Source organism: Mesorhizobium sp. AA22, from assembly GCF_001672375.2.
Classification (GTDB): Bacteria; Pseudomonadota; Alphaproteobacteria; order Rhizobiales; family Rhizobiaceae; genus Mesorhizobium; species Mesorhizobium wenxiniae.
Window position 1 is genome coordinate 5,129,000 of sequence record NZ_CP048406.1, and the last position, 57,671, is coordinate 5,186,670.

Below are 57,671 nucleotides of genomic sequence, written 5' to 3' on the forward strand. Positions count from 1 at the left end.
GCGCTCTATGTCCCGCGCGGCAAAGGGGCGTTCCCTTCGGTGACAATGATGACCGCAGTGCCCGCCGTGGTGGCGGGCGTCCCGGAGCTTGCTATCATGACGCCGCCAGCGCCCGACGGTTCGGTGGACGCAGCGACGCTGGTTGCAGCGCGCATCGCCGGCGTCGAAACGGTCTACAAATGCGGTGGCGCGCAGGCGGTCGCCGCGGTCGCCTATGGCACAGAGACGATCAGGCCGGCACTCAAGATCGTCGGTCCAGGCAGCCCCTGGGTGGTTGCGGCCAAGCGGCTGCTTGCCGGGGTGATCGATCCCGGCCTTCCCGCCGGTCCGTCCGAAGCGATCATCCTCGCCGACGACAGCGTGCATGGCGGGCTAGCCGCGCTCGACCTCCTCATCGAGGCAGAGCACGGACCGGACTCATCGGCCTACCTGGTGACACACAGCCGCCGCGTGGCCGAGGAGGCATTGGCCGCCCTGCCCGAGCACTGGGCGCGCATGACCGAGCAGCGGGTAGCGTTTTCCACCGCGGTGCTGACCGGCGCCTGTGGCGGCATCGTCCTGACGGCGGCGATCGAGGAGAGCTACCGCTTCATCAACGACTATGCACCGGAGCATCTGGAGATACTCTCCAACGATCCCTTCGCACACCTTGGCCACATCACCGAAGCCGCCGAGATCCTGATGGGGCCGCACACGCCAGTCTCGATCGGCAATTTCGGGTTAGGCCCCAACGCCGTCCTGCCGACCAGCCGCTGGGCGCGTACCTGCGGCCCGCTCTCGGTCACGGATTTCGTCAAGCGTTCTTCCATCGGCTACGTGACGGCGGCGGCCTATCCGGAATTCGCGCGCCATGCCCGCACGCTTGCCCGCTACGAAGGCTTCTCCTCGCATGAACACGCCGTCTCCGACGTGCGCGACCGATATCTGGTGCGGTAGCGACGATGAAGGCTGCCAGACTCCACGCGGCGGGCGATTTGCGGGTTGAGGATGTCCCGTCTCCCGGCGAACCCGCGCCTGGCTGGGTGCGGCTCAAAGTGGCGGCTGCCGGCATCTGCGGCTCGGACCTCCACAACTTCCGCACCGGTCAGTGGATCAGCCGCGCGCCGAGCGTCGCCGGGCATGAGTTCGCCGGCGAGGTGACAGCCGTGGGCGCCGGCGTGTCCCAGTTGGCCTGCGGAGATCGGGTCGTCGCCGATTCGCGTTTCTGGTGCGGCGAATGTCCTGCTTGCCGGGCCGGCCTGCATAATGTCTGCGCCAGACTGGGCTTTGTAGGCGAGGTTTGCGACGGCGGCTTCGCGGAAGAGACGGAGCTGCCGGCGCGGCTGCTCCTGCGCCACGACCCGGCGCTCGATCCCGCAATCGCCGCCATGGCGGAGCCGCTGGCGGTCGCCCTGCACGCCGTCCGGCGACTGTCGGCGCCGGCCGGGGTGCCGGTACTTATCGCCGGTTGCGGCCCGATCGGCGGGCTGGCTGCGCTGCTCCTGTCGCGGCACGGTGAGAGGCCGGTCCTGGTCGCCGACCGCAATGCGGCGCGTGCGGATCTTGTGGCCGAGGTGAGCGGCGCGACCGTCGTCGACCTGGACGCCCCGCCCTGTGATCCCAATCTGCGCCATGCAATCGACGCGACGGGAAACGTGGCGGTGATGGCGCAACTGCTCGAGCTCCTGGCCGGGGGTGGCACGCTGGCGCTGGTCGGCATATCGCACGGCCGCCTCGATCTCGACCCCAATCTCCTGGTCGAACGCGAGATCGCGCTTGTCGGTTGCCACGCCTTCGCCGACGAGCTTGCGCCGGCCGTCGCGATGCTTGGTGATCTCGCCCCCGCGCTGTCGCGCTTCGTGTCCGAAGAGATCGTGATCGGCGAGATTCCCGCCGCCTACCAGCGCCTGATCGCAGGCACGAGCGGCGGGTTGAAGACCATCATCCGAATGGAGAGAGGATGATGATCAGGCTTCCCGAAACCGCCGGGCCCCTCTACGAGAAGGTCAAGGACTACGTGCTCGGCAACATCGGCAGCGGCAAATGGCCGAAGGACCGCAGGCTGCCTTCCGAAAACGAGCTGGTCAGCACGCTTGGCGTCTCGCGGATGACTGTGCACCGGGCGCTGAGGGAACTGACCTCGGAAGGCCACCTCCTGCGCATCCAGGGCGTAGGCACCTTCGTGGCGCCGCCGAAACCGCAATCGGCCCTCATCGAAATCAGGAACATTGCCGGCGAGATCGCCGCGCGCGGCGCACGCCACAGGGCCGAGGTCGTCGTCCTCGAGAAGATCCGCAACCCGGCGCTGGACCTCATTGTCGCCTTCGAGTTCACGCGCCGCAGACCGGTCGCCCATTCGATCATCGTGCATTTCGAAGACGAGGTGCCTGTCCAGCTCGAGGAGCGGTTTGTCAATCCGGCACTCGCACCGGACTACCATCGGCAAAATTTCGTTGCGACCACCACCTACGACTATCTGCAGCGGGCGACGCCGCTGACGGAAGTGGAGCACGTGATCTCGGCCGTCGCCGCAGAAGAGATGGCGGCCCGCCATCTGATGATTCGCCCCGGCGACCCCTGCCTGCTCCTGCATCGGCGGACCTGGTCGGGCGCGGCGGTCGCGACCGTCAACAATCTCACCTATGTCGGCAGCCGCTATTCGCTTGGCAGCCGCTACGCGCCCTCACCCGCCGCATAGCAGCAACGGCCCGCCAAGCGGGTGGGCAGCGTCATCGGCCCAACGGCTGCCTTGATAGGGAAATCAGTTCTGCCTCGTCGATCACGCCGGCCATATAGTTGGCAATAATGCGAGACGCGAGCGCCTCACGCTGACCAGTCGATTGACTTTCAAGCTTGAGGTGTTCGAACGCTCGAGCCAGCAGAGCCAACTCGGATGGATCAAAAATACCAGCTTCCTCAGCTTTTCGACGGATCGCCATGGCTTCCTCAAAGACGATGACTTGTCTTTGCAACGTTTCCCGCGACATTGTGTTCCTGGAGGTGCTCAAGACCAGCTTGGCCGCGCGCGCCCTTGCTAGCCATCAGCTGACAGCGGCTAACCCCAGCGGCCGCTAGCCGGCCTGCGCTAAGAGCGCACCACCAGAGGCACCAGCCCTTCATGGCGATGGTCGAGATAGCACACCACGCGGTCGCCAATGCGCTCGAAGATGAGATCGACTTTCGCCTCGCCAATGGCCAGATGGCGGATAACAATGTTGTCGATACCGATCGGCAGCCGCGGGCGTTCCACAGTGATCTCGCGTTTCCAGCCGTCGACCCGGATGCCCAGGCAGGCCTGCAGCATCATGAACGCGGAGCCTGCCGACCATGCCTGCGGCAGACATGCGACCGGGTAGGCCACCGGTGAATCGCTCGCCGCGCGCGTAAAGCCGCAAAACAGCTCCGGCAGGCGCATGTTGAAACGGACCGCCGCCTCGAACATGCCGCTCATCAGCTTCACGACGCTGTCGCGCTCGTGATAGCGGGCGAGCCCGGAGGCGCAGAGTGCGGTGTCGTGCGGCCAGATCGAGCCATTATGATATGACATAGGGTTGAATGGGATCTCGTCGTCGGCCAGTGTGCGAACGCCCCAACCGCTATGGAGATGACCAGAGAGCAGCTGGGTGGCGACTGACTTAGCCCGTTCCGCCGCCGGCAGCCCGACATAAAGCAGGTGACCGGCATTGGACGTGCGAACCGCGCATTGCTTGCCTTGTCCGTCGATTGCCAAAGCATAGAAATCGCGGTCCGGCATCCAGAAATGCGTCTCCACTGCCTGACGGATCCTCTCTGCCAGGGCGCTCCAGTGCGCCGCCTTTGCGTCGTCGCCGCGCCTGGCGGCCAGCGCCGCCATCCCTTGATATGCGGCGAAGGCATAACCTTGCACCTCGACCAAGGCGATCGGTCCTTTGGGGATCGTGCCGTCGGCATGAAAGACGGCATCGGAACTGTCCTTCCAGCCTTGGTTGAACAGACCCGTGTCGGCCGCCCTGTTATAGGTTACAAAGCCATCCCCGTTGCGGGCTCCGACCTCTTCCATCCATGCAGTGGCAGCGCCCAGGGAGTTCCACATGCGATCGACGAACGCCTCGTCTCCGGTGCGATCGGCGTAGGAGGAAGCCAGGTAGACATAGAGTGGCGTGGTGTCGACGCCGCCATAGTAGCGGCCGAACGGCAGTTCGCGCAGCACGGCCATTTCCCCCTTGCGGGTTTCATGCATGATTTTGCCAGGCTCGGCATCGTCGAATACAGAGGTCTCGGTCGATTGATAGTGGGCAAGGAAGGCCAGGACCCCACGAGCAAGGTCCGGATTGAGCCAAAGCATCTGCAAGGCGGAAATGACGCCGTCGCGGCCGAAAGCGGTCGAAAACCAAGGGATGCCGGCATATGGGTATGGCCCGGTCTCCAGATCGGTCGTCAGCAGCGCGATGTCGGCGCGCGTGCGTGTCAACCAGTCATTGAACACGCGCCCGGAGCTGAAGACGGTGGCGCCCTGCCGGCGCTTTGAGCGCATGGCGAAGCGGGCTCGCGCAGCGGCCGCGCGAAAGCGGTCGCTGGAAGGAGTTTCTTCGCTGTGGCCGACCTCCAGGTACAATGCTCTGCTGTCACGCTTTGCCACGACAATGAGGAAATCGGCGTGATCGGGGTGCACCTGATCGGGCTTGATCGAGAATGCGATGGCCGATTGACGAGCCACATTGTCGAGGCCTTCATATCGGAACGTTACGCTCGCCTCGCCGACCAGTGCGTCATGCGCGCGACCGCGGCGGCTACGCATAGTGCCGCGCACCTCGAACATGTCACGGAAATCGGCGTCGAAGTCGAGCCGGACCGGCAGAACCACCTCGCGCGCGGAGTAGTTGGTGAACTTGATGCGTTCGAACATGCGGTCCTGCCAGATGAACCGCGTCCGATCGACGTGGACGACGCCCGGCAATGCTTCGCTGCCATTCGGCCCGATAGTTGCTAGATTGGTGAGATTGGCGGTGAATAGGATGTTGTCCTGCGACAGCGAGGCGCCGAGCAGCGACGGCATCCGGCCGCCAATGAACAGACGGAAGCGCGACAATACACGCGTGTCGTCGCGGAAAAGCCCGTCGCCGGTGCCGCGTATGTCGCCGTAGCTGTCTGCGACGACGAAGCAATCCTCGTGTTTCAGCGCAAATTGCCGATGCGGCTCGCGCGGTGCCGTTTCGTCGATTGCCGGCAGCGCCACGGCTGGATCAATCTTGCGGTCTTCGAGTTGAGTGGTCATGGTAACCCCTCCCGTTCAGAAGCGAACAAGGCGGCTCAGGCGCTGATCCGGACAGCCGAGCCGTCGCCTTGCTCGGTCAGGTAGACATAGTCATCATTGCGGCATTTTTAGCGCGCTTGTTTTGAGAACCAAATGCTTTCGTTATGTCGTCCGAGAGCGAGCCATAGATCGCCACGTAGTCGCGGCACATGCGCTCAACCGTGAATCGCTCTTCAAAAGTCCGTCGCACCCGTGCACGATCGATGCCGTTTATCCGCCGTACCGCGTCCACAGCTCCGTCGAGCGTGTCGACGATCAACCCGGACACACCATCGTCGATGACCTCCGGAACGGCGCCGCGTCTAAACGCTATCACAGGCGTGCCACAGGCCATCGCCTCAATGGTTACGAGTCCGAAGGGTTCCGGCCAGTCAATAGGGAACAAAAGCGCTGCCGCATTGCCCAAAAAGTCTGCTTTTTGCCGTTCGTCGATCTCGCCGATGAATTCCACGTTGGAATTTCGAAGCACCTTGGGTTCGACCCTCTCTTTCCAATATGATTGGTCTACCTTGTCGATCTTGGCGGCAATCTTCAGCGGCATTCCGGTACGCGCTGCGATTTCAATCGCTGTTTCCGGCCCCTTTTCCGGTGAGATGCGGCCGAGGAAGGCGAGATAGCCCGAGGCTTTCGGCCGAAAAGGGAGAAGATCGCGAGGCAGACCGTGATACACCGTTCCGATCCAATGGACAGGCGGCATGGGCCAGCGTTGATCGTAAGAAATCGAAACCAGCGGAATGTCATCAAACATCGCATAAAGCTGCGCCAGATCCGGGAGGTCGAGCCGTCCATGAAGTGTCGTAACGGTTCGCTCGGCAAAGTCCCGGACTACGGGGAAGTGGAGAATATCGATGTGAAAATGCAGCACGTCGAATTCATCGGCCCGCCTGCGCACCTGTTCAAGCATCATCACGTGCTGGGGAATATCGTGCCGGACCCTGGGATTCAGGCGCAATGCAATATCGCAACACGGTACCAATTCGGCAGAGGTGCGTGAATCACCGCTGGCGAACAAGGTCACATCATGCCCCTGCCGAACAAGCTCCTCAGTCAGATATGAAACTATTCGCTCGGTCCCGCCATAGGTCCGCGGCGGCACGGCTTCGGTAAGGGGGGCGATCTGGGCAATTTTCATCTGCAACACTTCTCGAAAGTGAAGGTCACCCTTCAAAAAGCTCCGACGGCAATCCCCTTCCTCGCATTCATTGCGGTGCGGTCCTCCTCGCCAACTCTCGAAGCGCCGATATGTTCCCGGCGGGAACAATCGCCGAGTCAGGGGAGTTCAAGCAGATGGACCAACAGGAGAACCAGGATGGTTACGAAGCTTCAGGACACAAAGGCCGTCAAGGGATCGAGCGACGAGCATGGCGGCAACCGCGGCGGCAATCAGGAGAAGAAGGACAAGCCGCAAAAGAGCAGCCAGGCTGCCGGCAAGGATCCAAACCGCGGCGAGGCCTGAACGATGCCTGCCCCGCAGGCGGACCGTAATGGCTGCGATCCCGACCATCGATAGGAGTGGCACCATGACAAAGACCAACTTGTTTACGAAAGCCGAGCATCCTGTATCGGGAAAGAGGGCAAGCGGCAGCGACAAGGCCAAGGAACCGGCCAAGGGCGGCGCCCAAGCCAGGAACGCCCAGGAATGGGGCGGCGGATCGAAAGCGTCGAAGGGCAAGATCACCCGGGCAGACCGGGAAAACTCCAACTCGAGCCAGCGCAGCTAAGCTTTTGCATTCATCTAACTCAGTCGCCGCGGATTTCGAACTGCTTGGACGGGATGGGTTCGGATTGGGGTGGTTCGGATTACAGGCCCATCTCGCCTGTCGTCTGCCCCTTCGACGTTGCAATTCGAAAATGATCGAAGGCCCCGTGCCAGAGCGCCGGCAATTGCGGCCTTGACGCGATGTGCATTAGGTCGTTTGTTGCGGGCGGGAGTGCCACGGGAGGAAACCATGGAAGTCACCCTGGGGGCGGATAGCCTCGCAGCGCGGTTCCACGTTTTCACGCCAATGACCGGCGAAGGCTCCCGCGCATGAATTCCGGAGCGATCCTCGAAGCAGCGGGATTGACTAAGGAATTTGGGGGTTTCGTCGCTGTCAGCAATGTCAACCTGACAGTCGAGCGAGGATCGATCCACGCGCTGATCGGGCCCAACGGCGCAGGCAAGACGACCCTCTTCAACTTGCTGACCAAATTTCTCCAGCCGACGCGCGGCGCGATCCGTTACCAAGGCCGCGACATCACCAGGATGCAGCCGGCCGACATTGCGCGGCTGGGCCTTGTGCGCTCCTTCCAGATATCGGCGGTGTTTCCGCACATGACGGCACTCGAGAATGTCCGCATCGCGCTGCAGCGCCGGCGCGGCGACAGTTTCGATTTCTGGCGTTCCGAGAAAGTGCTCTCCAAGCTCAATAGCGAGGGTGCGGCTCTTCTCGCCGATGTCGGCCTGACCGAGTTTTCGGATATCCGCGCCAGCGATCTGTCCTACGGCCGCAAACGCGCGCTTGAGATCGCGACGACGCTGGCGCTGAACCCTGAGATGCTGCTCCTCGACGAGCCTATGGCCGGCATGGCGCAACAAGACATCGAGCGCATCTCGGCGCTGATCCGGCGCATCTCCAAGAACCGCACCATTTTGATGGTTGAGCATAATCTTTCGGTCGTAGCCTCGCTGTCGAACCGCATCACCGTGCTCGCGCGCGGCAAAGTCCTCGCCGAAGGCGACTATGCCGCGGTTTCCAAGGATCCGCGCGTTATCGAAGCCTATATCGGGGCCGGACATGGTTGAAGCTGAACTGACGAGCAGGCCGGCTCCTGCCCCCTCGGCGAGACCGCTGCTGCGCGTCGATGGCCTGCAGGGCTGGTACGGCGAGAGCCATGTGCTTCACGGCGTGAGTTTCGAGATTGGCGAAGGCGAAGTGGTGACGCTGCTCGGCCGCAACGGCGCCGGCAAGACGACGACGCTGAAGGCAGTCATGGGCATCCTTTCCAGGCGCTCGGGCTCGGTCACCTATGACGGCCGCGAGACGATCAAGCTGCCGTCGCGGTTGATCGCACAGATGGGCATCGCCTACTGCCCAGAGGAACGCGCGATCTTTTCCAGCCTTTCGGTCGAGGAGAATTTGATGCTGCCGCCGCAGGTGCGCCCCGGTGGGCTCAGCGTCGAGCAGATTTTCGAGCTTTTCCCGAACCTGAAGGAGCGGCTTTCGAGCCAAGGCACCAAGCTTTCGGGCGGCGAACAGCAGATGCTCGCCATCGGCCGGATCTTGCGGACGGGCGCGAAGCTTTTGCTGCTCGATGAGCCGACCGAAGGGCTTGCGCCCGTCATCGTGCAGCAGATCGGCCGCACCATTGCCCGGCTCAAGGACGAGGGATTCACGATCGTGCTCGTTGAACAGAATTTTCATTTCGCCGCGTCGGTCGCGGACCGTCACTACGTGGTCGAACAGGGGCGCGTGATCGACACGATCCCCAATGACGAACTCGACGCCAACATCGACAAACTGCACGCCTATCTCGGTGTCTGAGGCAATCATCAACGGCGCGTTGCGCCGCAATCGGAGGAGAGTAGCGATGAAAAAAATGGGGTTTATTCTGGCTTCGCTGACGAGCCTGCTGATGGCCGGCACGGCCCATGCCACGGATGTCAAGATCGGCGTTCTGAATGACCGTTCCGGCATCTATGCAGACATCGCCGGTGAAGGTTCGGTCATCGCGGCCCAGATGGCGGCGGAAGACTTCAAGGCGGCGGACAAGGGCATCAACGTGTCGATCGTCTCCGCCGACCACCAGAACAAGCCGGACGTCGGCTCAAACATCGCCCGCCAGTGGTACGACACTGAAAATGTCGATGTAATCGCCGACGTGCCAACCTCGTCGGTGGCGCTCGCTGTCAACGAGATCACCAAGGAGAAGAACAAGATCTTCCTCGCCTCGGGTCCGGCCTCGTCCGACCTCACCGGCAAAGCATGTTCGCCCAACACCGTCCACTGGACCTACGACACCTGGGCACTTGCCAACGGCACGGGCTCGGCCATGGTCGCAGAAGGCGGCGATAGCTGGTTCTTCGTCACGGCAGACTACGCCTTCGGCCACGCGCTCGAGCGCGATACGTCGGCGGTCGTCGAAGCATCGGGCGGCAAGGTTCTCGGCGCTGTCCGTCATCCTTTCCCCGGCCAGGACTTCTCGTCCTTCCTGCTGCAGGCTCAAGGGTCGGGTGCCAAGGTCGTCGGCCTCGCAAATGCCGGCGGCGACACGATCAACGCGGTCAAGCAGGCGTCGGAATTCGGCATCACGCAGGGTGGCCAGGCGCTCGCCGCCCTGCTGATGTTCATCAATGACGTGCATGCGCTTGGCCTCGACGTGGCGCAAGGCCTCGTGCTCACCAGCGCGTTCTACTGGGACAAGGACGATCAAACGCGGGCATTCTCTGCCCGCTTCCAGGAGCGGAATGCCGGACAAAAGCCTTCGATGATCGAGGCGGGAGTCTACGCTTCGGTCCTGCATTACCTTAAAGCCGTCGAGGCCGTTGGTGACAAGGATGCGGCCAAGGTGATGGCCAAGATGAAGGAAATGCCGACCGACGATCCGCTGTTCGGCAAGGGTACGATCCGCGCCGACGGGCGCAAGCTGCATGACATGTATCTGTTCCGCGTCAAGAAGCCGGACCAGTCGAAGGGGCCATGGGACTATTTCGAGACGGTGGCCACCATTCCGGCCGACAAGGCGTTCCGCTCGCTCGCCGAAGGCGGCTGTTCGCTCGTTAAATAAGCGAGCCCTCGCCAACGACGCGCCGAACCGCTCGGCGCGTCGCCTCGTCGACAAGTCAGCTGGAGCGACCATGTTCGAACTGCTTGGAATTCCGCCGCAGGTCCTGTTCGGCCAGTTGCTGCTCGGGCTGATCAATGGGTCCTTCTACGCGGTTCTGAGCCTCGGGCTGGCGGTCATCTTCGGTCTCTTGAACATCATCAATTTCACGCATGGCGCGCAGTACATGCTGGGCGCCTTCGGCGCTTGGATGCTGCTCAACTATCTCGGCGTCGGTTACTGGTGGGCTGTGTTCATCGTTCCGCCGATCGTCGGCGTCACCGGGATCGTGCTCGAGCGCGTGCTGATCCGACGGCTCTATCACCTAGACCATCTCTACGGGCTGCTTCTCACTTTCGGCCTGGCGCTGATAATCGTCGGCTTCTTCCGCCAGTTTTTCGGCGTATCTGGCCTGCCTTACCCGCCGCCGCCGCTTTTGACCGGCGGGCATAATCTCGGTTTCATGTACCTGCCCAATTCGCGCGCCTGGGTGATTGTGGCTTCCCTGATCGTGTGCCTCGCGACCTGGTTCATCATCGAAAAGACCCGGCTTGGCGCCTATCTGAGGGCAGCGACCGAGAACCCGACGATGGTCGGCGCGTTCGGCATCAACGTGCCGCTGCTGGTCACGCTCACATATGGCTTCGGCGTCGCACTCGCGGGTTTCGCCGGCGTGCTCGCCGCGCCGATATACGCAGTCAATCCGAACATGGGGGCAGACCTGATCATTGTCGTCTTCGCCGTCGTCGTCATCGGCGGCATGGGCTCAATCCTGGGCTCGATCCTCACCGGCTTTGGGCTTGGGTTGATCGAGGGCCTGACCCGCGTGTTCTATCCGGAAGGCTCGGCCGTGGTGATCTTTGTCATCATGGCGCTCGTGCTGCTCGTCAAACCCGCCGGTCTGTTTGGGCGGAGTGTGTGATGGCAACCGACACCAACCCGATCGCTATGGCGACCATCACGTCCGTTGGCGCCGCGGGCATGCCCCGTCATCACCTTGCGATCTTCGCGGCGCTTTTCGTCTTCCTCATCGCCGCGCCATTCCTGCTCTATCCGATCTTTGTCATGAAGGTGCTGTGCTTCGCGCTGTTTGCCTGCGCCTTCAACCTGTTGCTCGGCTTTGGTGGCCTCCTGTCCTTCGGCCACGCAGCCTATTTCGGCATGGCAAGCTACGTCTCGGCCCATGCGGCAAAGGTGTGGGGTCTGACGCCTGAACTTGCCATTATCGCGGGCACGCTGGTGGCAGCCGTGCTCGGTCTCGCCATCGGTTCCCTCGCCATTCGCCGCCACGGCATCTATTTCGCCATGGTGACACTGGCTTTTGCGCAGATGATCTATTTCTTCTCGCTGCAGGCGGCGTTTACCGGCGGCGAGGACGGCATCCAGGCCGTACCGCGCGGCCATCTGTTCGGGCTGATCGACCTGCGCTCGAGCGAAGTCCTCTATTTCTTCGTGCTCGCCGTCTTCTTCGCCGGCATATTGCTGATCTACCGGATTATCCATTCGCCGTTTGGACAGGTGTTGAAGGCGATCCGCGAGAACGAGCCCCGCGCGATCTCGCTGGGCTATCGGGTCAACCGCTACAAGCTCGCCGTATTCGTGCTGTCGGCCACGCTCGCCGGCGTCGCCGGTGCAACCAAAGCAATCGTGTTCCAATTGGCGTCGCTTACCGACGTCTACTGGACCATGTCCGGCGAGGTCGTGCTGATGACGCTCTTGGGCGGCATGGGCACAGTGTTCGGACCGATCGTCGGCGCGGCAGTCATCGTCACGATGCAGAACTACCTCGCGACATTCGGCGACTGGGTCACCATCGGCCAGGGCATCATCTTCGTTGTCGCGGTGCTGTCGTTCCGGGAGGGCATCGTTGGCGTCCTGGCAAAATGGATCCGGAAGCCGCTCTGAACGAGCATGAGGCCGAAATTTCGGATCATCGACGGTCGACATCGAGAAGTCGACTCACAAAGACGTTTGAGCGTCAGGTTCGGCCAAGTTAGCCGCAGCGGATGCGGGCGACAGCGTCCCCAACCGTGCAGATTCCTCATCGGATGTGACAACCAGCAATTCGGGCTGTTACGAAAATTCAACTCTGGCGCCTTCCCAGGCGCGCGTGTTGACGTCGCAATCCGCAGGCTCGCACCCTATCTACGCCGCATGAACGACATCACGAACAGACGCGCGCTTCTACTCGTCAATCCGAAGGCACGACGTGGGCAGGAATCTATCGCACCGGTCGTCGAGCGGCTGGAAGCCGGTGGGCTCCGCGTCAGCGTCGAGACGTTTGAGGCGCTGCCCGAGATAGCACGCGACATCGTTCGCGTTCGCCATAGGGCCGATCTTGTGATCGTGTGCGGCGGCGATGGCTCGGTGTCCTCGGCGGCGGTCGCGGTTATGGAAAGCCGGCTGCCGTTGGGTATCATTCCGATGGGGACGGCGAACGATATGGCGCGCACCCTCGAAATACCGTTGGATTTGGGGAAGGCGGCCGACGTGATCGTAGAGGGCGGACGACGTCTGATCGACATCGGAACGGTCAATGGTCACGCTTTCTTTAACGTTGCGAGCATCGGCCTCAGCACCGACCTTGCGCAGGGTCTCGATCCGGCGCTGAAGAAGCGTTTCGGCAGGTTTGGCTATGCCTTGGCGGCCATGAAAGTGTTGACCAAGGCCCGCCTCTTCGAAGCAAGGATTACCGAAAAGGGCGTAGCGACCGAAGTCAAGACCTACCAGATTGCAGTCGGCAACGGCCGCCACTATGGCGGCGGCAACATTGTCGAGGAGACGGCGGAGATCGATGACGGTCATCTCGACCTGTACAGCCTGGAAATGACGAACCTCTGGAAAATGGCGCTTATGCTGCGCTCGTTCCGCTCAGGCACGCATGGCGCCTGGAGCGAGGTTCGCACAGCGAGATGCGTCGAGTTTGACATCGAGACGAAAAGGCCAATGCCGGTGAACACTGATGGGGAGATCGTCACCTCGTCCCCGGCGCATTTCAAGGTCCACCCGAAGGCGATTTCGGTGTTCGCGCCTGCTGGCGCGCGCATACAGCCCAGCACAAAGGTGCTTGATGATGCGGTCACCGCAAATAGCGGATAGACTGGCGATCAAGCGCGCGTCGAATAAACCCAACCGCCTGCGGTCATCTCTCGATCAGGAGCCCGCGCCTCTGGAACAAGGACGCGGGCGATCGGGCAACAGCAATTGTCATCAGCGAGAACACGCCGCAAAGCCGCTAACTTCGTCTCAAAGCCTTTATTCCAGACGCAAAAGCCCGCCGCACCTTTCGGCGCTGCGGATGAGCGCGACCGAGTAAAACTTGTCCGAGAGTGTCTGACGCAGACGATCCATCAGAAATTATTCATCATCTCCGGGATCGTCGACGAGGCAGCCGGCGCATGACAACCCTGCTAGCTGCCGTGCTCGTCAAAGTTGGGTTCACCCTCCTTGTCGAACTGGGGAGTATTGTCCACAGCCCTATCCGGGTCGTCGCCCATGCAGCCGATGCCCTGACAACCATTGTAGCCGCTGGTCACGGCCTGCAGGCCCCACCCCGGTAACAATAGGCTGCAATATGGAACAGTCGGCTGGCCCCTACATAGCCTTCAGACACGTCTTTGATCATTGCTTGAGGAACGCGCCCGTGTAAGTCTGGCCGGCAAGCCTAACGGTTCCGGCCAGGGTTCTGTCGGGCCGCATGACAAAACTGACGTCTGCGCCATTCGGTAGGCGCTCAAGCTTCAACGTACTCCCCACAATTCTTCCAGCGCCGGCGGCCTCTCCCGGATGGTTGTCGCCCAGGGTTCCCCACGCATAGGTAACCGTCACCTTCCCATTGGAAGAAATCGTCTGAACAGCAAGTATGGCGTCATACATCCCATCCAATCGTCCGGCCCATAGACCCGAAAAAACAGCATACTTTGTCGGAACGGCCTTGTCAGGCGGAGTGACCGCCACGGATTGATGCATAATTGCTGAGCCGGAGGGAACAGCCGCAGGATCCGAGGCAGTTTGGGCGGGAATGGTACCAAGTTCTAATGCAGGTTCGGGAGTGGGTTGCGGCGCTTCAGGAGCCGATTGGCACGCGGTTATGGCAAGCGCCGCGAAGCCAAGCATTGCGTTGCACATTCGGCGTGCCATCTTCTGGTGCCCCGGCCATCTCTAGATCTAGCGCAGGCTAACCTTATCGCGCGTTTTCACGACCTCTGTCTACCCAAGGTATCTCGTACAACAGCGGCTCGTCGAAGGACGTGCAGCGGTCGTGAGTGAACGCCTCCCTTCGTCGCCCAAGTAGCCGCCTGGGCGATGGCAAATGTTTTAATTCAAACATTTACGCAGAATTTTCGATCTATTTTCTAGGTTTTGGCTTTCGACCACAGATGCCTTAAGCTGCTATCGACGCAGCCGCTGCCGTCTCGTCCGCGACGCCATCCACCATCACATGACCGATGCCCCGCGAGCAGCGCTCGATCCGCGCCTCGACGCGGTACACGTCACGCAAAAGCGCCGGGGTGACAACATCTTCCGGCGTGCCGCAGGCGATCATCCGGCCGTCTGCAATGACGATGCATTTGTCAGCGAAGCGCAGGGCCTGATTGAGGTCGTGAATTGCGATCAGCACCGCAATCCCGTGCTTGCGCGCAAGCCCGCGCATAAAGCTCAGCACCTCGACCTGCCGGTGCAAGTCAAGCGCGGACGTCGGCTCGTCCATGAGCAGGATTTCAGGTTCGCGGGCGAGGGTCTGGGCGATGCTCACCACCTGCCTTTGCCCCCCGCTCAATTCTCCGACATTGCGAAAGGCAAGATCCGAGATGCTGAGCGCGGCCAGGATGCCGTCTATGAGTGCGAGGTCGCCATCGCTAACCGACCAGGCAGAGCCCTGCTTGCGGGCGAGCAGGATCGATTCATAGACGGTCAGCACCGCGTTGGCTGCCGTATCCTGCGGCATGTAGCAGATGCCGTCCGGTCCCTTCGCCGCTCCCTCGAGGCAGACGCGCCCCGGGCCTTTCAAGAGCCCTGCGATGCGCTTGAACAGCGTTGACTTGCCCGCTGCGTTTGGCCCGATAACGGCGACTACCTCGCCACCTCGGAAAATGGGAGTTGAAACGTCCGAAAGGACGAGCCGCGTCCCGTGGAAGGCTCCGAGACCATCGAGCCTGATCGTTACCATGAGCGCCTCACATTCGAGAGGATCAGCGAGATGAAGAAGGGAATGCCGATAAGCGAGGTGACGATGCCGATCGGGAAGATCGTGCCTGGAATGAGCGACTTGCTGGCAACCGAACTTGCCGAAAGGATGAGGGCGCCAGCAAGCGCTGAAGCGGGCAGGAAGAAGCGTTGATCTTCCCCGATCAGCATGCGGGCGATGTGCGGACCGACGAGCCCGATGAAGCCGATGGTGCCGACGAAGGCGACGGGAATGGCAGCAAGCAGGCTCACCATCATCATGGTTTCGAGCCTCAGGCGTGCGACCTTGACGCCAAAGCTCGCGGCCTTGTCTTCGCCTAGCCGCAACGCCGTCAGCGCCCAGGCGCGGCGCGCGAATATCGGCAGCGTTGCGATAAGGATGAGGCTGGTGATGATGAGCTTGGGCCAGGTGGCCTTGGTGAGGCTTCCCATCGTCCAGAACACGACCGCGGCGAGCGCCTGCTCCGAGGAAAGATACGCGACGAGCGACAGCAGCGCATTGAAGGTGAATACGAGCGCGATGCCGAGAAGCACGATGGTTTCGACCGTCACGCCGCGCTTGAGACTCAGCAGGTGGATGACGAGCGCGGTCAGCATCGCCACCACGAAGGCGTTGAGCGGCACGACATATTCGATCGCGGCGGGGATGAGCGCGACGCCGAAGGCGAGCGCGAGCGCGGCGCCGAAGCTGGCCGCCGCCGAAATGCCGAGCGTGAAGGGGCTGGCGAGCGGATTATTGAGGATGGTCTGCATCTGTGCACCGGCGACCGACAGTGCTGCGCCAACGACCACGGCCATCAGCGCGATGGGAAGCCGAATTTCCCACAGTACGACGCGCACCTGAAGGGGCACGCTGGCGGGAGAAACGAGCGCGAGCACCACCTGGTCGAGGCTGTAGCTGGCAGGGCCGAGCGCAAGATCGACGCAAAGACTCAGGAGCAGCGCCAGGGCGAGCCCTGCGAGCATGAGCTGCTTGCGCAGAACAAGTGCGCGGTAGAGGCTGCGCCCTTCCTTGGCCGATAGTGTAGCGGGTTCACTGCTCATCGGAGAGCGAGACCCAATGGCCAGGCCTGTATTCGACCGGCAGGAACTTCTCGTGCAGCTCCTTGAAGGTGGCCTCAGCATCCAGATCGCCGAACAGGTCGGGATGCAGCCACTTGGCCATCTGCTGGATTGCGACGAACTGATAGGGGCTGTTGTAGAACTGGTGCCAGATGGCGTGGATTTGCCCGTTCTCCACCGCCTTGATGCCGGTGAGGGCAGGCCGCTCCGTCAGGCCCTTGAGTTTCTTCAGTGCTGCCGCTTCGTCCGCGCCGGGACCGACGCCGACCCATTTGCCACCCGGCACATAGGCCTCCCAGTTACCGCCCGTAACAATCACCTGGTCGGGATCGCTCGCGATGATCTGTTCGGGATTGAGCGCCCCAAAAGTACCCGGGATCAGATCCGCCGCGATATTCCGGCCGCCGGCCATCTCGACGAACTTGCCGTAATTGTCGTTGCCGAAGCTCATGCAGCAGTCATCGGAATAGCCCCCGGCGCGTTCGACGAAGACCGTTGGGCGCTTTGGATCCTTCTCTGCGATCACCTCGGTGACGCGCGCGATCTGCGCGGCGCGGTAGGCGATGAACTCCTCGGCCCGCTTTTCCTGGCCAAAGAGCTTGCCGATGAGGCGCATGCTCGGCTCGGTGTTGGTGAAGGGATGCTCGCGGAAATCGACATAGACCACCGGAATGCCAACGGCGGCGAGCTTTTCGATATATTGCGCGTCCTCCGTTGCCTGCTTGGACTCGATGTTCATGATCATCACGTCCGGCTGAAGCGCGATGGCCTGCTCGATGTCGAAGGTGCCGTCCTTGAAACCGCCGAAGGTCGGGATCGTGGCCATCGAGGGGAATTTTTCCAGATAGACGGCGTAATTGTCGGGATCGGCCTGGGAGAAATCCTCGCGCCAGCCAACGATTCGCTTGAAGGGGTTGTCGGTATCGAGCGCGGCGATCAGGTAGATTTGCCGGCCTTCGCCGAGGATGACCTTCTCGACCGGCGTCTTCACTTCGACCTTACGGCCACTAATGTCGGTGACGGTCTCGGCGCGCGCGCCGAGGGTAAGCGGCATGAAGGCCGCGAGGGCGACCGCGGCCGCAAATATCGACTTCAAAATCATTGTGCTCTCGCAATTCAGTTTTACCCACCCCGCTTAGAAAACGTGAATTGTCTAATCAAGTATTATCTTTTAGAGCAATTCCAATGTACCGCTTTTGGGGAGAGCGTTTCGGGCAATGACGGCTCACGCAAACTATTCGCTGCGCGACGAAATTCGGGACTATTGGTCCGATCGCGCCGAGACGTTCGACCTGCAGGTCGGCCACGAGATTTTTTCCGAGCGCGAGCGCGCTGCCTGGCATGCGCTCATAAGCAGGCACCTTGGGCCTGGCGCCGGGCGGGCGGCTCTGGATCTTGCCTGTGGGACAGGCGTCATTTCGCATCTGATGCACGATCTAGCCTTTGTGGTGACAGGCCTCGACTGGTCGGAAGCCATGCTTGCCAAGGCGCGCGCCAAGGCACAAAAACGCGGTGCCGATATCCGCTTCATCCTGGGGGATGCTGAACGGACGCTCGAGGACAGGGGGAGCTACGATGTGATCGTCACCCGTCACCTGGTCTGGACGTTGGTGGATCCGAAGACGGCCTTTGCCGAATGGTTCTCGCTGCTGAAGCCCGGCGGCAAGCTGCTGATCATCGACGGCGATTTCGTCAGCCGCAACTGGGCGATGGGTTTGCGGGAACTTTGGGAGAAGCTCACGGCCGGCAAGTCCCGGGTCTCGGACAATGACGGCGCCTCCATGGCCAGACGCCATCAGAGCATTCTTGCTCGTATCTATTTCTCGGGCGGCGCACGGGCGGAAGAGATAGCGCGCTTGCTGGCCGAAGCCGGGTTGGAGCAGCCTGTCGTCGACTGGAAACTGGGCGCGATCCATCGCGCTCAGTCTCGACAGATGAGTTGGCCCAAGGCGCTCGAACGCGTCACTCAACATCGCTTCGCGATCTGCGCGACAAAGCCGCAGTAGACTCCTCGGCGCTGCCGGCGTTGGGATGGCGCGGGCGGCGGCACGACTGCGAATAGCTGCCGATCTGCGGTCAGCTCAGATGCGCCACCGAGTATTATTTCTTCTGACTGGCGTCCTGCAAGATCATTTCCGATGCCTTCTCCGCGATCATCACCGCTGGAGAGTTGGTGTTGCCGGAAACGATCGTCGGCATAATCGAAGCGTCGACGACGCGCAGGCCAGAAATGCCGTGCACCCGCAGCCGGCCGTCGACCACCGCCATCGAGCCTGTGCCCATCTTGCAGGTGCCGACCGGGTGGAAAATCGTAGTGCCGATATCGCCGGCCTTGCGGACGAGATCTTCGTCGCTTTCATATTGTGCACCGGGCAGCATTTCCTCAGGCGCGAAACGGGCAACGGCGCGCGCCTTCATCAAGCGGCGGACATGGCGAAGCGAGGCTACGGCGACGGTCCTGTCTCCCTCGGTAGACAAATAGTTCGGCCGGATCTTCGGGGCACTCGGCGGATCGGGTGCCTCTATGTGGACGGTGCCGCGGCTTTCCGGTCTGAGGTTGCAGACCGAAACCGTGACCGCGGGGAAGCGATGCAGCGGCTCGCCCAGCCGGTCGGTGCTCAACGGCTGGACATGGTATTCGAGATCGGGCGTTTCCAGGCGTGGGTGGCTTCTGGCGAAGATGCCAAGCTGGCTGGGCGCCATCGACAGCGGTCCGGTGCGACGAATAGCGTATTCGACGCCCATGGCCGCGCGGCTGAACAGATTGTGGTAGCGCTGGTTCAGCGTCGAGGCATTGGCGACCTTGAAGACTGTGCGGATCTGCAGATGATCCTGCAGGTTCTCGCCGACGCCTTCCAGCGCGTGGCGAACCGGGATTCCTGCTGCGCCAAGCACGGCAGGTCGGCCGACGCCGGAAAGCTCGAGCAGCTTCGGGGAATTGATCGCGCCAGCGGCAAGTATCGTTTCGCCTGCCCGCGCACGATGCAGTTGACCGCCCATTCGGAAAATAACACCAGTGACGCAAGCTCCATCGAAATTTAGCTTCTCGGTCTCGGCGCCGGTCACGACGCGCAAATTCGGCCGCCGCAGCACGCTGCGCAGGAACGCTTTCGAGGTATTCCAGCGCACGCCCTTCCGCTGGTTGACCTCGAAATACCCCGACCCCTCGTTGGTCCCGCCATTGAAATCCTCCGTCCGGGGGATGCCGAGTTCCTCGGCAGCATCGCGGAACGCATCCAGGATTGGCCAGGACAGGCGCTGGCGCTCGACGCGCCATTCGCCACCGGCGCCATGAAGGTCGTTGGCGCCGCCAAAATGGTCCTCGGACTTGCGGAAATACGGAAGCACGTCATCCCAGCCCCAGCCAAGATTTCCGGCTTGCCGCCAGCCGTCATAGTCGGCCGCCTGGCCTCGCATGTAGATCATGCCGTTGATCGACGAGCAGCCGCCCAGAAGCTTGCCGCGCGGATAGGTGAGCGCACGACCGTTCAGGCCGGCTTCCGGCTCGGTCTTCATCAGCCAATCCGTGCGCGGGTTGCCCATGCAGTAGAGATAGCCGATGGGAATGTCGACCCAGTGATAGCGGTCGCTGCCGCCGGCCTCCAGAAGCAGCACGCGCATGGCTGGATTGGCCGACAGTCTGTTGGCCAGCACGCAGCCGGCTGAACCTGCGCCAACGATGATGAAGTCGTATTGTCCAAAATCGGCAGCGGTCTGTGTCAATCGGACATCCGTTCGCTTGCCATCCTGTCCCATAGCGGACCCATGGCCTGGTTGATTTCGCCATACAGGCGATAGCGCTGCTCATAGACCGGTGCGATCTCGCTATTGGGCTGGTAGCAGCGGTCGGGCGCGGTCATCGCGGCCGCGCCTGAAGAGAAGTCGGCAAACAGGCCGACGCCTGTCCCGGCTGCAATTGCAGCTCCCAGCGCACCAGTCTCGCGGCTGCGCGCTACCGTCACCGGGACGTCCAGCACATCGGCGAATATCTGCGGCCAAATGGCGCTGCGCGAGCCGCCGCCCGAAAGAACCGCCTGGCTGACGGTCGCTCCCGCTCGGCGCAGCGTCTCGACATGGCGCCGGTGTTCGAAGACGACCCCCTCGAACAGTGCGCGCAGCATATGCGCCCGCGTATGCCAGCCGGCGATGCCGTAGAAACCTGCACGCGCCTTGCCATTCTGCTGCGAGCCGTAAAGGAATGGGTGGTAGATCGGCATGTCTCCCGCGGGACCGACGGAAGCAACGAGCTCGCTGCAGATCTCGAATGGCGATGCGCCAGCCGGCGGCGCATGCTCGAAGAACTCACGGACGATCCATTCGAGATTTGCGGCCGAAGTGGCGCTCGATTCGATGGCAAGGTAGCGCAGCGGATCGAACGTCGACAGCATGAAGATCGACGGATCGCGGATCGGCTCCTGGGTGATAACTTGGTTGATGCTCCAGGTGCCGGCAATGATCGAGGCGGCGCCGGTGCTGGTGACGCCCGAACCGATGGCGCTGGCGACGACGTCGAACAGGCCGGCCACCACAGGCGTGCCCGCAAGAAGGCCGGTGGCAGCGGCGACATCGCGCGTGACATGGCCCGCGATGTCGGAGGCTTCCAGCACGTCCGGCAGCAATTCCATGCAATCGTCGAGACCATAGGCTGCCAGCAACTCAGCCGCGTAGCGTCGGCCAGGCATGTGCAAAAGCCCGCAGCCCGACATGTCCGAAGTGTCGGTCGAGCGTGCGCCGGTGAGGCGGTTGACGATAAAATCCTTGCACAGGAAGACGGTGCCTATCTTGGCAAAAAGTGCCGGATCATGGCGCTTGAGCCACGCCAGCAGAGTCGGCGTCTGCGCCGCCCAGGGCCGTTGCAGGCAGTGGACATAGGTCCGGTCGCCAACGCCTGCGGCCGCCCACTCGCTGACGATGCCGACGCCGCGCGTGTCGAGCGACTGGATGCCGAGCAGCGGGTCGCCGCCGCGGCCCAGCGCGTAGAGCCCGTTGCCGTGGCCGGCGCAGCCGATCACCGCAATATCGCCAGCGTCGATGCCCGATTGGTCGAGGCATTGGCGGATGACCTCGACGGCGTTGCGCCACAATTCGCCGAGGTCCCGCTCGACATGGCCAGGCTTTGGCATGCAGGAGCGGCCGTCGCGAGTGGCTAGCGCCAGTTCGCGACCTGCGGTGTCGAAGATGATGGCCTTGATGACGGTATTGCCCGCATCAAGACCAAGAATGTATCGCTGCATTGAAGCTCCTCCCAAGCTGCAAAGATTATTCTTGTTGGTAGAGCTCCCAGGCCGCCGCACCGTCGGCATTCTCATGGATGATCGCCATCAATCCTCTCACGACGGCGCGAGGGTTGGAATGCTGGTATATGTTGCGGCCATAGACCATGCCTGCCGCGCCCTGCGCCATCAGCGCCGCCGACTTGTCGAAGACGGCGCGCAAATCCTCCCTGCCCCCACCGCGTACCAGCACAGGACAGCGGGCCGCCGCCACGACCCGGTGGAAGTCGTTCGGATCGGTGGTCGGGTCCGCCTTGATGATGTCGGCGCCCATCTCGCCTGCGAGCCGGGTCAGGGTGACGATCTTTTCTGGGTCGCCGTCGACCATGTAGCCCCCGCGCTCCGAGTTGGGCAGCATTGCCAGCGGCTCGATCATCAGCGGCAGGCCATATCTTTCGCAGTCGGCGCGAACGCGGGCAATGTTGTGGACGCATTGCCGGAACAGGTCCGGTTCATCGGGCAGCATGAATAGATTGACGACCACGCAGGCGGCGTCCATCTCCAGCGCGCCGATCAGTGGCTCGGCTTCGTTCTGCAGGATGGCCCACATCGAGCGATGGCGGGTTTTGTTATATGGATTGCCCATGTCTATGCGCATGACCAATGCCGGCTTGTCCTTGCCAGGCAAGGACTGCAGCAGATCGGCCTGGCCATAATTCATCTGAATGGCGTCCGGTCCCGCGGCAACCAGCTGGGCGACGACGCCGGCCATATCCTCGAGCCCTTCCAGAAACGACGGCTCGTTGCACACGCCATGGTCGATTGCGACGTCGAGACAGCGCGCTCCCCCGAACAACCGGTTCATGCGGACTTTCTTGTTGATGCGCATTCGGCGCTCCTTCCTTGGTCTTTTTGGGATAGCTGGTCGAGATCGACGCCGTGCCGGTGTTGCAACAGGGCAAGGAAATCGGTGCGCTCGAATGCCTTGCGCGCGGCGTCCCAGTTCTTTTCGACAGCGAGAATATCGAGAACCGCATCGAGAAGGTCGGCCGAGAGAGCACCGGTGATGGCGATTGTCGTGCGGCGAAGCAGCAGGTCCTCCAGCTGCTCGACATATTCGTTGGCGATGAGATATCGAATCTCCCGGGCCGAGTAGTCGCTGCCGGGCAAGAGCTCGTCATGTCCCGCTGCCATATAGGCGGCGAAGGCATCCGCCGCGGTTCCGTAGCGCTCGAAGAGGCTGCGCATGCGGTCAAGCGACAGGCCGTGCGTCGCCGCGCGTTCTGCGCACCATTTTGCAGGGGCAGTGGGAAAATCCCGGCCGCCGCCGATCGGCATGTTTTCGGTGCCGACGACGCGCTGACGGTGCAATCGCTCGAGCACGATATCTGCTGCCAGTTCGCCGAACGATCGGAAGGTGGTCCATTTCCCGCCGATCATGCAGAGCGTCGGCGGCAGTATACCGGCGCCCTCAACCAATTCGCAGAAATGATCGCGGGGAATGCGCCCGGTAAAACTGTCTTGGGTTATCGGCAGCGGCCTCACCCCGGTGAAATGAAAGACGATGTCGGAATCAGTGATCTCGATCCCGGGAAACACGAATGACAGGGACTGCAGGATGTATTGCCGCTCGTCATCCACGCAGCGCGCCTGGTCGGGATCGTCGACACGGATGTCCGTCGAGCCGACCAGCACGTTGCCGAGATAGGGGAACAGGATGCAGATCCGGCCGTCCTCGTTCTCGTAATAGATCATGTGACCGTCGAGCGCGTCATGAAGTTCGCGATTGTCGACGATCAGATGCGAACCTTTGGTGCCGCCTATAAGCTTCGGCGCAACGGCTCCGATCGCCGAATTGGTCAGGTCGATCCAGCCGCCTGTGGCATTGACCACAAGCCGCGGCTTCACGGCTACCGTTTCGCCGGAAAGTCGGTCATTAAGCACCAGGGTCGCGTCATCGAGCGATATTCGTGCATAGTTGAGCGCTCGAGCGGACGGCTTTTGCTTCATGGTGTCGCGCAGCATCTCGGTCCCCAACCGCTCGGGGTGGCTGACCCAGGCATCATAGTATGTCGCCGAATTGCGAATAGCAGGATTGATTGCAGGCCAGACCTTGAGTGTTTCGGCTCGGCTCCTGAATTTATGCGTCGGGACGATACGCCGTGCGGCGGTGAAGAAATCATACATCGCCAGGCCGGTCTTGATGACCAAAGCGCCGCGCCGGCCCGGACGACGGGTTAGCCCAAGGAAACGAAATGCGCCATTTGCGATGCCTGAGAACAGGTCGAAGATAGGCACCGTGGTTGGCAGTGGCGCAACGTAGTGCGGCGCGTTCTTCAACAGCCGATCGCGTTCGAGCAGAGATTCGCGGACCAGCTTGAACTCGCCGTTTTCAAGATAGCGCAAGCCGCCATGAACCATGCGCGAAAGGGCCGCGCTGGCGCCGGAACAATAATCGCCCTGTTCCGCGAGCAGCACATCAACGCCCTGCAAAGCGAGTTCGCGAAACACGCTGATGCCGTTAATGCCGCCGCCTATGACGAGCACGTCGACATCGGGGTTCTCGCGCAAGCCGGCGATCGTCTGGATGCGATTCATGTCAAGATGCGCTTTCGATCACGCATCTATCGCCACGAGATTCACGGCCACCGCCGCATCGACGGCCGCCAGTTCCGCAGCGCTCAGCGAAATCTCCCCTGCCCTGGCGTTGTCGCGCGCCTGCGCCGCGCTTCGCGCTCCACACAACGCGAAGGTGATGCCGGGCTGGGCTAGCGTCCAGGCGATCACGATCTGCGCCATGCTTGCCTGGTGGACCTCCGCGACCGGGGCCAGGGCATGTTTCAAAGCGGCTACCTTGCGCCGGTTGGCCTGAGAGAAGCGCGGATTGCTTTTGCGCTGGTCGTCGCCGCTGAACTCACGCGCCGGATCGATCGCGCCCGAAAGCAGGCCGAGCGCAAGCGACGAGTAACTGAGCGCAGCAACTTGATGCTGGCGCGCGATCGGCAGCAATGTCTGCTCAATCTCGCGATCCAGCATCGAATACCTTTCCTGGATCGCGTCGAGCTGGCCAGCTCCTACATACTGCCGCAACTCGGCGGTGTTGAGATTGCTTGCGCCGATGGCGCGGATCTTGCCAGCTGATTTGAGGCGTTCGAGCGCTTCCATTGTCTCGGCAATGGGGGTCGTCGGGTCCTGCCAATGGGTGATGTAGAGATCGATATAATCGGTGCCGAGCCGCCTCAGGCTCTGCTCCACTTCATGAGCGATGCCATCGGCGCCCAGATATCGGTTCACCGGCTTTCCGTCCTGATCGAAGAAGTGATTGCCCTTTTTCGAATGCCAGTTCAGGCCACATTTGGTGGCGATGACGGCGCGGTCGCGCCGGCCCTTGATGGCCTTGCCGACGATCTCCTCGCTGCGGCCGAGACCGTAAGCCGGCGCGGTGTCGATCAACGAGACGCCGGCATCGATGGACGCCTGGATTGCAGCGATCGATTCAGCTTCATCCGTGCCACCCCACATCCAGCCGCCGATAGCCCAGGTTCCGAGCCCTACTGCCGACGTGACAACGCCGGACTTGCCGACGCGACGGGTGATTTGTCGAGAATTCATGCTGCATTTCCTTCAGCGAGCTCGAGGATCTTCAAGCCGGTGGTTTCGTCGGTGACGAGGGTATCGAGGTGAGAGCCGCGCATGGCACTGAGGATCGGGACCACCTTGCTTGCGCCGCTTGCGACCCCGATCGACTGCGGAATGGTCGCGAATTCCTCGAGCGTCAGCGAAACGAGTGAGTGGTTGAGGCGGTAGTCCGCGAGCTTGCCGCTGCCGTCTATGAGATGGGCGAGCAGCTCGCCCGCCGCGCCCGAGCGCTCGATGGCCAGCCGGTCGGCGCTTGAGGACGGGTGCAGATCGTAGTAGCTCGAATCGTCGGTCAGGATGGAGCCGATGCCGACGACCGCAAGCGTTGCTTCGCGCGCCTTGTTGAAGACATCCGAAACGGCCCGGACGCCCATCAGCATGTCACGTTGGGCCGGGCTGTCGGCAAACAGCGGCGCGTGAATCTGATAAGCGCGGCCGCCGAGTCTGTCGGCCATCAGAGACGCGACATGATTGACGTCGGTGTAATGCTTGCCCTGGACCAGGCCGGTCGCGGGAACAACCTCGACGTCGTAGCTGCGGCTCGGCTTGAGGCCAGCGACGACGGCACTCACCCCTTTGCCCCCGGTAATGGAAATCGTGTCGCCGTCCTTGATCGTCTCGAGCACCAGCCTGGCCGCGGCCTCGCCGACGCGCTGGAGCGCAGTCTGCGGATTGTCCGAAACGGAAGGGACGACGACGGCCCTTTGGAGTCCACCTATCGCGACCAGTCGCGCCTCGATGTCGACCAGTTGCTCGACCGGCGACTTGATCTTGATCTCGACAAGCCCGAGTTGATGACCGCGCTTGATCAGCCGGTTGACGGTCGCATGCGAGATGCCGAGCTCCTTGGCGATTTCAGCTTGCGTCTTGGCTTCCATGTAATGAAGCACAAGCGCCTGATACATCTGGCGGACGATCGTGATGTCGTCCCGCGAATTGGTTGGTGACATGATTGGATGCTCAACTCTCGCGCTGCTGCTCAGGATTTCCTGCGATGCAGGAAGTGGTCGATCGATACTGCCGCGAGCAGGATGCATCCCTTGATCATGTCCTGCCAATAGACGGAGACGTCGAGCAGGATCAGCGAACTTGTGACGACCGAGAGCAGCGCCATGCCCAGTATGGCGCCGAAAATGGTGCCCGAGCCGCCATTGAGCGATGCCCCGCCAATCACCGCCGCGGCGATGATGTTGAGCTCCATGCCAGCGCCGAAGGTCGGGGTCGCAGCGCCAAAGCGCGACATGTAGATGACGCCGGCAAAGCCCGCCAGGGTCGAGCAGAGAACCGTGACCCAGAATTTAACCTGCTTGGTCTTGATGCCCGAAAATTGGGCCGCCTTCTCGTTGCTGGCGGTATAGAAGACCTTGCGGAAGGCGGTGGCACGCCGAAGCAGGAAATCGAAGATGGCTACGACCACAACAAAGATGACAATGACATAAGGCACATTGCCGAAGCTGCCCTGGCCGATCGCTTTGAACCCCGGGGGCAGGGTGAACAACGACAGCGGGGTTCCCTTGGTGATGACAAGGCAAAGACCGCGCACGATCACCATCGCTGCCAGCGATGTGATGAAGTGATTGAGTCCGATGACGGTCACGAAGAAGCCCATCGCCGCGCCGATCAGCGCGCTGGCGCCTATCCCGATTAGGCTCGCGGTCCACGGGTCCAGACCCATCAGGAAGAGAGCGCCTGACACGACCATGGAGAAGCAGACCACCGACCCGACGGACAGGTCGATGCCGCCGACAATGAGAAGTATCGTCATGCCGACCACGACGATGCCTTCGATGGAGAAGCTCATCAGCATGGCGCGGATATTTCCCCAAGTCAGGAAATGCGGCGAAGCGAATGTCATGGCGATGCACAGCGCCAGCATGATTGCGATCAGCCCCGCCTCGCGCATTGACCCAAGACGCAACCAGTTGCGCCCGCCAAGCCCGGGGGCGCTCGCCTTGAATTCAGCGTCCATGAGGGTTCCTCCGGTCTGTCTAAGCGACATTCTGAACCTGCCTTGCATTTGATCGTTGCTGCCGGAGACCCGAAGCCAGCAGCATGATTGCCTCTTCGGTCAATTCGTCCGCGCCCAGTTCGCCGGCGATGGCACCTTCGTGTATGACAAGCACACGGTCGCTGAGCCCGATTAATTCCGGAAGCTCGGATGAAATCACGATGACGCCGACGCCCCGCTCGGCGAGATCGCGAAGCAGGCGATGAATTTCCACTTTCGCGCCGACATCGACCCCGCGTGTGGGCTCGTCCAGAATGACCACTTTGGGGCCAACCGACAGAAGCCTGGCGATGGCGACCTTCTGCTGATTGCCACCGCTAAGCGTCGACACCTGTGCCTCGATGCCGCCCATGCGTACACCGTGGCCCTCGACCAGATCGGTGGCTTGCTTTGCCTCGGCGCGGCGATCGAGCAGCCCAAGCGGTGTGGTCAGTTTCCGAAGGTCCAGCGCGGAGATGTTAGATGCAACCGACAGGTCCAGGAACAGGCCCGACGCCTTGCGGTCCTCTGAGAGGTAGACCAGGCCTGCGCGCACGGCATCGCTATAGGTCCTGATGCTGACCGGCTCGCCATTGAGTTCGACCGATCCCGACACCTTCGGGCGCAAGCCGCAAACGGTCTGGACCATCTCGCTGCGGCCCGCGCCAATCAACCCGCCGATGCCAAGAATTTCGCCCGCACGAAGCGCGAAGCTGACGCCGTCGGAACCCTCTCGATAGGAGAGATTCCCGACCGACAGCACAGGGCGGTCGGTACGCCGTTCAGGCGAGAGCTTTTGCGGATAGAGCTGCGTGATTTCGCGCCCGACCATCTTGCGCACGACATCATCGGGAGTGACCGAAGCGATAGAATCGGTCGCGACATATCTGCCGTCGCGAAACACCGTGACGCGGTCGCACAGGCTGAAGATCTCGGCCATGCGGTGGCTGATGTAGATAATTGAAATTCCGCGCGCCTTGAGATCGCGGACGATTGCGAAAAGGCGCTGCGCCTCGGTTTCGGTCAGTGCGGCCGTCGGCTCGTCGAGCATCAGCACCCGGCATTCGAGCGTCAGCGCCTTGGCGATTTCTACAAGTTGCTGGTTGGAAATCGAAAGGTCGGCGACCGGCGTCTCGACCGGGATCGGCGCCAGCAGGTCCATTATCTTCTGCGCATCAGTGTAGAGCCGGCGAAAATTCATCAGGGGCGCGCGCCGATTGTTGATGGCCGCCATGAGGATATTCTCGGCGACCGTGGCGTCCTGGCAGAGCGCGATTTCCTGATGGACGAGGCCGATGCCAAGCCGCTGCGCGGCGGATGGCGATGCGATGGTCACGTCCTTGCCTTCGAGACGAATGGCGCCTTCGTCGGGTTGCACAATGCCGGCGATGATATTCATCAGCGTGGACTTGCCCGCGCCATTCTCGCCGCACAGCGCGTGAATTTCGCCCCGCTGCAGCGTGAAATCGACCCCGGTCAGCGCTTTGATGGCGCCGAAAGATTTCGATATGTCGCGGATTTCAAGAATGGCGGCGGCAGTCACTCCGTCCCCCTGTAGCGTTGATGTTGACGGTTGGGTCGACGGGGCGCGAGCGCGCCCCGTCGCGGATCGAGCATCTTCGAAGAGCCCCGAAGACGGTGAGCCCTTATTCCTCGATGCCCTTGGTGCCGCGCCGCTTGAGGTAGGCATCCCAATAGAAATCGTCGGCATTTTCCGCAGTGACGATGGAAAAGCCGTTGTCGACGAAAGGCACGCCCATGCCATTGAATCCGGACCGCCGGGCGTCGTTCATCGGGTCGATCAGCTCAGGATGCTTGGCCAGCCACAGCAGGATGAACCCCATATAGCCCTGCATGCCCTGGTTCGGGTTGACTGAGCCAAAGATTTCGCCGGCCTTGATCATATCGAGGATCTTGGCGTTGACGTCGGCCAGCATAACTCGGATCTTGCCGCCGCCTTCCTTCGCGGCCTGAGCGGCGCCGATTGCCGAGTTGGCTTCCGGCATGAACACCGCGCCCAGTTCGGGATGCGCCTGCGCGAGGCTGAGCACGGCCTGATAGGCCTTCGTCGCATCCTGGTTCGACGCCGCGCGGCCGACAAGCTTCATATCCGGCCATTTGGCTTCCATGCGGGCGATGAAGGCGGCGATGCGCTTGTCGTGATTATCCTGTCCGGGGTTTTCGAGGACCGCGTATTCGCCCTTGCCGTCCATCGCCTTGGCGACTGCATCGGCGGCATAGGTGCCTTCGGCGACGTTGTCGGAGGTGATGTAGGATACTCGTTTGGAGTTGGGCGAATCTGCGGCGAATGTGACTACGGCCGTTCCCTGGTCTATCGCCCGATTGATTGGCTCGATGAATGGATCGGAGTTCATCGGATGCACCAGGATGCCAGCCGGCTTCTGAGCCAGCGCCTGGTCGAATGTCGCTATCTGCTTGTTCACGTCGTATTCTGGCGTTCCGGTGTACTCGGTCTCGCAACCGAACTGCTGTCCGGCCTGCTTGAACATCTCATAGACCGGGAACCAATATTCGACGCCGGAAACCATGACGTTCATGACGTATTTTTCACCCGGCTCGCATTTGAACGGGTTAGCGGCCTGGGCCGCGGCGTGGCTTGCCCCCAACACAGTGGTGGCTGCTGCCGAAATGGCGAGCATGCTCAAAAATTTGCGCAAGAGTCCTCCCTCGGCCGAAGCCTGGTCAATGGGCGGTCGGACATTTACGTGCCGCCGCTTGTGGTTGATGAGGCCGAACCTCCTCCCGAGGCCCAGCAGCTGATCATTCGCAGGAGTTGGCTCAAGTGTCAATAAAATTCACATGCAGAAATATATTTCACAGACTGGCTGGTAATGACGAGCGCCGACGGGGCGCCGGTGTTGGTGAACGAACGAGCCGAGATCGGACTTTCCAGATGAGCCCGGTGGTATTGCCCAGATGACCGCCTTCGGAGGTTGATCCGCGCACCTGACTAGGATAACATGAGAATCGTAGTTTAGTTTTAGCCGCGGCCGCAGCAAGGCTGGCCCTTCACGCGCGGCGCCATCAAAACCTTTGAAACTCAGCACAGGACGCCTGCGCGGCGTCTGTGTGACATGGCGTCCGCAACGAATGATCGACAAGAATCAGATTGCAGCTGAACAGGCAACGTTTCGAGCCTTCGCAAACAGCTATCTGCGTGAGTTGAATTCCGGGAACCCGGTGTTCCACCGGATTGGAGAACGGAACTTCGATTGCGTGGAGATTTCCCTGCCATCGCGGCACGTAGTCCTGCGTCTCGAAATCAAATCCCGATCGCTTTGCGGAATGCACCTCTTTGGACAGATCTGGATGCGCCAGGATGCCGGTCCAAACTGGCACGAGATAGAGCCGATGCTGGCCGTGCATCTGCTTGTGCTGGGAGCCAGAGAAGCCGGATCGGCAACGCACCGACAGGCCGATGTGGAGCTTCTTGAGCGGATTTTTCAGAGCTGTCAGGCGACAAAACGTTACCTCGACGCCGCCGATCGGGCGCCGCCACTGGTCGGCTTTATAGCCGCGGAACAATCCCTGTATTTCGGACATCCGCTGCATCCGACGCCCAAGAGCCTGCAAGGCATGTCGAACTGGCAGCAGGATGTTTATGCCCCCGAATTGCGCGGCGGTTTCCGGCTGACCTATTTCGCTGCCGCTGCCCACCTTGTCCGCGAGGATTCCGCCGGCATCGCGGTGGCCTCGATCGTCGGGTCATTACTGGGGAATGACGCCGGCAACGTTGCCGCCAGCAGCGGCGAAATGCTCCTGCCCATGCATCCGCTGCAGGCGGAAGCATTGATGCTCGACCCGGCGGTGCGCGCGCTCATGGATTCAGGGCAGATCCGGTATCTCGGTCCGGCAGGGCCGGTGTTCACGGCGACTTCCTCGGTACGCACGGTTTACAGCGACGACGCCGCCTGGATGCCGAAATTTTCGCTGCCCGTCCGCATCACCAATTCCAAGCGCGTTAACAGGCGGCATGAGCTGGAGGCCGGCGTTGCGATGGCGCGCCTGTTCGAATGCGCCGGGATCGACACGTTCGAGCCGCGCCTGGGCTTTCTCCATGACAGCGCCTACGTGACGCTGGATATTTCCGGACAGGCCGAGAGCGGTTTCGAAGTCATCTTCCGCGAAAACCGGTTCCGCGCCGACGATGGCGTGATAACCGTTTCGGCACTGACGGCCGAACCGCGTCCCGGGCACAGCTCGTTGTTCGAAAACGTCGTCCGGCGCGTCGCGCGTGATCATGATATCTCTGCGCGGCAGGCGTGCCGTCGCTGGTTCGAATGCTATCTCGACTGTGCGCTCGACCCGCTGGTCAGACTCTACGACCGGTTCGGCGTCGCGCTGGAAGCGCATCAGCAGAACAGCTTGCTGGACCTTTCGCAGCAGGGGCTGCCCAGCCGATACCTTTATCGCGACAGCCAGGGATTCTACCTCTCGAACAGCTTCAGGACCCGGTGGTATGGCCTGGTGCCGGAGGTTGTCCAAATCCGCAGCCTCTTCTTCGATGACCGTGAGATTCGCGAGCGGCTCTCCTACTACCTCATCGTCAACCAGATCTTCTCGGTCATCGCGCGCGCCGGACATGACGGCTTGGTACGCGAGGCCGAATTGCTCGGCATCCTGCGAGTGCGGCTCAAAAAGCTGGCGGGAGAGCTCACTGGCGCAGGCCGGGAATTCGCGTCCAGCCTGCTGGACAAGCCGAACATCACCGCAAAGGCCAATCTGGCAATCCGGCTGCAGGATGTCGATGAGCTGGCCGAGGGCGGCAGCGCCATCTACACGCATTTTCCCAATCCACTGAGCCGTGTCGGGCTTTTTATGGCCGCGGAGCAGACACATGCCATTGCCTCTTGATCTCCACGGCATCCCCGAGCTGCGTGTCATGCGCCAGCTCGCGGAAGCCCTGGTCTATGAGGGCCTGGTCGATTGCGCGGTGTCGCGAGGCGGCGGGAAAGTTCGTTTCGAATGGCGCTGCGACGGCGTCTCGATACACTGCGAGGGATCGATCGGCGCCTTCGGCCGGGTCAGGATCGCCCCCGAAACGATCGTGCGGGGCTGCGGCGGCCCATTGCGGCCGGCGACGCTCGGCGATCTCCTTGCGAGTATAAACACCTGCCCCGATCGGCGTGCGCAACTTACATCCGAACTGGATCGGACGCTGGATTTCAGCGCCTGGAACAAAAGCAACCTCCGGCGCAGACCGCGCCGCGATCTCCCATTTGCGCAACTCGACAGCGCGATCGATGAGGGCCATCCCTATCATCCGTGTTTCAAGGCGCGCACCGGCTTCGATTACGCCGACCATGCGGCGTACGGCCCGGAAGCAGGCAACGCCTTCCAACTGGCCTGGCTGGCGGTCGCGCCCGAACGTCTGCAATCGGCGTTTCCCACGGACGAGCAGGCTTTCTGGATGCACGAACTCGGCGCCGAAACGTACGCGCTGCTGGACGAGCGCCGTGCCCCACTCGGCGACAATGCAAGGCGGTTCGGCCTGATGCCGCTGCACCCTTGGCAATGGAAAGCGTTGCAGAGCTCGGAACTGTCGCGCTGGCTGGCGGAGGGCTCCGCCGGATTCCTCGGCGAGGCCGGTGATCGCTACACCGCCAGCCAATCCGTGCGGACGCTTTTCAATCGTGATCACCCGCGACGCGCTAATCTCAAACTGCCGATGAATCTCGTCAACTCGTCGGCCAAGCGCATCATCGAACCGCATTCGGTGGGCAGCGCGCCGGCGATCAGCCGCTGGCTGAAGGACATCGTCGCCGGCGATTCGCTGTTTGAGGCGCGCTATCCGCTCACGATCCTCGGCGAATATGCCGGCGCGATCGCAGATCGGGACGGACCGCTCGCAGGACAGATCGCCGCGATTTGGCGAGAGGACGTTACGAGCAGCCTTAAGTCCGGCGAAACCGCGGTGCCTCTCAACGCGCTGATGGCCTTGGAGAGTGACGGCCGGCCGTTCGTCGCGAACTGGATCGAGCAGTACGGGCTGGACGTCTGGCTCGACAGGCTTGTGGATACGGTGGTGATGCCGGTGTTTCACCTGCTCGTCGGCCATGGCATCGCGACGGAAGCGCATGGCCAGAACCTGATACTGATCCACCGGGACGGCTGGCCAGTGAGGCTGGCAATGCGCGACTTCCACGACAGCGTCGAATATGTGCCGGGCTTCCTGCGCGATCCCGATGCTGCACCCGACTTCCTCGCCTTGAACCCCGCCTATCGCGACGCCGCGCCCAACCAGTACTATTGGATGGAGAGCGCCGAGCTGCTCGGCGAGCTCTGCATGGACGCCCTGTTCGTCTACAACCTCGCCGAGATCTCGCATCTGTTGCGGCACTGTTACGGGCTCGACGAAGACAGCTTCTGGTCGGATGTCGGCAGGCGATTGCGGGACCATAGCCGGCACTTCGGACTGACACACCGGCAAGCCGCACTTGGCCTTTTCAAGCCACGCATCCGCACGGAATCGCTGCTGCGGCGGAAGCTCTCGCCACCGGGCAACGAATGCGCCCACGAAATCCCAAACAGCCTTGCAGTCGCGTAAGGGAACAGAAAACATGATCACAATCAACGACACGGTCTTTGATCAGGCCTATTTCCGCCATGCGGCGGACCGCATGGCGGCTGAGGCGCAACTCGACAAGCGCGCAGGCGACCGTTTTGCAGTCTGTTTCTCCGAGGCGCAGGATTGGCTGGCGTTCTTCTTTGCCGCGCGCGCGGCCGGTGCCAGCGTGCTGCCGCTGCATCCCTCGACACCATATGCCGCAGCGCGCCGGCAGGCGGAGACGGCGAAGTGCAATTGGCTTTTCTACAACCGGCTGGAAGGTGAGCCGATCTGCGAGGAGCGCGCGAGCGAAGCTGGACAGCTGTTGCAGATGAGCTCCGGCACCACCGGCGAGCCGAAATGCATTGCGCGCGCCTGGAGCGACATCGACGACGAGATCGAGAGCTACACCTCGGCGTTTGTCGAGCCACAGGACATGACCCCGTTGATCGCGGGACCAACCACCCATTCCTATGGCTTGATCTGCGGCCTACTGGTGGCGCTGAAGCGCGGCCACTCGCCGGCCATACTGGACACCGGGAACCCCAAATTCCTGCTGCGCAAGCTGCGCGAAACCGAGCGCCCCTACCTGATCTCGTCGCCGGCCATCTTGCATACGCTCGCCAGGCTTTTGCCGAGCGGCGAGCAGATCCACGCAACGATGACATCCGGTACCCTCTTACCCGAACCCTGGTTCAGGCAGATCAGGGCCAAATCCAGGCACATGTTCCAGCAGTACGGCTGCTCGGAGGCCGGCTGCATCGCGATCAACCCGGATGTTCAAGCGGCTAATGAAGTCGGTCATGTGCTGCCGCGCTTCTCGTTGCGTGACGCCGGCACCGCCGGCGAGCCCAAGGAAATTGCCGTCGCGTGCAAGGGCGTGGCGGTCGAGACGCGCGACCTCGGCTATCGCCGCGACGACGGCATGCTGGTCTTCCTGTCGCGCCTCGACGACCTGATCAACGTCTCGGGCCTCAACGTCTATCCGAAGGAAGTCGAGGACGTCGTCTTGACGTTCGGCGGCATTGGCGACGCCGTCGTGTTCCGCAAACAGGATGCATTCGCGGGCGAGCGCGTCGCGCTTCTGTTCAGTGCGGAACGTGCGGTCGACCGGACGCAGCTTCGGCAATGGTGCGCCGAGCGGCTTGCAGCTCACCAGGTGCCAACTGAAATCCTTCAGGTGGAGCAGATCCCGCGCCAAGCGAACGGGAAGATCAGCAGGCGCGACGTGGCCGCGCGCTACGGTGCGGGCGAATTCGGGCCGGTACGGACGGAGGCAGCCTGATGACCTATGGTCAAATACTCGACGCAATCGGAACTATCCTGCGCGACAAGCTCGGCAACCAGCATATGGATGCCTTCGCGCCGCAAGCCAGGCTGAACGAGGATCTGTATCTCGACTCCGTGCTTGTCCTCGAAACCATGCTGGCTCTTGAACTCGACCACGGCGTCGCGTTGCCCGAGGCGGTGATCAGTGGCCAGGATCTGGCCACGGTAGACGACCTGGCGCGGTTGTTCGCCAAGGCGTCGGAACCAAGTGGAACACTGGTGAAGCTCGCAAAAGAGCTTGTTCTCGCTCGCGCCGAAAGAGAAGCGGCCGAGCGGATCGGCGTGCATGGCGAGGACTTCGTTGACATCAAGGTCCATTGCTTCGTCAGCAATGTCTGTCACGCGGTGAAGCAAAAGCAGCTTGACCATCGACCCTTCTTCTTCGGCGTCTGGGATGCGGGTTTCGCGGTCGATAAAAGCTGGCGGCTGGCGTATCACGCGTCTGAAATCAACCACGACTTCTTCCGCGATTGGTTCGAGCGCCTGTATGGCGCCAAGGTTCGCCAATGGTATCGGCCGGGCGCTACGAAGGAAGAGAACCTGGCGACGATGCTGAAGTTTCTGGAGCGCAAAAAGGAGAGCGAGTACCTGATGGTGATGCTCGATCTCTTCCACCTGCCTGAACGCGAGAACAAGTTCAACCAGAATCCGTTCCCGCACTATTTGATGCTCGAACACACCGAGGATCCGGCGGTTTGGATGGTCCTCGACCCGGATTTCCGCTGGGAAGGCAGGATCGAGAAACAGAAAGTCATCGAAGCAATCATGCAGCCGACCGTTGCCGGCGGCTTCATCTTCGACGCTGCCGACATCAGGAAACCGTCCGCCGTCGATCTTCGCGACTATTTCCTTGCCTGTTTTCATGAGGACGACAATCGTTTGACACGTGCCACGCGCGAGGTCGTCCGGGCGCATTTGGAAGGCCGCGACGGCCTGAAATTGGCCGAGTTGTCGACGGCGCTGCGCGAGTTGCCAGTTATCTCGATCCGCAAATACGCGCTGGAGCACGGCTTTGCCTTTTTCTGGCGATCGCTGCAGCTTTCCAACGCCGAGTTCGACACGATCTGCGACGACATCGAATCCTTGATCCAGGAATTCAAGGCGCTTCACTACGCCATCATGAAGCTCAGCCAGATAGGCGACGAAGCGTTGGCGGCACGGATATTCGAGAAACTCGATGTTCTGGACGCGATGGAGCGCTCGCTGAAGCGCCGTCTCGCCCACACCTATCGGTTGTGGTGCGACACCCGCGGCCTCCTGCACGCGCCACGCCACGATGTGGAGGACGCCGTCGCATGAGACTGTCGCTCTGCACGATCACGTTCCGCCATCACCTGCTGTCGCTGGAGGAAATCGCGCGATGGGCGGCGGCGAGCGATTTCCAGGGGGTAGAGCTGTGGGGCGCACACGCGCGCAACTTGCAGCATATGACCGACCGCAACGCCGACTGGATGGCGGCATTCGGCCTTTCCGTGCCGATGCTCAGCGACTATCTGCCTCTCGATGAGGATCTGACGTCACTGCGTCATGCCACGTCGAATCTCTGCCGTCTGGCCGGCCGCTGGGGCGCCGGCAAGGTGCGAACATTCGCCGGCAAGTCGGCAAGCCGGGACACCTCGCCCGAAGCGCGCTGGCGACTATCGGCGCGGCTCAAGGATGCCTGCATGATGGCGCAGGACCAGGGCTGCCAGATCCTGGTGGAGACACATCCAGGAACGGTTGCTGATACGCTGGCGTCGACGCAGCGCCTGCTCGAGGAGGTCGATCATCCCGCGCTGGGGATCAATTTCGACACTTTGCACGTCTGGGAAGGTGGCGCCGATCCGGTCGCTGCGCATCGCGCGCTGTTGCCGCACATCCGGCACTATCATCTGAAAAATGTACGCTCGCGTGCAGACCTCGCCGTGTTCGAGCCGGCAAATGTCTATGCCGCGGCCGGAAAGCGGACGGGCATGACCGCGCTTTTCGATGGTGCGGTGGACTATCTGCAATTCCTGGATGAGGTGTTCGAGCGCGAGGAGGTAGATGCCTCGCTGGAATGGTTCGGCGGCGACTGTTTCAACATTCTGGCCAATGACGCACGCAACATGCATCTCCTCAAGGCCGATCGCGACGCACCGATCCGCGCCAGCGTCGCTTGAGCATCCAAGGCACCAACGCAAACATCGTTTCGCAGCCGGCGGGGGCGATTGTCCGCGACCAGCGTTTTTGCAACATCAGAATCGCGCCGTGGCGCTCAGCCGGAACGAGCGGCCGGGATCGTAGTGCGGCACCACGCCAACGAAATCCTGCCCGTAAGCAGCGCGGTCGGTGTAGGTCTCGTCGAAGATATTGAGGGCGTCGGCGCGCAGCGTGAAGTTCGGCTTCGAAGGTGGTGTCCACTCGAGATAGGCGTTCACCACCTCATAGCCCGGCAGTTCCTTCTTTGCGCTTGTCGGATCGGTCGAATGCCGCACCAGGGTCCTGTCGGTCTTCAAGGCGATTTCGAGATCGCCACCGACTTTGAGGCCCCAATCGTCGAATGTGTAGCCGGCGCCGATCATCACGATCTGACCGAGGGGGGTCGTCAGGTAGCGGCCGATCTCCGTATCAGCCGGCTCGCCCTCGACGTCGGCATTGATGTCGGCGTATTTCAGGCTGACGAAGCCGGCATCCCAATCGTAGCGGCCGCCGATTTCCCAGCCCTTGGAAACGAGATCGAGCGTTCGGATCGACGTCACCTCCGGGACAGGCGCGCCGCGTCCAAACACAGGCAGGCGCGCGTCGTTGATGTCGGTGCGAAACACGTTTGCCTCGAAGGTGAAGCCATTGTAGCGCGCCTCTAGACCGGCCGTATAGTTGTTAGAGGTCACCGGATCCGGGCCATCGCCATAGGTCCACAGCGGGTTCTGCAGGTAATTTTCCGCAAGCGGTACGCCGGCCCAAACATGCGAAGTGCCCGCTTTTACCGTCAGGAACTCCGGCATAAGGTCATACTCGCCCGAAATGTTGCCGCTCAGGCCCGCATTGTTCCAATCCGAATCGTCGACGCCGGTGAACCATTGGTGATCGGCGCGCCCGCCGAAGGAAATCCTGGTCCGGTCGAAGGGCTCCAGCCGCGCCTGCGCATAGGCGCCGATATTAGTGGCGCGCTCGTCCGTAAAGAACGGCTCCGTCGGGTTGAGATAATCCAGATCGGCCCTGTCGTTGTAGAAGTCGAAACCCGCAGTGACGCTGCCGATGTCGAGCGCGAACCGGTTCTCCACTTTCCCGTTGAAGCTGCTGGTGGCGCCTTCCGTGGGCGACACAACGTCGAAGAAATATTCAGGTGCTGCGATCTGCGTTTTGCTATAGGCGAGCACGATCTTGGGGTCCCACCAGCCTTCCGGCGACGTATCCGTATAGGTAAAGACCGTGTTCTGGCGGCGCAGGTCGTAGTTCCGCAATTCGGGTTCCCGGCCCGGTCGATTGATATAGACATTGGCGCGATAGGGGCGTAGCGCGTCGTCGCGGACCCGCTCGTGGCTGAGCTCGAATCGATGGCCCTCGACACTCTCGTAAGCGACCTTGGCTAACCCGCTGATTAGATCGGTGCCGGTCCCCGGCATCTCCTCGCCGTTGCCGGCGGTGAAGTTGCCGCCACGGCCGTAATTGATGTAGCCGAGGTACTCGAACCCGTCCTGCTGGCCGAAGGCGCTCACGCCGGTGGTGAATGTCCCGCTGTTGGTGTCCCATATGCCGGTAGCGAAACCGCCGAAGTTGCGGCCGGATTCGAGCAGATCGACGGCGTCCTTGGTCTCGAATCCAAGCGATCCCGCGAGCGCGCCAGGACCGGCGTCGGCCGGCGCGACGCCTGCCTGCACCGACGCGGCCTTCAGCAGCGCCGGGTCGAGCAGGTATGTGCCGTTGTGGTGGAACACCTTGTTGTTCTGTCGTGACCCGTCGACAGTCACGGCTAGATTGTTTTCATCGACACCATTGACGTAGATCTTCTGCGTGCTGGGTATCGCGCCGCCGACGGCGATCTGCGGTTCACCGGAGAACACCTCCCTCAAATCCTGCGGTTTCTTGCGGTCGATCTCCTGCTGGTCGATAGTGATCAGGTCGGCGCCGGCCGTCGCGTTAGCGCCCGCCCCCACGTCTACGACAAGAATGGTGTCGAGTTGCGTGCCCCCAGCAGGAGCCTGGCTGTCTTCATTTTCTTCGTTGGTGCTCGTCCTGGCTTCCGTTTCTGGGACGGGGGCAGACTGCGCCAGCGCGTCGGGACACAAGAAAATGGACATCGCGGTGCTGACGGTCAGCGCTCGCCACAGATCGGATGACATCGGTTAAATCCCCTCGATTACGGCAGCCCGGCTGGCGCGAACTGCGCCTGTTGGACTGCCTTAACCCATCGGTTGCGCTGTCGCAATAAACTTGATAACAAAAATCCAGTTTATGCAAACCATTGTAACTGTTGCGCTCTTCGAGCGCCGCAGGCGCGGAAGCATTCTCAGGCGTGGTGCAGGACGGTCAGCCGACCGGCGATGTATTCGACCCGCATCGAGAAGCCAAAAATGCTCTCCAATATGTCCGGCCTGATGACGTCGCCGGTCTCGCCCGATGCGACAACTGCGCCGTCCTTCATCGCGACGATACGGTCGGCGTACGAGGCTGCATGATTGATGTCGTGGAGCACGATGAGCACCGTCTTGCCGTGCTCGTTGGCGATGCGTCTGAGCGTCCGCATGAGGTTTCTTGCGTGAAACATATCGAGGTTGTTCAGCGGCTCGTCGAGAAGGATGTAGTCCGTCCCCTGGCAGAAGGTCATGGCAACGAGAGCGCGCTGCCGTTGCCCGCCTGACAAGGTATCGATGAAGCGCAGCGCTAGGTCGCTGAGATCGAACTGTTCGAGGGACGCCGCGATCATCTCGCGGTCTTTCGCCGTCAGCCGCCCGCGGTGATGCGGGAAACGACCGAACCCCACCAGTTCGACGACGCGCAGGCGGCTTGCGACGCCGGGATCCTGTCGCAGGATGGCCATGATCTTGGCCAACTGCCGGCTCGGCGTCGTATCGACGGGCAGCCCGTCGACGGTGATGCGGCCGCTTTGCAGGGGCTGCAGGCGGGCGATCAACGACAACAGGCTGGACTTACCGGCGCCATTCGGTCCGACAAGCGCCGTGACGCCACCCTTCGGTACTGTCAGGCTCACATTATCCAAAATGCGGCTGCCGCCAAGAGCCAGGGAGACGCCTGCAATCTCGATCATCGCCGGCCCGTAGCAAACAGAATGGCGAGGAACACGAGGCCGCCGACAAATTCCACGACGATGCCGAGGCTGCCTTCCCCACGCAGAGCATGTTGGAGGACCGTTTGGCCGCCGACGAGCACGATTATCGCCGTGAACGCGGCTGCGGGCAGAAGGATGGCGTGCCGGTTGGTGCCGACGATGCGCTCAGTGAGCGAAACCACCAGCAGGCCCAAAAACGCCATCGGCCCAACCAGCGCCGTCGACGCCGATACGAGCGCGGCGACAAGAACCAGCAGCCCGGCAGCCAGGCCGCGCCACGCGACGCCGAGCCCGATGGCTGTGTCGGTGCCCAGCGCAAGCACATCGAGAACATGTCGCGCCCGCCAGGCGATGGCGACTCCCGCCACGGTGATCACGCCGGCCAACAGCATGAGATCGGGTTCCACTGTATTGAAGCTGGCGAAGACCGCACCTTGCAGCACGGCGAAATCGTTCGGATCCAGCAGCCGCGCCAGCAACGTCGTCAGCGATCGGAAAAGAACGCCCAGCACGACGCCCGTCAGCAACATCAGCGTCAGGTCGAAACGCCGGCGAAGCATCGGCAGGAACAGCGCCAGCGCGAGGCTCGTCATTACCGTGAAATTGCCGAGGAAGTGCAAGCGGGGATCGATGCCGGCAAAGCCGAAACCGCTCAGCGCAAAAACAAGCGCGGTCTGGCAAAAGACGTAGAGCGCATCCAGCCCCATGATCGATGGCGTGATGATGCGGTTGGCGCAAACGGTCTGAAACACGACCGTCGAAACCGCCACCGCCACGCCGACCAGAACCATCGCCGCCAGCCGCAGGGCACGCAGTTCGATCACGAAGGCGAGATTGCCGCGCAGGCCGATCGTCATGAAGGCGACGCCGACCAGCACTGCGACCGCCGCCATCATCGCGAGGCGGCCCTCGTGCCGCATCGGGCCGCGTTGCATCACGACTTCAGTCATTGCTGTTTCGGCCAAGCAGCAGGACGAGGAAAAGCACAGCCCCGACGACGCCGAGGATCGTGCCGACCGGAACCTCGTAAGGGAAACGGATGAGCCTGCCAATGATATCGCAAGCAAGCACCAACGCCGCACCACTGCCGGCGACCCACGGCAAGGTATGGCGCAGGTTTTCGCCAGCGAAGCGCGATACGATGTTAGGCGCGACAAGGCCGACGAACGGGATCGTTCCGACAACAACCACGGTCAGAGCGGTGATGGCCGAGACGATAATCAGGCCGAGCCGAAGCATGCCGGCATAGTTCAGGCCGAGCCCTATGCTGACGTCCCTGCCCAACGAAAGCATCGTCAGCCGGTCGGCTGTCCACCAAGCCAATACGACCAATGCGCCCGCAACCCACAACAGTTCATAGCGCCCGCGCAGGATGCCGGAAAACTCGCCCGTCATCCACACTTCGAGAAACTGCAGAAGATCGAGGTGCCATGCCGTAAAGATCGCGGTAGCGCCAATGATGCCGCCATAGACCAATCCGAACAGCGGAACGAGAAAAGGTTGTGTAGGCGGCAGCCTATGGGCGAGTATGAGAAAAACGGATGTCCCGGCGAGAGCGGTGACGGCAGCGCCGGCTGCTTTCCAGCCAAGCGATGCATCTGGCCACACCAGCGTAGCGACCAGTATGCCGAGCGCCGCCGATTGCGCGGTTCCCGCCGTCGACGGCTCGACGAAACGGTTGCGGGCAAGCGTCTGCATCACAAGCCCTGCGATGGCCAAGGCGCTGCCGGTCAGAAGTGCCGCTAGTGTCCGCGGCAGGCGGCTGATCATGATCAGCCGCAACGCTTCCGGATCTGAAGCCAGACTGTCTATGGCGAGATCGCCGACACCGACGAACAAACTGGCCACAAAGAGCGCCAGCAGGGTTGCGGCGCCGATTGCCTGATAAGCGAAGCCTTGAGTGCCAAGCGATCCAGCGGTCATTTGGTCTGCGAGAAAGCGTCTCGAATGGCCTCAAGCACGCGCATCGTCGACTGGACGCCGCCTGCAGCGATGTAGAAATCGGCTGCCGGCATGTAGACCACCTGCCCTTTCTTCCAGGCCGTGGTTTCGGCCGCCAGTTCATTGTCGAGCGTTGCCCTGGCATTCTGCTCGCCCGAACCGATCGCCGCGGCGCGATCGAGCACGATAAGCCAGTCCGGATTGGCATCGCGGAGGAACTCGAAGGAGATCGCTTCGCCGTGGGTGGCGGCCTCAACATCCTCGACGGTCGGCGTGAGTTGGAGCGCCGAATGTAGCCAACCGAAGCGGGACGTCTTGCCGTAGGCAGTCACTTTCGGGCCGCTGGTCATCAGGATGAGAGCCGTACCCTTGCCCTTGACGGCGGCTCGTGTCGACGAAAGCGCGTCATCGAGTTCCGCAGCAAGCGCCGCCGCCTCGGCCGGCTTGCCGACGAGAGCGCCGTAAGCCATCAGGCGCTGCTTTGCCTGCGCGAAAAGGTCATCGCCCTCCATTGTCATATCGATGCTCTGCGCAATCCGGCTCGTCGCCGCCAGTTGCGGCGAGGAGCGCCCGCCGACAATGATAAGGTCCGGCGCCAGCGCGCTCAGGGCCTCCAGATCGGGCTCGAAGAGGGTCCCGACGATTTCCGCACCGTCCTTCAATCCTGCGAGTTCGGGCACATAGAGTTTATCGGGCAGACCGGCAATCTTCACGCCTAGGCTGTTCAGCGTATCGACTGCCGCGATATCGAACACCGCGAGCGTTTGCGGCGTCTTATCGACCGTCACCGGGCCTTTCGCGGTTTCGATCTCGGTCGCGAACGCCTGAACGAGGAAAAGCGCCAGTGCCGGCAACGCCAGGACCGACTTGAGCCGTTTCATGAGCATGCTCCGTGTCGAAAACGACGCCTCAATCGCGCCAGGCCAGCGGCTGGAGATTTTCGCGGAAGGCGAACCGGGCGAGATGCGATTCGATGACCTGCTTGGTCTCGTTTAATGCGCCGGTGTCCGCCGCTTCCACCATTATGGCCAGCTCTTCGAGACCGGCATTCATGGTAGCTGTGCCACAGGAAAACCGGCACTGCCCATGCCCTTCGCCATGAGCGACCTCCACCTTGTGCGCGAAAAATTTGCATAGCTGCTGGATATATTTGCCCGCATTCGGTGTTTCGCAGCGCGTGGTTGCAGTCAGCATGGAGTCCTCATAATATGATGTTTACACTCCACTTATCGTAAGCTATCCCTCCAGACAAGGTCGGCCTCATGAGCAGTCGCCCGCAAGATTGCCTGTAGCGACAGCCCCATATTGCCATGCTCCTGGCAGTCCAGACCTTCGAACAGAAAAAGCGTTCCAATGCTGCTTAGATTTTTCTCCTACTACCGCCCCTGGAAGGGTCTGTTCATCCTGGATTTCTGCTGTGCGGTTCTGTCTGGCATGCTGGAGCTCGGGTTTCCGATGGCGGTCAAGCTGTTCGTCGACGAACTGCTGCCGACTCAGCAGTGGCTGTTGATACTTGCTGCGTCGGCCGGCCTGCTTGCCATCTATGTGTTGAACACCGGGCTGATGGCGGTCGTGGTTTACTGGGGTCATATGCTCGGTATCAATATCGAGACCGAGATGCGCCGGAAGAGCTTCGATCACCTGCAGAAGCTCTCGTTCCGCTTCTATGACAACCACAAGACCGGTCACCTCATCGCCCGCGTCACCAAGGACTTGGAGGAGATCGGCGAGGTTGCCCATCATGGCCCGGAAGACCTGTTCATCGCGATCATGACTTTCCTCGGCGCTTTCGCGCTGATGTTTCTGGTCAATCCGCAGCTTGCACTGATTACGGCGGCAATTGTGCCGCTCGTCGCCTGGGTGACAAGCCGCTATGGCGCGCGCATGACGCGCAACTGGCAGGCGCTTTACGGGCGGGTCGGCGATTTCAACGTTCGCATCGAGGAGAATGTCGGCGGCATGCGCGTGGTGCAGGCTTTCGCCAATGAAGATCACGAGCGCAATCTGTTCGCGCGTGACAACGCCAGCTACCGCAAGACCAAGCTCGATGCCTATCGCATCATGGCCGCCAGCACGTCGCTGAGCTACATGAGCATGCGGTTGATCCAACTGGTGGTAATGATTGCCGGAAGCTACCTCGTGCTGCGTGGCGAACTTTCCAGTGGCGGCTTCGTTGGCTTCCTGCTGCTGGTCAATGTGTTCTTCCGGCCGATCGACAAGATCAATTCGGTGATCGAAACCTATCCGAAAGGCATCGCCGGATTCCGCCGTTATGCGGCTCTCCTCGACACTGAGCCGGACATCGCGGATCGGCCTGGTGCTGTTGACGCACCGACGCTCCAAGGCAACATCAGCTACCGGGATGTCACCTTCGGCTATAGCGGCGAACGGGCGGTCTTGAAGGACATCAATCTCGACATAGCAGCCGGACAAACCATCGCCTTCGTCGGACCGTCCGGCGCCGGCAAGACGACGCTATGCTCGCTGTTGCCGCGTTTTTACGACGTCGACAGCGGCGCCATCACGATCGACGGTTTGGATATCCGCGACATGAGGCTGGCCTCATTACGCGGCCAGATCGGTATCGTGCAGCAGGACGTGTTCCTGTTTGGCGGAACGATCCGCGAGAACATCGCCTATGGCCGGCTGGACGCGGTCGATAGCGAGATCGTCGAGGCCGCGTGCCGCGCGCGCCTCCACGAACTCATCGCTTCACTGCCGGAAGGCCTCGATACGATCATTGGCGAGCGTGGCGTAAAACTTTCGGGCGGTCAGAAACAGCGCCTAGCAATCGCGCGCATGTTCCTGAAGAACCCGGCAATCCTCATCCTGGACGAGGCGACGTCGGCACTCGACACGCAGACCGAGCGGGAGATCCAGCAGTCGCTGGCAGAGCTTGCGGAAGGCCGAACGACACTGGTGATCGCACACCGGCTGGCGACGATCCGCAATGCCGATCGCATCGTGGTGGTCGCCGATACCGGCATTGTCGAACAAGGTCCGCATGATGAGCTGGTGGCGCTTGGCGGTGCTTACTCACGGCTGGGCGAGGCTACGGACTGACGACGCAGCTCTCAAAGCTGAAGCCGAGGGGAGCGTGCACAGGCCCCCAAGCCCGCTCCAGCCCACGGTTCGAGATCGGCAAAGATCTTTCTCCGGTGGCTGTGAGGTGATTCCAAGCGGCGGGCGCGCCCGCCGCTTGGAGGTCTAATCTCGACCGTGCCGGCCGAACGCTGGTATCAGCGGCCCCAGATCCCCTGGCCATAACCGAGCCCGGGAATATCGAAGATCGAATTCCCTGCCGAGGTCGGTGCGCTGTCGGTCGTGCTTACACTCGCTGTGCCGCTCGGGTCGGCCGCGTAGCCGTTGTCGGACACCATCGAATGGTGACCGGTGTTCGAAAAGCCGGAGCCATGGCTGTAGTCGGAGCCATAGTGGTCGCTGCCGGCAAGAGCCATGCCGGAGGCAAACAGGAAAGTGGCAGTGGCAAGAACGATCTTAAGCATTTCAATTCTCCATCTTTGAGGGTTAGCATTTGGCCTCAACGCGCCGTGCCCCGCACCATCAATGAGCCGTCTTTCATGCCCTTTGGGCAAACCGACCAACCGCTATCCTTCTGGATTTGCGGCAGCAGGTTGTTCAGCGCACGGTTTGTCTTGTTACGTTCGTGCGCTGTTCGGAGGGCTGCTTGATAGCAGCCGAGATCATCACCATTCGGCGGCGTCAACGCGGCCTATATGAATGGCGGCTGTTCCCGATCAGCCGTCGCGTGGTGGGGTTGACGCCTGCCTCTTGTCGATCATGGCGTTGTACGAGCCGGCGAGCCCCTTCATGGGCCGCATGGTTTTGGTCAATAAGGCTCGCGCGGAGCCGGTCGGGGAAATCGTGCGAAGTAACTGGCTTATGCATTTTGAACCTCAGGTTTCGGAGCAAGACGCGTCGACACCTCGACAAGACTAGACTCGTCCAGGGCGCTGGATATTTGTGTCTTGCCCGTCGAATCTGCCGCATCTGCGGTTCTTATTGTCATACATCGCTTTCGTTTCAGGCGTTTTTCTGTAGTGCGGTAGGAGTGTTTCGTTTGTTTCAGGGGCGCGCGACGGGGCGGGCCGCATTTTGTGGATGGTTGTGGTCCGAGTCGTTTGCTCCGGATCCAGAAAGGATCAAGTCGACAAGGTTGCGAACACTCTGGCGCGTAGCCGAGCGGCCCGGAACGAATGGAATGCCGCCCGCAATCTCGCGGAGTGTCCTTTCCGCGCCGTCCGATCGACACGTCCTGGCTCGGCGCTGCGCGGCCAGTGGTGATCCATATGGTCACCGATCCTGAACGAGAACAGCACGAGCGAAGGCAGGACCTGGATCGTAGGTTCAGACTGAATCCGGCGGAGGCTGACGTCGTCCTGGAAAATCTCAATCGCAACGGGCGCGACGCCGCTGCCCGGCTCGGCATCGCGGCCACACGGTCAGAGCGCATCTAAGGCATGTCTTCGAGAAGGCCGGCGTGCGCAGGCAGGCCGAACTCGTCCGGCTGCTGGAGGCGAGCGCGAGCTGACGAGCACTGATGGCGGTGATTTTTTAACTAACGCCAAAACTGTTCCTGCCAGGCCAACACGGCCTGCGTAGGTCATGCCTGCGTCCTTTCACGACCTTCTCCTGGGGAAAAGGAAGGTCTGGGCAGGTCAATATCCCGTCCATCAGAACACATGCTGAATAACGGCTTTCCGGGAGCCGACCTTCAGCCGTCGCATATCGTTCTCGTCGGAGATTCGACGAGAATCTTCCTCGATGGGCGCGACACCGGCTTCCGCATGCCACAGGCCTGTCCGCCTCGGCGCGACCCAAGGACGGACAGGCTCAGCCTCCGCTTACGGCCGGATGTTGTGGTTGACGCGGAAGAGGTTCGCCGGATCGTATTTGCGCTTGACCGCGACGAGCCGCTCATAGTTGGCGCCGTAGGCGGCGCGTACGCGCGCTTCGCCTTCATCATCCATCATGAAGTTGATATAGGCGCCACCATGCGGGTTGTGCTTGTGCACCGCGGCCCAATACTCGCTTGCCCAGCGCCTCAGCTCCGGCGCCTTCGTCGGGTCGGGGTCGATGCCGGCGATAACCATGGACCAACGCGCTCGCCGCGCTCCCCAGGCGGTGGCGTCCGGAGCCACTTCCTGAACCGCTCCGTCGATCGGGTAGAGATGCATCAGCGACAGCTCGCTCGGGGTTTTCGAGCCGTGCTCGGCATGGGCAGCGATGGCCGCATCGGACAGCTCGTCGACATAATCGCCCTTCCAGTACCACTGCAAGCCCTTCGGCAGCAGCGGATCAAACAGCGCCTGCAGATCGACGAAGGGCATCTGCATCATACCGTCCATTAGAGGCTTGGGAAGCGCGTCGCGCACGGGCTGCATCGCTCGGATGCCGTCCTCCTCCGCGCCGTTGTAGCAACTGATTAGCGCGCAGATGCGCCTTCCCCAGATCTCGCGCGGGAAAGGGTCGCAGGAGGGCACCGTCTTGATGCCGAAGAACATCCCGAGCTCTCGCGGCGCTCCGGGCAGGAAGTCCCGGTACCAACGCATGATCTCTACGGCATGTGCGATGTCGAAGAAGATCGGCCCGGCATAGACATCCTTCGCCGGATGCGCCTGAAATGTGAAGCGCGTCACGACGCCGAAGTTGCCGCCGCCGCCGCGCAGCGCCCAGAACAGCTCCGGGTGTTCGTCCTCACTTGCCGTCACGACGCTGCCGTCGGCCAGCACGACCTCGGCCGCAAGCAGATTGTCAATGGTGAGGCCGTGTTTGCGCGTTAGATGGCCGGTGCCGCCGCCCAGCGTCAGTCCGGCGATGCCTGTGGTCGAAACGAGGCCCGCCGGCACCGCCAGCCCATGAGCGCTGGTGGCACGGTCGACATCGCCTTGGGTGCAGCCGGCCTCGACGCGGACCGTGCGAGTCCTGGGATCGATATCGACCCGTTTCATCGGCGACATGTCGATGACCATTCCGCCGTCGCAACTGCCGAAGCCTGGACCGTTGTGGCCGCCGCCGCGAATGGCAAGAACCAAATGCTTCTCTCGGGCATGATTGACTGCCGCGACGACGTCGGCGACTTCGGCGCAGGGGACGATCCAGCGCGGCCGCTTGTCGATCATAGCGTTGTAGAGCCCGCGAGCCTCTTCATAGGCCGGATGGTTTTGGTCAATAAGGCTCGCGAGGAGCCTGTCGGGGAAATCGTATGAAGTAACTGGCTTATCCATATTGAACCCTCAGGTTTCAGAGCAAGACGCGTCGACGCTCGCCAGGAATAGATTGTTCATCCTGGCGCCGGACATTTGCGCTTTGCCGGTTGAATTTGCCGCATCTGCGGCTCTTCTTGTCGTACACCGCCTTCGTTTCAGACGTTTTTCTGTGGTGCGGTGGGAGTGTTTCGTTTGTTTCAGCGCGCGCCCCGCGGGATGACAGGCGGCACTTTGTGACTGGTTATGGTCCGAGTCGTTTGCTCGAGCCGTGGTATGGGCCGTGCAACCTAGGCCATTCGTGTTTCCGCCGTTTTTCCGGAGGATTGGGTAGAGTTTCGTTTTCACGTCAGCGCTGGCGAAGATTCCCACGCGCCGAAACAGTTGAAACAAATCACGCATCGTCTGAATGTATGCTGAAACAAAGAGGGCCTAGTATCCGTCCTCGCGAGATCACGCGAACAAAGGGAACGACCATGCGGCCTGATAATCCGGTGCCATCCACACACACAGGCTATGCCCTTTTTGACGCCAACAATGTCCTCGTTGGTAGCAATCCGCAGATATTTGGAAGCCAGCAGCTCGATCGCGGCGAGATGCAGCCGATGGATGCCATTGCCGCAGTCGCCGAAGCCCTCTCACATCTGAAAAGTTTCGACGGCCGCCCCATCCAGCCGGGAAACGCGTTCGCTGAAAGCGCCGCTGCGCGATGGACGCAAATCGACAACCCTCCAGTTGAAGCTGAGACATTGGATGGCCGGTGGAAGTTGCTCACCGCACATCCTCGGCCGAATGGTGGCATGGCCCTGGTAAGCGTCGACATTACCGACATGAAGCGAGCGCAGATCGCGCACCGGGAAAACGCGGAGATATTCCGCTGCATCACGGACAGTCACCCGCTGCCCGTTTGGGTGGTGGACGCGGGAAGCGGGAAAATCGTCTACGAAAGCCTCGATGCGTCAAACCTGCTTGGCCGAAAATGGACCCCGAACGAGCCGCAATTCCTGACGGATCATTTCGTGAATACTGGCGAATTCGATGAAATCAGTTCTCTCGCCAGCAACAGCGAGATCGTGCGGGATCACGAAATCCAGCTTAGAAACACAAGCGGATCGACCGTCTGGTGCTCGACCAACTGCCGTCGCGGCGTTTATGACGGGCGCCCCTCGCTCATCATCGGCGTATTGGACATCACGGAACGTAAGCAGCGCGAGGATCTGTTCGGTTTCCTGATCAAGCATCATCCGTTGCCGGTATGGATGACCGACGCAAGTTCGGGGGAACTCATTTACCAGAGCAATGCTGCCGAACGGCTGCTTGGATGGAGCAAGAAGGCGCAACGCGAGACGGTGCGGCTCGGCGACTACTTTGTCGACCCCGAGAAACACCGGGAAATCAATCGGGAGCTCATGCAAAAGGGCGTCGTCGAAAATTGCGAGGTGCTTCTTAAACGACCCGACGGCCAAGAGTTCTGGGCCACGGGCAATCTCAGGATCGTCGAGTTCCAAGGCCGGCGAGTGGTTCTCGCCGGCATCGCCGATGTGACCAAGCAGAAGAAGCGTGACGGCGAAGTCGCTGCGGCGCGGGAGATGCTCGCAGACGCCGTCGAATCACTCTCCGAGGGATTCGCACTGTACGACGAAGATCACCGCCTGGTCATGTGCAACAGCCTTTACCGCGAGCTGAACCACCCGGTGCGGGATCTCGTTGAACCGGGCGTGGAATGGAACGAGCTCCTTCGCGAATCCGCCAAGCGCGGCGTGTACCGCAACGCGGTTGGGCGCGAGGACGAGTGGCTCGACGAGCGGATTCAAGGCCGGATCGAGTTCCACTCCCATTTCGAGGTCCCCCTCTCCGACGGCAAATGGCACTCGGTTTCGATACATCCCACCGATCTTGGCGGCTTCGTCGTAACGCGCGCCGACATCAGCGGGCGCAAAAAGGCCGAGGCTGCCGAGCGCGACGCGACGGCTCTGCTGCAAAAGGTGCTCGATGCCTGCCCTTCGCCGATACACATGACCACGTTCGAGGGAGAAACGCTCTACCGCAATCCTGCTACCAGAGATCTCTACGCCGATCGCCCTCGAATAACCGACCACTATGTCGATCCAGACTATAGCGCAATATTGGAGCGCACCCTGATCGAAAAGGGCAGGATCGATGATTTTCGGGTCCAGCAGTACGACACCGAGAACAAGCCCTTCTGGGCTTCGGTTTCCGCTCGCCTGATCGAGTTCCAGGGAAGGCAGGTGATAGTGTCGAACACGACGAATATCACCGACATGATCACCGCCCAGCAAGAAACGCGTAAGGCAAACGAGCGGCTGATCGACGCGATCGAATCTCTGGCCGAAGGGTTTGCCCTCTACGACAAGAACGATTGCCTGGTGCTGGCCAACAGCAGGTACCGCCAGATGCATGCGATAAGCGCGGATGTGCTCGTTCCCGGAGTGAACTGGTTCGATTTCCTCCGCGTGACCGCAGAGCGCAACCAGTTTCCGGTTCCACGGGACAAGATCGACGACTGGCTTGCCGAGAGGGCAAGGGACCGCCGCGAGTTCCGGCAACAGGAATTCCGTCATACGGACGGCGGTTGGTTTTTCGTCTCGAACTGTCCAACCCGCGAAGGCGGGTTCGTGGTCACCCGTGTCGACATTACAGAGCGCAAGCGGGCCGAGGAGGCCGCTAAGGAAGCGGATGAAATGGTCCGTAAAGTCCTCGAAGCCTGCCCCGTCAACATCCAGATGACCCGCGCGCATGACGGGAAGCTGCTCTACCGCAGTCCCGCCACCGTTGAGCTGCTCGGCAATGTGACCAGCGCCATCGACTACTATGTCGATCCTTCAGAGCGGGTGCGATACGTTGAGCGGCTGCTCGCCACGGGGTTGGTCGACGATTTCGAAACCCAGCTCAAACGCAAGGACGGTAGGATCTGCTGGTGCTCGATTTCGTCTCGACTGATCGATTATCACGGTGAGAAGGTGATCGTTTCCCACGCCTACGATCTCACCGACCGTATCGAAATGCAGCAGGAATTGGAGCGCCAGCGCGAGACGCTGCACCAGAACGAAAAAATGTCGGCGCTCGGCGGATTGCTGGCGGGGGTGGCGCATGAGCTCAATAATCCGCTCTCGGTGGTGCTTGGCCTGTCATCGCTGTTGAAGGAGACCGCAACCGACGCCAAGGTCGTGGAACGCGCCGACAAGATGAGTAAGGCAGCCGAACGCTGCGCCAGGATCGTCAAGACCTTCCTGGCTATGGCCAGACAGCAGCCGACGCGGACCTCAAACGTTGCGATCGATGACATTATTTCCGAAGCGGTGGAAGTGGCGAGCTATTCGATTCGATCGTCGGACATCGGGCTTTCAGTTCATCTTGAACCTGGTCTTCCCCCGATCTGGGCGGATCCCGATCAGCTTGGCCAGGTGCTGATCAATTTGCTTGTCAATGCAGAACAGGCGCTGCACGGCTGGGAAGGGCAACGGACAATCACGGTTTCAACGCAGCTTCATTCCAAGACCGGCAACATAGTCGTCAGCGTTGCCGACACGGGTCCGGGAATTCCCAAAGAGATACTTCCCCGCATTTTCGAGCCGTTCTTCACGACCAAAGAGATTGGGGCAGGGACTGGGATCGGGCTGTCCTTCTGTCATCGGATCGTTCAATCCCATGGAGGAACCATCGAGGTCGAATCTTCAGAGGGGGGTGGCTCGACCTTCATACTTTCGCTGCCTGCTTCGGACCGAATCGAGGAACGAGCCGAAACGGCCGAAGATGAGCTCCCGAATTCAACTGGTATTGCTTGTCTGGTGGTGGACGACGAAGAGGAAGTGGGTGAGCTGGTTGCTGAGGTGCTCAGGCGAGATGGTTTCAAGGTCACCATTGCCAGATCCGGCGAAGAAGCGCTGGTGCAGCTCCAGAACCGCACTTTCGCGCTGATCCTGAGCGATCTGAAAATGCCGAACATGGATGGACGGGGATTGTTCAACCAGATTGCCAAGCTTCATCCGGCCGAGCTCGACAGGTTAGCCTTCCTGACGGGGGACACGATCAGCCCGGACGCGCAGATGTTCCTGCGCGCCGCGAAACGGCCCTATCTTGAGAAACCGATCAAACCTAACGAGCTCCGTTCGTTTGTCTCGAATCTGGTCAACAACAATACTTGACAGATCAGTGGATTTGCACGTCACTTCAGGGGCAGCTTATCCATTAGGCTAGTTGCTCGGTGGTCGATTTTGACGACGCACGCACACGTAGTGGTCTGCGATGACGAACCGGATATCCGCGACACGGTGGCGGAATATCTGGAGCATCATGGCTATGCCGTGACAACGGCCAACGCGGGGCCTGCCCTGCGCGAACTTATTAATAGCCAGCACGTCGATGTGGTCATATTGGATATCCGAATGCCAGGCGAGGACGGCCTCTCCCTGGCGCGATATCTACGAGAGCACTCAGACGTTGCCATTATCATGCTGACCGGATCGGCGGAAATCGTCGACCGCGTTGTCGGATTGGAAATTGGCGCCGACGACTATGTCGCGAAGCCCGTGGACCTGCGCGAGCTGCTGGCACGGGTGAAGGCCGTGCTGCGCAGGACGTCGGCGAGCGAACGAGCTGCGGAGAAAGCGAGTACTCCGGACCCCCACCAGGTCCAGTTCGGCAAGTGCCGCTTCGACCCGGACGAACACAAATTATACAACGCCGAGGGGGTCGAAATAGCGATCACCGCGATGGAGTTCCGGCTTCTGAAAGTATTCAGCGAACATCGCGGACGAGTGCTCAACCGCGATCAACTGCTCGAACTTGCCCATGACCGCGGATGGGATCCCTTCGATCGTAGCATCGACATTCGCGTTTCGCGCCTGCGGAAGAAAATCGAGGTGGATCCCTCCAAGCCGGAGGTGATCAGGACGATCCGCGGCATGGGTTACCTTTACTCCTGAGCGCGCCGCACGCTGGACCAGCGCCTCATCCCTTGCGGTTGAGGTATTGCGACTTTGTGGTCCCAGGCAGAGGACCCCGCTCGAACCACTGAGTTTCCGGAAACCAGCTGCGTTGCCCTGGGCTTCCACTATCACGTGTGGGCGTTGAGAGGCGTGCAGGCCAAGCCGGTCTTCTCGACACCTGGATTGTGTGCCGCAGCCGCCGGGTTGCGAGGCTGCGACACGTTTCCTGCCAACAACGACGCCGGCACCTGAGCGCGGGTCAGAGCCGTTCGATGCCGAGAAAGTCCGGCGCTCCCACCCAGGCGGCCTTGAAGCGCGCATCCATCGCTTCGGCGTCCGCTGTCCTGCCGGTCCTGCGGAACACCTCGCGCAGGCCCCACAACGCCCAGGCGTTGTTCGGCGTCTGCTCCAGGACGTGCTCGAAGGCTGCCGCCGCCGCCTCGTGCTCGCCCATGGCGATGTAGACCGCGCCGAGGGTCTGTCGGACCGGATAATACCAGTAGGCCGGTTCCATATAGGCAAGGCCGTCCTCGATCGCGACCGCTGCCTCAAGCTTATTGCGCGCTTCCCGCAGGTTGCCCTGGTGCTGGGCAATGCGGGCCTCCACGATCAGCGCGCTCAATTCCAGCAAATCCGGCGCCGGAAGTCCTCCCGCCGTCTCCGTGGAAAAATCGGTCGCGGCGGCGAGCTTGCGGATTGCGGCGGTCTCGGCGCGCGCCGCTTCGCTCGCACCCTTTGCGGCGAAGGCGACGCCCCGCGCATATCGCCAGGTTGCCTCGACATAAGGCAGGGCGTTTGCCGGCAGCGGCAGCGCGAGTATGACCTCGGGATCGCTGTACTGGGCGTGCGCGAAATAGGGAGCCGCCTTGATCGGCTGCAGCCCGGCCACCTTTCTGGCCATGGTGTCGGAGACCAGCGATTCGAGCTTTTTGGCCGCCTCGGCGATTGCCTCGACGTCGCCCGCCATCTGTGCGGAGGTCATCAGGAAATGCAGGTTGTGCGGATAATAGCCGTCAGTGTAGACGCCGGGCGTGCTCTCCGGCGCTATGCCGACGCGCTCGAAATAGGCCTCGTCCGCTGCCACCGCCTCGCGGTTGATCTCCAGACTGTCGATCCACCGGCCGACCTGATGATAGATGTGCGCTGGCATGTGCACGATGTGTCCGGCGCCGGGCATGAGGGCGGCAAGCCGGTCGGCATGGGCTTCGGCCCTTTCCGGCGTCGTGGACGCTTCGACGGCATGGATATAGAGATGGATCGCGCCGGCATGATCCGGATTGCGCGCCAGCACCCGCTCCAACGAAGCCACAAGCTTGACCGTGTCCGGCTTTGGCGTTGCTCCGCCATCAAGCCAGTAGTCCCAGGGCATCAGGTTCATAAGCGCGTCAGCGTAGAGCGTGGCGATTTCGTCGTCCTGCGCATGGCGGTCTGCCAGTTCCGCCATCGCCGCGGCATAGGCCTGGTTCAGGGCGCCCTGGTCGGCCGAAGTATCGGCGCTGTAGCGCTTGGAGAGCGCGGCGATGAGGTCCTTTTCCCGGCTGGTGGCAAGGTGCGCTACCTTGCGCGCCTGCGCGACAGCTTCGGCGGCGTTCGCGGCTGCCTCCCGACCCATGCCGGCATTGATGTTGGGGCCGAGCACGTAAGCCTCGCCCCAGAAACACATGGCGCAGGTCGGGTCCAGCTTCTGCGCGGCCTTGAAAGCGCGCTGCGCTTCGGCGTGGTTGAACGCCCACGCCCAGCGTAGGCCCTGGTCGAAATAGGCCTGCGCCAGCGGGTTGGCGGTGGTGACAGGATAGGAATGGCTGCCGAGGTTTTCGAGCAGCGCGACGCTTGTCGAATCCTCTCCAACCACCGCCGCCTTGGCCTGGCGGTGCGGAAGGCCCGAATCATGGGCATTGGCCGCGGGCACCGCCAAAAGGGCAGCCACGCTCGCACAGGCCAGCAGCGGGAGTTTAAATGAAAGCTTCATGGTTTCAGCCCGCCTTGTCTTCTTGGCCGCGCTTCAAGCCGCGGACCACCAAACCAATCTCTGACCGGCTAATCCCGATGTCCTTCAGGAAGGCATCGTCCATTGCCGCAAGGGTCCGTTCCGCCATACGGTAAACCCGGTAGTCCCGGTAAGAGCGGTAAGCTGCTCGCATTATCGACATCGCAACACTCCATGATTAGCGCCGCGGGATGCAGCGTTGCCATTGCATTTAAACCATCCCTGTTTCAGGCGTTTTTCCGCGCCGAACGCGAAGTGTTTCGTTTGTTTCAGCGCCGGGGAGCGCTTCCCGCGCGGTGCGAATTCCGAGCTGCCAGAGTCGCGGGAAACCGCCTTCTTTCCTGGGGCTGATTGGTGAACCGGCGTCCGCGATCAGCCACGCTGGCTCGCGCCTCAGATGGCAGCACCGGGACACCGGTCCAATCGCCGGTTATCTGCCGCCTAATGTTAGAGTAGCCATGACATTAGCCGTAATCGATCGTCTGTGGTCAGGCCCGACGAGGGGCCCCTCTTTGGCCGATATGCGGCTGTCAAATCTTCGATCGCCTGGGCTGACATCGGTACGTTGCCGTACCCGGAGATGAATATGATCGGCATGTCTGCCCGCCCGACAGCCGTCGTTCGTTCGCTGCTGCTCAAGCTAAACAACGGGTCACGGCCTGCCGTTGGGCGGCATGGGCCCTAGCGGTCGGGTTTTCGCCGTACACGCCGTCAGCGAACCCTGTAGAATGGATTCGGCAGCAGGAACAGCTTCTCGGCATGCCCCCCGAACAGGTCCGATGGCTGGTCACCGACATTGGCAATGATCGTGTAGCCGGCCTTTTCGATTTCGGCTCTTATGGGTGCCTTGAAATCTGCGGCGGAACCATATTTGGCTCCAGGCTGGACCATGTAAAGTTGCTCATAGCCGGCATAGCCCGTCGATTGCAGGTTCTGTTCGGTCGCCCGACGCTGGTCCTCCGGACGTCCGGTGATGAAGAATACTGCGACTTTCGCCGTTCGCGCCTGCCGGAAGACCTCCAGCACAGGGTCGATGGCCGGATCCTTCGCGAGCTGGTCCCAGGCGGCCCAGCCACAGGGACCGTCGAATGCGATGTCGCAGGCGCCGCCGATCGGGCGGCCGAAATTATCACGTGTGATCACTTCCCAGTTGGCCAAAGCCGTCTCGTCGATATCGAGCACCAGTGCGGGGCGAGGCACCTCCGTTGCGCGCTTGACGACCCAATCGCCTGCCTGCTTCGCCACTGCGGCAAGGTCGCGATCATAGTCGCCGGAATCATGATAATTCGCGGCCGCCAGCATCGCGTCGCCGACATTGGCTGGCTGGGACGGGCTTGTAAGAAGGAGCGAGCCGTCGGCACGCGCCGACACAGGCACATTTGTGCCAGTCATCAGCGCGATTGCTCCAACGGCCGCACCACGCGCAATTCTATTCCACCTAATCGTCTGCATCATGAGACCTTGCGGTCGCGACAAGTCCTCTGTCAAGCGAGGCAAGGCACAGGTCCTCGAAACCGCGGCGCTGAATTAGAGGATTCCAAAACAGACGCCGAATGTTTCTATGACTTGCTGCAAGGTGCAGGATTTCGACCATTGCTGAACAAATTAGCGCTTGCACAAACCGACGCGTTTGGAATGCGCCAACTGCCGACGCTCAGCGCCGAGACAATCGACTCCTATTTGGGCCGTCATCTGCCTGTCCGATTTCGAGCACAGCAAATGGCTATGCACGATGGGACGAACGATCGTCGATGTCGGCAAGGGCTCGCAGCTTTGGCGCGTTGCCGTTCAACGGGCACCGCGGTGGAACGATCGCGGTGCCGTAGTCTGTACCCGCACAACACCTAGCAGTCCGCCTCTGTCTGCGGATCGCAGGCCTTGTTTTCTTGCTTCTGTGTCTTGGGCTTGGCCGCCTGTTCGGGCTCGGCCTGCTGCTCGGCGGCAGGCTGCTCCTTGGCCTTCGACTTCTCAGGCTTGGCCGCCTGTTCCGGTTCGGCCTGCTGCTGCTCGGCGGCGGGCTGCTCCTTGGCCTTCCGCTTCTCAGGCTTGGCCGCCTGTTCCGGTTCGGTCTGCTGCTCGGCGGCGGGCTGCTCCTTGGCCTTCGACTTCTCAGGCTTGGCCGCCTGCTCGGGCTCGGCCTGCTGCTCGGCGGCGGGCTGCTCCTTGGCCTTCGGCTTCTCCGGCTTGGCCGCCTGCTCGGGCTCGGCCTGCTGCTGCTCGGCGGCGGGCTGCTTCTTGGCCTTCGGCTTCTCAGGC

47 protein-coding genes (2 of these 47 running past the window's edge) are annotated in these 57,671 nt (G+C 61.6%); 20 read left to right on the forward strand and 27 right to left on the reverse strand.

Features of this window, described 5'->3' with window-relative positions:
* The 3 genes in view from hisD to hutC are tightly spaced (at most 5 nt apart) and all read left to right on the forward strand, a layout consistent with a single transcriptional unit that may run on beyond the window.
* Nucleotides 1-936 carry the 3' portion of a histidinol dehydrogenase gene (hisD, locus tag A9K68_RS24615; RefSeq protein WP_065007947.1) on the forward strand. 387 nt of this gene lie to the left of the window's left edge, so the window shows 936 of its 1,323 coding nt (coding positions 388-1,323); its start codon lies beyond the left edge, outside the window; its stop codon occupies nucleotides 934-936.
* 5 nt (nucleotides 937-941) lie between these two features.
* Nucleotides 942-1,943, forward strand: coding sequence for an alcohol dehydrogenase catalytic domain-containing protein (locus tag A9K68_RS24620; RefSeq protein WP_065007892.1), 1,002 nt, complete (start codon nucleotides 942-944; stop codon nucleotides 1,941-1,943).
* Nucleotides 1,943-2,677 carry a histidine utilization repressor gene (gene hutC / locus A9K68_RS24625; protein WP_029355923.1) on the forward strand — a complete coding sequence of 245 codons (735 nt, stop codon included), beginning with the start codon at nucleotides 1,943-1,945 and terminating at the stop codon, nucleotides 2,675-2,677. The genes A9K68_RS24620 and hutC overlap by 1 nt, the downstream gene beginning before the upstream one ends.
* 31 nt (nucleotides 2,678-2,708) lie before the next feature.
* Here hutC and A9K68_RS24630 read toward each other — a convergent pair whose 3' ends face one another.
* The 3 genes from A9K68_RS24630 to A9K68_RS24640 all read right to left on the reverse strand — a co-directional run bounded on the left by A9K68_RS24630 (nucleotide 2,709) and on the right by A9K68_RS24640 (nucleotide 6,404).
* Complete coding sequence (locus A9K68_RS24630) at nucleotides 2,709-2,918, reverse strand: hypothetical protein (protein ID WP_065007948.1); 210 nt, start codon at nucleotides 2,916-2,918, stop codon at nucleotides 2,709-2,711.
* Nucleotides 2,919-3,064: 146 nt separating this feature from the next.
* The gene (locus A9K68_RS24635) at nucleotides 3,065-5,233 is read right to left on the reverse strand and encodes an amylo-alpha-1,6-glucosidase (protein WP_065007893.1); all 2,169 of its coding nucleotides are present in this window, start codon (nucleotides 5,231-5,233) and stop codon (nucleotides 3,065-3,067) included.
* 76 nt (nucleotides 5,234-5,309) lie between these two features.
* Nucleotides 5,310-6,404 (reverse strand): glycosyltransferase family 4 protein, encoded by a 1,095-nt coding sequence (locus tag A9K68_RS24640; RefSeq protein WP_065007894.1) that lies wholly within the window; start codon nucleotides 6,402-6,404, stop codon nucleotides 5,310-5,312.
* Nucleotides 6,405-6,581: 177 nt separating this feature from the next.
* Between A9K68_RS24640 and A9K68_RS31445 the strand changes: the two genes are divergently transcribed.
* From A9K68_RS31445 to A9K68_RS24675, 8 genes are all read left to right on the forward strand, one after another.
* A complete protein-coding gene (locus A9K68_RS31445; protein ID WP_203546862.1) occupies nucleotides 6,582-6,728 on the forward strand; it encodes a hypothetical protein in 147 nt (48 codons plus the stop codon).
* Between the two features lie 64 nt (nucleotides 6,729-6,792).
* Nucleotides 6,793-6,993, forward strand: coding sequence for a hypothetical protein (locus A9K68_RS24645; protein ID WP_065007949.1), 201 nt, complete (start codon nucleotides 6,793-6,795; stop codon nucleotides 6,991-6,993).
* A 308-nt stretch (nucleotides 6,994-7,301) separates the two neighbouring features.
* Entirely contained in the window at nucleotides 7,302-8,057 is a 756-nt protein-coding gene (locus A9K68_RS24650; protein ID WP_065007895.1) for an ABC transporter ATP-binding protein, read from the forward strand.
* A complete protein-coding gene (locus A9K68_RS24655; protein WP_065007896.1) occupies nucleotides 8,050-8,796 on the forward strand; it encodes an ABC transporter ATP-binding protein in 747 nt (248 codons plus the stop codon). Before A9K68_RS24650 ends, A9K68_RS24655 begins: the two co-directional genes overlap by 8 nt.
* 55 nt (nucleotides 8,797-8,851) lie before the next feature.
* Nucleotides 8,852-10,039 carry an ABC transporter substrate-binding protein gene (locus A9K68_RS24660; protein WP_246811428.1) on the forward strand — a complete coding sequence of 396 codons (1,188 nt, stop codon included), beginning with the start codon at nucleotides 8,852-8,854 and terminating at the stop codon, nucleotides 10,037-10,039.
* A gap of 70 nt (nucleotides 10,040-10,109) precedes the next feature.
* Nucleotides 10,110-10,997, forward strand: a complete 888-nt coding sequence (locus tag A9K68_RS24665) for a branched-chain amino acid ABC transporter permease (RefSeq protein WP_029355907.1) — start codon at nucleotides 10,110-10,112, stop codon at nucleotides 10,995-10,997.
* 59 nt (nucleotides 10,998-11,056) lie between these two features.
* Complete coding sequence (locus A9K68_RS24670) at nucleotides 11,057-11,980, forward strand: branched-chain amino acid ABC transporter permease (RefSeq protein ID WP_240992869.1); 924 nt, start codon at nucleotides 11,057-11,059, stop codon at nucleotides 11,978-11,980.
* Between the two features lie 249 nt (nucleotides 11,981-12,229).
* A complete protein-coding gene (locus A9K68_RS24675; protein WP_065007898.1) occupies nucleotides 12,230-13,174 on the forward strand; it encodes a lipid kinase in 945 nt (314 codons plus the stop codon).
* A gap of 522 nt (nucleotides 13,175-13,696) precedes the next feature.
* On the opposite strand, the gene A9K68_RS31895 is transcribed toward A9K68_RS24675, so the two are convergent.
* From A9K68_RS31895 to A9K68_RS24695, 4 genes are all read right to left on the reverse strand, one after another.
* Complete coding sequence (locus tag A9K68_RS31895) at nucleotides 13,697-14,203, reverse strand: hypothetical protein (protein WP_156768291.1); 507 nt, start codon at nucleotides 14,201-14,203, stop codon at nucleotides 13,697-13,699.
* Between the two features lie 256 nt (nucleotides 14,204-14,459).
* On the reverse strand, nucleotides 14,460-15,245 hold the full coding sequence (locus A9K68_RS24685) for an ABC transporter ATP-binding protein (RefSeq protein WP_065007900.1): 786 nt from the start codon (nucleotides 15,243-15,245) through the stop codon (nucleotides 14,460-14,462).
* Nucleotides 15,239-16,306, reverse strand: coding sequence for an iron ABC transporter permease (locus A9K68_RS24690; protein ID WP_065007901.1), 1,068 nt, complete (start codon nucleotides 16,304-16,306; stop codon nucleotides 15,239-15,241). The genes A9K68_RS24685 and A9K68_RS24690 overlap by 7 nt, the downstream gene beginning before the upstream one ends.
* Nucleotides 16,296-17,378 carry an ABC transporter substrate-binding protein gene (locus A9K68_RS24695; RefSeq protein ID WP_065007950.1) on the reverse strand — a complete coding sequence of 361 codons (1,083 nt, stop codon included), beginning with the start codon at nucleotides 17,376-17,378 and terminating at the stop codon, nucleotides 16,296-16,298. The genes A9K68_RS24690 and A9K68_RS24695 overlap by 11 nt, the downstream gene beginning before the upstream one ends.
* Before the next feature lie 163 nt (nucleotides 17,379-17,541).
* Between A9K68_RS24695 and A9K68_RS24700 the strand changes: the two genes are divergently transcribed.
* Nucleotides 17,542-18,330, forward strand: coding sequence for a class I SAM-dependent methyltransferase (locus A9K68_RS24700; protein WP_065007902.1), 789 nt, complete (start codon nucleotides 17,542-17,544; stop codon nucleotides 18,328-18,330).
* Between the two features lie 94 nt (nucleotides 18,331-18,424).
* Here A9K68_RS24700 and A9K68_RS24705 read toward each other — a convergent pair whose 3' ends face one another.
* The 9 genes from A9K68_RS24705 to A9K68_RS24745 form a co-directional block, all read right to left on the reverse strand.
* The gene (locus A9K68_RS24705; protein WP_082982339.1) at nucleotides 18,425-20,047 is read right to left on the reverse strand and encodes a GMC family oxidoreductase N-terminal domain-containing protein; all 1,623 of its coding nucleotides are present in this window, start codon (nucleotides 20,045-20,047) and stop codon (nucleotides 18,425-18,427) included.
* Entirely contained in the window at nucleotides 20,044-21,558 is a 1,515-nt protein-coding gene (locus A9K68_RS24710) for an FGGY-family carbohydrate kinase (protein ID WP_065007904.1), read from the reverse strand. Before A9K68_RS24710 ends, A9K68_RS24705 begins: the two co-directional genes overlap by 4 nt.
* A gap of 25 nt (nucleotides 21,559-21,583) precedes the next feature.
* Nucleotides 21,584-22,426, reverse strand: coding sequence for a class I fructose-bisphosphate aldolase (locus tag A9K68_RS24715; RefSeq protein ID WP_065007905.1), 843 nt, complete (start codon nucleotides 22,424-22,426; stop codon nucleotides 21,584-21,586).
* Entirely contained in the window at nucleotides 22,399-24,135 is a 1,737-nt protein-coding gene (locus A9K68_RS24720) for a glycerol-3-phosphate dehydrogenase/oxidase (RefSeq protein WP_065007906.1), read from the reverse strand. Before A9K68_RS24720 ends, A9K68_RS24715 begins: the two co-directional genes overlap by 28 nt.
* 18 nt (nucleotides 24,136-24,153) lie before the next feature.
* The gene (locus tag A9K68_RS24725; protein ID WP_065007907.1) at nucleotides 24,154-25,149 is read right to left on the reverse strand and encodes an aldo/keto reductase; all 996 of its coding nucleotides are present in this window, start codon (nucleotides 25,147-25,149) and stop codon (nucleotides 24,154-24,156) included.
* Nucleotides 25,146-26,126: a sugar-binding transcriptional regulator gene (locus tag A9K68_RS24730; protein ID WP_065007908.1), complete on the reverse strand. Its 981-nt coding sequence runs from the start codon at nucleotides 26,124-26,126 to the stop codon at nucleotides 25,146-25,148. Before A9K68_RS24730 ends, A9K68_RS24725 begins: the two co-directional genes overlap by 4 nt.
* Nucleotides 26,127-26,155: 29 nt before the next feature.
* Nucleotides 26,156-27,145 carry an ABC transporter permease gene (locus A9K68_RS24735; RefSeq protein WP_065007909.1) on the reverse strand — a complete coding sequence of 330 codons (990 nt, stop codon included), beginning with the start codon at nucleotides 27,143-27,145 and terminating at the stop codon, nucleotides 26,156-26,158.
* Nucleotides 27,146-27,164: 19 nt separating this feature from the next.
* Nucleotides 27,165-28,706, reverse strand: coding sequence for a sugar ABC transporter ATP-binding protein (locus tag A9K68_RS24740; protein ID WP_065007910.1), 1,542 nt, complete (start codon nucleotides 28,704-28,706; stop codon nucleotides 27,165-27,167).
* A 103-nt stretch (nucleotides 28,707-28,809) separates the two neighbouring features.
* Nucleotides 28,810-29,841, reverse strand: coding sequence for a substrate-binding domain-containing protein (locus A9K68_RS24745; protein ID WP_065007951.1), 1,032 nt, complete (start codon nucleotides 29,839-29,841; stop codon nucleotides 28,810-28,812).
* Nucleotides 29,842-30,274: 433 nt separating this feature from the next.
* On the opposite strand from A9K68_RS24745, the gene A9K68_RS24750 reads away from it, so the two are divergent.
* From A9K68_RS24750 to A9K68_RS24770, 5 genes are read left to right on the forward strand one after another with little or no spacing between them, the layout of a single operon-like run.
* Nucleotides 30,275-32,038: an IucA/IucC family protein gene (locus A9K68_RS24750; RefSeq protein ID WP_065007911.1), complete on the forward strand. Its 1,764-nt coding sequence runs from the start codon at nucleotides 30,275-30,277 to the stop codon at nucleotides 32,036-32,038.
* The gene (locus A9K68_RS24755; RefSeq protein ID WP_065007912.1) at nucleotides 32,022-33,731 is read left to right on the forward strand and encodes an IucA/IucC family protein; all 1,710 of its coding nucleotides are present in this window, start codon (nucleotides 32,022-32,024) and stop codon (nucleotides 33,729-33,731) included. The genes A9K68_RS24750 and A9K68_RS24755 overlap by 17 nt, the downstream gene beginning before the upstream one ends.
* A 13-nt stretch (nucleotides 33,732-33,744) precedes the next feature.
* Nucleotides 33,745-35,016 (forward strand): AMP-binding protein, encoded by a 1,272-nt coding sequence (locus tag A9K68_RS24760; RefSeq protein WP_065007913.1) that lies wholly within the window; start codon nucleotides 33,745-33,747, stop codon nucleotides 35,014-35,016.
* A complete protein-coding gene (locus A9K68_RS24765; protein ID WP_065007914.1) occupies nucleotides 35,016-36,359 on the forward strand; it encodes a DUF6005 family protein in 1,344 nt (447 codons plus the stop codon). The genes A9K68_RS24760 and A9K68_RS24765 overlap by 1 nt, the downstream gene beginning before the upstream one ends.
* On the forward strand, nucleotides 36,356-37,201 hold the full coding sequence (locus A9K68_RS24770) for a sugar phosphate isomerase/epimerase (protein WP_065007915.1): 846 nt from the start codon (nucleotides 36,356-36,358) through the stop codon (nucleotides 37,199-37,201). Before A9K68_RS24765 ends, A9K68_RS24770 begins: the two co-directional genes overlap by 4 nt.
* 75 nt (nucleotides 37,202-37,276) lie before the next feature.
* Here A9K68_RS24770 and A9K68_RS24775 read toward each other — a convergent pair whose 3' ends face one another.
* The 6 genes from A9K68_RS24775 to A9K68_RS24800 form a co-directional block, all read right to left on the reverse strand.
* Nucleotides 37,277-39,364 (reverse strand): TonB-dependent receptor, encoded by a 2,088-nt coding sequence (locus A9K68_RS24775; protein ID WP_065007916.1) that lies wholly within the window; start codon nucleotides 39,362-39,364, stop codon nucleotides 37,277-37,279.
* A 167-nt stretch (nucleotides 39,365-39,531) separates the two neighbouring features.
* On the reverse strand, nucleotides 39,532-40,290 hold the full coding sequence (locus A9K68_RS24780; protein ID WP_065007917.1) for an ATP-binding cassette domain-containing protein: 759 nt from the start codon (nucleotides 40,288-40,290) through the stop codon (nucleotides 39,532-39,534).
* Nucleotides 40,287-41,261 (reverse strand): iron chelate uptake ABC transporter family permease subunit, encoded by a 975-nt coding sequence (locus A9K68_RS24785; protein WP_156768293.1) that lies wholly within the window; start codon nucleotides 41,259-41,261, stop codon nucleotides 40,287-40,289. Before A9K68_RS24785 ends, A9K68_RS24780 begins: the two co-directional genes overlap by 4 nt.
* The gene (locus tag A9K68_RS24790; RefSeq protein WP_065007918.1) at nucleotides 41,254-42,234 is read right to left on the reverse strand and encodes an iron chelate uptake ABC transporter family permease subunit; all 981 of its coding nucleotides are present in this window, start codon (nucleotides 42,232-42,234) and stop codon (nucleotides 41,254-41,256) included. The genes A9K68_RS24785 and A9K68_RS24790 overlap by 8 nt, the downstream gene beginning before the upstream one ends.
* Nucleotides 42,231-43,133 (reverse strand): siderophore ABC transporter substrate-binding protein, encoded by a 903-nt coding sequence (locus A9K68_RS24795; RefSeq protein ID WP_065007953.1) that lies wholly within the window; start codon nucleotides 43,131-43,133, stop codon nucleotides 42,231-42,233. The genes A9K68_RS24790 and A9K68_RS24795 overlap by 4 nt, the downstream gene beginning before the upstream one ends.
* Nucleotides 43,134-43,161: 28 nt before the next feature.
* Complete coding sequence (locus A9K68_RS24800) at nucleotides 43,162-43,446, reverse strand: DUF2218 domain-containing protein (RefSeq protein ID WP_082982334.1); 285 nt, start codon at nucleotides 43,444-43,446, stop codon at nucleotides 43,162-43,164.
* A 159-nt stretch (nucleotides 43,447-43,605) separates the two neighbouring features.
* On the opposite strand from A9K68_RS24800, the gene A9K68_RS24805 reads away from it, so the two are divergent.
* Nucleotides 43,606-45,315, forward strand: a complete 1,710-nt coding sequence (locus A9K68_RS24805) for an ABC transporter ATP-binding protein (protein ID WP_065007919.1) — start codon at nucleotides 43,606-43,608, stop codon at nucleotides 45,313-45,315.
* Between the two features lie 176 nt (nucleotides 45,316-45,491).
* Here the strand turns inward: A9K68_RS24805 and A9K68_RS24810 are convergent, their stop codons facing one another.
* Both A9K68_RS24810 and A9K68_RS24815 read right to left on the reverse strand, forming a co-directional pair.
* Complete coding sequence (locus A9K68_RS24810; protein ID WP_065007920.1) at nucleotides 45,492-45,758, reverse strand: hypothetical protein; 267 nt, start codon at nucleotides 45,756-45,758, stop codon at nucleotides 45,492-45,494.
* A gap of 1,359 nt (nucleotides 45,759-47,117) precedes the next feature.
* Nucleotides 47,118-48,500 carry an FAD-binding oxidoreductase gene (locus tag A9K68_RS24815; protein ID WP_065007923.1) on the reverse strand — a complete coding sequence of 461 codons (1,383 nt, stop codon included), beginning with the start codon at nucleotides 48,498-48,500 and terminating at the stop codon, nucleotides 47,118-47,120.
* Nucleotides 48,501-48,955: 455 nt separating this feature from the next.
* On the opposite strand from A9K68_RS24815, the gene A9K68_RS24820 reads away from it, so the two are divergent.
* Both A9K68_RS24820 and A9K68_RS24825 read left to right on the forward strand, forming a co-directional pair.
* Nucleotides 48,956-52,645: a PAS-domain containing protein gene (locus tag A9K68_RS24820; RefSeq protein ID WP_163603069.1), complete on the forward strand. Its 3,690-nt coding sequence runs from the start codon at nucleotides 48,956-48,958 to the stop codon at nucleotides 52,643-52,645.
* Nucleotides 52,646-52,714: 69 nt separating this feature from the next.
* Nucleotides 52,715-53,425: a response regulator transcription factor gene (locus tag A9K68_RS24825; RefSeq protein WP_065007924.1), complete on the forward strand. Its 711-nt coding sequence runs from the start codon at nucleotides 52,715-52,717 to the stop codon at nucleotides 53,423-53,425.
* A 262-nt stretch (nucleotides 53,426-53,687) separates the two neighbouring features.
* Here A9K68_RS24825 and A9K68_RS24830 read toward each other — a convergent pair whose 3' ends face one another.
* The 3 genes from A9K68_RS24830 to A9K68_RS24845 all read right to left on the reverse strand — a co-directional run.
* Nucleotides 53,688-55,397, reverse strand: coding sequence for a tetratricopeptide repeat protein (locus A9K68_RS24830; protein WP_065007925.1), 1,710 nt, complete (start codon nucleotides 55,395-55,397; stop codon nucleotides 53,688-53,690).
* 729 nt (nucleotides 55,398-56,126) lie between these two features.
* On the reverse strand, nucleotides 56,127-56,807 hold the full coding sequence (locus A9K68_RS24840) for an HAD family acid phosphatase (protein ID WP_156768295.1): 681 nt from the start codon (nucleotides 56,805-56,807) through the stop codon (nucleotides 56,127-56,129).
* 452 nt (nucleotides 56,808-57,259) lie between these two features.
* Nucleotides 57,260-57,671 carry the end of a DUF6600 domain-containing protein gene (locus A9K68_RS24845; protein WP_065007926.1) on the reverse strand. Its footprint extends 1,091 nt past the window's final position, so only the last 412 of its 1,503 coding nucleotides appear in the window; its start codon lies beyond the right edge, outside the window — the gene reads right to left on this strand; its stop codon occupies nucleotides 57,260-57,262.

Coding starts and splice junctions, on each gene's coding strand:
- A9K68_RS24765 (WP_065007914.1), top strand. CDS start 35,016: ATGACCTATGGTCAAATACTCGACGCAATCGGAACTATCCTGCGCGAC.
- A9K68_RS24710 (WP_065007904.1), bottom strand. CDS start 21,558: ATGCAGCGATACATTCTTGGTCTTGATGCGGGCAATACCGTCATCAAG.
- A9K68_RS24795 (WP_065007953.1), bottom strand. CDS start 43,133: ATGAAACGGCTCAAGTCGGTCCTGGCGTTGCCGGCACTGGCGCTTTTC.
- A9K68_RS24820 (WP_163603069.1), top strand. CDS start 48,956: ATGCGGCCTGATAATCCGGTGCCATCCACACACACAGGCTATGCCCTT.
- A9K68_RS24775 (WP_065007916.1), bottom strand. CDS start 39,364: ATGTCATCCGATCTGTGGCGAGCGCTGACCGTCAGCACCGCGATGTCC.
- A9K68_RS24735 (WP_065007909.1), bottom strand. CDS start 27,145: ATGGACGCTGAATTCAAGGCGAGCGCCCCCGGGCTTGGCGGGCGCAAC.
- A9K68_RS24730 (WP_065007908.1), bottom strand. CDS start 26,126: ATGTCACCAACCAATTCGCGGGACGACATCACGATCGTCCGCCAGATG.
- A9K68_RS24750 (WP_065007911.1), top strand. CDS start 30,275: ATGATCGACAAGAATCAGATTGCAGCTGAACAGGCAACGTTTCGAGCC.
- A9K68_RS24715 (WP_065007905.1), bottom strand. CDS start 22,426: ATGCGCATCAACAAGAAAGTCCGCATGAACCGGTTGTTCGGGGGAGCG.
- A9K68_RS24655 (WP_065007896.1), top strand. CDS start 8,050: ATGGTTGAAGCTGAACTGACGAGCAGGCCGGCTCCTGCCCCCTCGGCG.
- A9K68_RS24700 (WP_065007902.1), top strand. CDS start 17,542: ATGACGGCTCACGCAAACTATTCGCTGCGCGACGAAATTCGGGACTAT.
- A9K68_RS24810 (WP_065007920.1), bottom strand. CDS start 45,758: ATGCTTAAGATCGTTCTTGCCACTGCCACTTTCCTGTTTGCCTCCGGC.
- A9K68_RS24780 (WP_065007917.1), bottom strand. CDS start 40,290: ATGATCGAGATTGCAGGCGTCTCCCTGGCTCTTGGCGGCAGCCGCATT.
- A9K68_RS31445 (WP_203546862.1), top strand. CDS start 6,582: ATGGTTACGAAGCTTCAGGACACAAAGGCCGTCAAGGGATCGAGCGAC.
- A9K68_RS24805 (WP_065007919.1), top strand. CDS start 43,606: ATGCTGCTTAGATTTTTCTCCTACTACCGCCCCTGGAAGGGTCTGTTC.
- A9K68_RS24720 (WP_065007906.1), bottom strand. CDS start 24,135: ATGAATCGCATCCAGACGATCGCCGGCTTGCGCGAGAACCCCGATGTC.
- A9K68_RS24760 (WP_065007913.1), top strand. CDS start 33,745: ATGATCACAATCAACGACACGGTCTTTGATCAGGCCTATTTCCGCCAT.
- A9K68_RS24665 (WP_029355907.1), top strand. CDS start 10,110: ATGTTCGAACTGCTTGGAATTCCGCCGCAGGTCCTGTTCGGCCAGTTG.
- A9K68_RS24620 (WP_065007892.1), top strand. CDS start 942: ATGAAGGCTGCCAGACTCCACGCGGCGGGCGATTTGCGGGTTGAGGAT.
- A9K68_RS24635 (WP_065007893.1), bottom strand. CDS start 5,233: ATGACCACTCAACTCGAAGACCGCAAGATTGATCCAGCCGTGGCGCTG.
- A9K68_RS24815 (WP_065007923.1), bottom strand. CDS start 48,500: ATGGATAAGCCAGTTACTTCATACGATTTCCCCGACAGGCTCCTCGCG.
- A9K68_RS24840 (WP_156768295.1), bottom strand. CDS start 56,807: ATGACTGGCACAAATGTGCCTGTGTCGGCGCGTGCCGACGGCTCGCTC.
- A9K68_RS24800 (WP_082982334.1), bottom strand. CDS start 43,446: ATGCTGACTGCAACCACGCGCTGCGAAACACCGAATGCGGGCAAATAT.
- A9K68_RS24690 (WP_065007901.1), bottom strand. CDS start 16,306: ATGAGCAGTGAACCCGCTACACTATCGGCCAAGGAAGGGCGCAGCCTC.
- A9K68_RS24770 (WP_065007915.1), top strand. CDS start 36,356: ATGAGACTGTCGCTCTGCACGATCACGTTCCGCCATCACCTGCTGTCG.
- A9K68_RS24645 (WP_065007949.1), top strand. CDS start 6,793: ATGACAAAGACCAACTTGTTTACGAAAGCCGAGCATCCTGTATCGGGA.
- A9K68_RS24670 (WP_240992869.1), top strand. CDS start 11,057: ATGCCCCGTCATCACCTTGCGATCTTCGCGGCGCTTTTCGTCTTCCTC.
- A9K68_RS24785 (WP_156768293.1), bottom strand. CDS start 41,261: ATGACTGAAGTCGTGATGCAACGCGGCCCGATGCGGCACGAGGGCCGC.
- A9K68_RS31895 (WP_156768291.1), bottom strand. CDS start 14,203: ATGTGCAACGCAATGCTTGGCTTCGCGGCGCTTGCCATAACCGCGTGC.
- A9K68_RS24675 (WP_065007898.1), top strand. CDS start 12,230: ATGAACGACATCACGAACAGACGCGCGCTTCTACTCGTCAATCCGAAG.
- A9K68_RS24830 (WP_065007925.1), bottom strand. CDS start 55,397: ATGAAGCTTTCATTTAAACTCCCGCTGCTGGCCTGTGCGAGCGTGGCT.
- A9K68_RS24725 (WP_065007907.1), bottom strand. CDS start 25,149: ATGAATTCTCGACAAATCACCCGTCGCGTCGGCAAGTCCGGCGTTGTC.
- A9K68_RS24790 (WP_065007918.1), bottom strand. CDS start 42,234: ATGACCGCTGGATCGCTTGGCACTCAAGGCTTCGCTTATCAGGCAATC.
- A9K68_RS24660 (WP_246811428.1), top strand. CDS start 8,852: ATGGGGTTTATTCTGGCTTCGCTGACGAGCCTGCTGATGGCCGGCACG.
- A9K68_RS24685 (WP_065007900.1), bottom strand. CDS start 15,245: ATGGTAACGATCAGGCTCGATGGTCTCGGAGCCTTCCACGGGACGCGG.
- A9K68_RS24695 (WP_065007950.1), bottom strand. CDS start 17,378: ATGCCGCTTACCCTCGGCGCGCGCGCCGAGACCGTCACCGACATTAGT.
- A9K68_RS24640 (WP_065007894.1), bottom strand. CDS start 6,404: ATGAAAATTGCCCAGATCGCCCCCCTTACCGAAGCCGTGCCGCCGCGG.
- A9K68_RS24650 (WP_065007895.1), top strand. CDS start 7,302: ATGAATTCCGGAGCGATCCTCGAAGCAGCGGGATTGACTAAGGAATTT.
- hutC (WP_029355923.1), top strand. CDS start 1,943: ATGATCAGGCTTCCCGAAACCGCCGGGCCCCTCTACGAGAAGGTCAAG.
- A9K68_RS24630 (WP_065007948.1), bottom strand. CDS start 2,918: ATGGCGATCCGTCGAAAAGCTGAGGAAGCTGGTATTTTTGATCCATCC.
- A9K68_RS24755 (WP_065007912.1), top strand. CDS start 32,022: ATGCCATTGCCTCTTGATCTCCACGGCATCCCCGAGCTGCGTGTCATG.